The organism is Providencia sp. PROV150, assembly GCF_028481025.1.
Lineage (GTDB): Bacteria > Pseudomonadota > Gammaproteobacteria > Enterobacterales > Enterobacteriaceae > Providencia > Providencia hangzhouensis.
Genome location: NZ_JAMPPJ010000014.1, coordinates 1 through 57671, shown reverse-complemented (window position 1 = coordinate 57671; position 57671 = coordinate 1). Strand labels below are relative to the sequence as shown.

Sequence of the window (57671 nt, the reverse complement as noted above, 5' to 3'; positions counted from 1 at the left end):
TGGTGCGAAGTATTAAGGCGATATGAAGCCTACGGTATGATGCGATTCATTCTTACTTCAGCTCAAGATGATAAGAATGCCAATATTAATCAGCTATGTGCACGTTATGGTATATCAGCTTCTTATTTTAGGCAGCTTTATCGAGAAAACTTTAATAAAACGGCAAAACGAAAAATTATGAGTGTGCGTATGGCTAATGCCATTCTACAGCTAATTGAAAGTGATGATTCAATATTAGATGTAGGTCTGGAAGCAGGTTATTGTTCAGCATCTCATTTTACTAATGATATTAAAAAAGAGTTAGGCCTAACGCCATCAGAAATTAGGCATATTGGAGCAACACTATATGAGCAGTAAAAAAAATCGAGTGTTTGGGTTAACACTCTTTTTACTGAGTATGAGTTTTTATTCGGCACAAGCAGAAATTATTGTTGCAGAGCCCGTTACGCAGTCAAAAAACCACGATACATTCGTCGCAAATAATATTGCGGTGGGTAAGGTGTTTGATGCGGTCGCAGAGCGTCTAAATAAACCAATTATTCTCAGTAAATTAGCTGCTCAAAAAAAAGTAACCGGTAATTTTAATTTGGCCCATGCAGATGAAATGTTTAAAGCATTATCTCGACGAATTGCGCTAGTGTGGTACGACGATGGTGCAAGTATTTATGTTTATGATAATAGTGAAATGCGTAGCGAAATTATTCCCACGAATAATGTCAGTAGCAATCAGCTACTTAATTATATTCAACGAAATGGCATCTATGATTCACGTTTCCCGGTACGTTCACAAGAGGGGGAAAGACTATTATTTGTCTCTGGCCCGCCTCTATATATTGAATTAATTAAAGCGGCTTCTTTATACCTTGCAGAGCAAATTAGGAAAGAGGAATTATCCAGTGGTGAAGTTGCGATTATTCCGTTAAAACACGCCTCAGTAACAGATAGAAGTTATTCATTACGTGGACAAAATATTACGATCCCAGGTTTGCTGAATGTCATTAATAACCTATTTAAAAATGGCACCACAATCGATGAAACGTTAATTATTCAACCTCCATCTGTAGCGATTAACTCAACAGGAGATTCAATCGATGAATTAATGGATGCGCCAATTGGGGACTCATCATCTTCTACGATTAAGCCCCAGTTGATAACAAGAAAGCCTTCTAACAGTGCTTTTTCTCTAGTGGCGCATCCTGACAGTAATAGTTTGATTGTTAAAGGCAGCCAAGAGCAAATTCGTTATGTTCGTCAACTTGTGAATACATTGGATATGCGTCGTCGCCAAGTGGAGCTGTCATTATGGATTATCGATATTACTCGTTCTGAATTAGATAATTTAGGTGTCAATTGGGAAGTTGGCACATTTAATACGGGAACGGGATCAGTATCTTTTAATCGCAGTACATTATCGAATAGCCAGCAATTTCTATTACAGATTGATGCATTGAATAAGACGGGTAATGGGCATATAGTTTCTCGGCCAGTGCTATTAACCCAAGAAAACATTCCCGCTTTATTTGATAACAACACCAGTTTTTATGCCAAATTACAAGGTGAACGTATTGCGACTCTTGAGCAAGTCACATATGGCACCATGGTGAGCGTGATGCCGCGTATTTCTGCAGGTAATAACGTTGAAATGGAAGTCAATATTGAAGATGGTGCAGAAAACCGCGATAGCATGGGTAAAACATCCAGCGTAGAAGGATTACCTGCAGTTAATCGAACCAGTATTAACACTGTTGCGCGTATTGCAAAAGACAGTAGTTTACTTATTGGTGGGTATACGCGTGAACAATATGTTGAAAATGAAAGCAAAATTCCTTTTTTAGGCGATCTTCCTTATGTGGGAGGGTTATTTAGCCATTCATCTATGAATCAGCAAAAGATGGTGCGTTTATTTTTAATCCAACCGCGTTTATTGGATGAAAATGAAGGTTGGGATGGGCGACAATTTTCCGAAAAAACGCGGATCACTAACCATGACAGTCAGTTACACGGTACGGTTCAATTTCTTCAACAATACATGAGTGAGTCATGGCAATAACACCACTGAGCTTTAATACCCGCTTTTCGGTTAATACTCAAAACAAAAGTCGTGCACCAGTGAGTAGCAGTAGTGACGACTCCGATGAAGTTGCTCGTGGCGCAGGTGTCATTGATAGCTCTAGTGAATATGCATCGATGTCGATGCTAGCGGCAAGTCATGTGCGCCGAGGAAGTTCTAAAAAGGGCAGCGAAGAAGACTGGTTGCAATTTTCTGAACGCATTTTAGATAAAGATGCTGATGACAAAGTGTTACATATAGAAGGGTTGCTTAATAAGCAGTTAATGACTCCGAAACAGTTACGAGAATTTTTATTGCAATTTTTTACTGACCCTAGTGACTTATTAATGCTTCTTGCAGCATTACTTAATCGAAAAAAATTAAAAAAAGAACAAATTGATAACCTTGAAGCTTTAGCCGAATTACTGCAAGCAGAAGACACTGAGCGGAGTGCTCAAGCAGGCATTAATGTTGCACTCATTGCAAAGGCATTTGCAAAAAAATTACATTTTAGTGCTGGAAATTTACGTACATTATATCGTGAATTTATCAGTTATGACGGGCCGGTTGTTTATTTATATGAACAATGGGTTGAGGAAATGGAAATCCAAGAGCGTGAAAATATGATGCGTTATCTTGGTCGGGCGCTTGCTTGTGATTTACAGGCGTTGCCATTAGGCGATCTAAATATCACTGCGTTCGGTAGTTTTTTTAGTCGTGTTGGCCGGCTCCGAGAATTGCAATCATTAGACTATGTATTTTGTCAGCAATTCTTTCAATCCGGTTTTTTTCGTCACAATGGAAAATCAAATCAATCAAAGCTTGAAAAAGAGTTAAGCCAATTATTTACCCGAGGGATACGTAATCACGTTGGCTTTGAAGAAGTGGTCATCACTTTTATTAATAACATATTGAACATAATGAGCTCCGATATTCGAGGTCAATTTTTACAATTACTCTTACTGGCGTTTTCTATCATTCCAGTTGCTGTATTTCCTTCATTGGAAGCACGAGAGGAACTTATTGATCAATTAAAGAAACTCATGGACCAAGTTATGGTGAAAGAGCAGTTTTTACACCGACATTCGTAGTTTGATAGGAAAAGTAATTTCATGAAAAATATAACCGGATTTTTATTACAAATCCGTAATCGCCCAGAGCTAATGGTATTAGTTATCATGGTTATGGTTATTGCGATGTTGATTATTCCATTACCTACAATATTGGTCGATTTATTGATTGGCTTAAATATTATGATCTCAGTACTTATTTTTATGAGCTCTTTTTATATTACTCGGGTACTGAATTTTCAGTCATTTCCATCTATCTTGCTAATTAGTACGTTATTTCGACTTGCTTTATCAATTAGTACCAGCCGTCTAATTTTATTAGAAGCAGATGCAGGGGATATTATCGCAACGTTTGGTGAATTTGTTATTCAAGATAACCTAGTCGTTGGTATGGTGGTATTTGCGATAGTCACCATTGTACAGTTTATTGTCATCACTAAAGGTTCTGAACGTATTGCTGAAGTGGCTGCACGCTTTTCCCTTGATGCGATGCCGGGCAAACAAATGAGTATCGATGCTGATTTACGTGCGGGGGTGATTGATGAGGCGACAGTTAAAGAGAAGCGTGGCGACCTTGAAAAAGAGAGTCAGTTATTTGGGTCTTTCGATGGTGCGATGAAATTTATTAAAGGGGATGCGATAGCGGGTATTGTCATCATTTTTGTTAATTTAATTGGCGGGATATCTGTTGGCACAGCTCAACAGGGAATGGATGTTTCAACTGCACTAAATACGTTTTCTTTATTAACTATTGGTGATGGTTTAGTCGCCCAAATCCCTGCACTACTCATTTCCATCAGTGCGGGTTTTATTGTCACTCGAGTAGGCGGTAATGATAAGAACTTAGGTGAAAACATTGTTTCGGAATTATTTGCAAATGATTTTACGATTTTAATCACAGCATTAATTGTACTTTCAATGGGGTTTTTACCTGGTTTTCCAACGATTATATTTTTACTGTTATCAGGGCTTCTTCTTGGATTATTTGCTTTCCGATATTTTAAAAAACAAAAAAACAAGCAAAAAATAGTTAAAGGTGAAGCAGAAACGATTAATTCAGATGTGACGGAAGGTGAAACACAAAGAGAAATCAGTGATATTGAAGAAGAATATATTCCAGAAACATTACCGATTATCATATCTGTTAACCAGAAATATAAAGAACATTTAGAAGATAATAGATTTTTGTCTAGAATGAAAAAAGATATTTTTATTCGATATGGATATAGGATCCCAGATATTGCTGTCAACTACTCACCGATTATTCCTGAAAATAAAATGGTGATACTCATTAATGAAATTAAAGCAGGAGAATATGATATCTATTTTCATGGGTATCGCTTACTGACTGTTAATGATGAACCTGAATATTTAGGTATGGAATTAATAAAGTTTACGGATGAATATGGCTCAGTGAGCACGTGGTTTGAGAAAAATGACTTATCTAGTATTGAACAACTCGGTTTAATGGTTCGTGATGATGTAACAGAAGCGATTGATTGTGCCAGCACCTTATTACTGCGATTTATTAATGAATTTTTTGGTATTCAAGAAACGAAAAACTTACTCGATGATCTTGAAAGAAAATACCCTGAATTATTAAAAGAGTGTTATAGACATACGACAGTACAAAAAGTCACTGAAGTTTTTCAACGTTTATTAATGGAAAAGATTTCAGTTCGTAATATGAAATTGATTATTGAAACCTTAGTGCAGTGGGTGCCAAAAGAAAAAGATAGTTTAATGTTAGTTGAGCACGTCAGAAGTTCAATGGTACGTTATATTTCATCCTGTTTCTCTGTGGATGGGCGTTTGAATGTCCTCATGATTAACTCAGGGCTAGAAGACACGATACGTCAAGGGATTAGGCAGGCTTCCGGTGGAGTGTACTTACATCTTGAACCTGAAAAAACCAATGAGTTGATACAGGCTGCAGAACTTGCTTTAGAAAATAGTTATTTGTCAGTTAGGGATGTGAATGTTTTAGTACCGGTTGATATTCGTCGTTTTGTCAAAAAAATCTTAGAAGGCCGCTTTCCAGAGCTAGAAGTGCTTTCTTTTAATGAAGTTTCTGAAATGGTGAAAGTTAATGTGGTTAAAACCATATAATCAAAAAATTGGCTTTATTAACAAATAAAGCGACTGAATTCAATATAATTAAAAATGTTGGATGATATAAAATATATTTAAAATATAAGGAATACCAATGAAATATAGATTTATAGAAATGTTAAATGAGTATTTAAATTCTATGGGGCGTAGTGACCTAGTTAACTATCAGCTAGATTGTCATTCTAATATTCAATTTGAAATGAATGAGTTCTCTGCGATTAATATCGATTTATCAACGAATGATATTATCATTTGGAGTCAATTAGTAGATTGCAATTACAGTCATTTAGAGTTAGTTAGTGCTCCTTTATTGAAATCATTATTAGAATATGCGCCAAATAATTTTTATCCGGGGCAACCGGCATTGAATCTTGTGGATGATGCCTATGTTCTTTCTGCGGTTTTAAAAGAATCGGCTTTAAATGATATGCAATTATTTGCAGATAGCTTTGAAGAGTTCTTTGAGCGTGCAAATGAGCTTAGTGCTCAGCTATCGTAACCCATTATGAAGTTATTCGATTTCTGCGCGCATCCTGCGCGCATTCATGGATGCCTAATAGAAGCACCTTTACACGGTGTTTTTATTGGTGAAATTTGTTTTATTGAGCGTTCTCTTATGCAGCCCGACATTATTGCGAAAGCGCAAGTTGTTGGTTTTAAAGAAGGGCTCACAGTATTGAGTTTAATAGGTCGCACACAAGGTTTAACGCGAGAAGTGGTTATTCGCCCGAGCGGCTATCCATTTGTATTTGAAGTTGGCGAACACTTGGCGGGTAAAATTTTTAATGCGGCAGGTGAACAAGTTGGTGCGTTGAGTGAAGACCTTACTGAGCCAATGTTGCTCAATACAAAATTATTACGTATTGATAGCCCTCCAGTGAGCGTGACACAAAGGCGACCGGTTTCTGAGCCGATGGTCACAGGGGTACGTGCAATTGATAGCCTACTAACCTGTGGCTTAGGTCAGCGTATTGGTATTTTTGCCGCCGCAGGTAGTGGTAAAACTTCATTAATGAACATGATCATCAACCACGCTCATGCGGATATTCATGTCGTTGCTTTAATCGGTGAACGAGGGCGAGAAGTTATTGAATTTATTGAGGAGTTGAAAGAGTCGCCTCATGCGGCACAGACGATATTAATTTATGCAACTTCAGACAGCCCGCCGATTGAGCGGTGTAATGCCGCGTTGCTTGCGACTACGATTGCTGAATATTTTCGTGACTGTGGTCGTAATGTATTGCTGTACGTTGATTCCATGACCCGATATGCGAGAGCGTTGCGAGATGTGGCTTTAGCTACCGGAGAACTGCCGGCTAGACGCGGTTATCCTGCCTCTGTTTTTGAACAGCTTCCTATGTTGTTGGAGCGTCCAGGGCAATTAAAGCATGGCTCGATTACTGCTTTTTATACGGTGTTATTAGAAAGTGAAGAAGAGGCTGACCCGATTGGCGATGAGATTCGCTCCATTCTAGATGGTCATATTTATTTAAGCCACAAATTAGCGGGACGTGGGCATTACCCAGCGATTGATATCTTACACAGTATTAGCCGCGTATTCCAAAAGGTAACGACTCCAGAGCATCGCCGGTGCGCAATTGATCTACGTGACATGATCTCAAGGCTTGAACAAATTCAGCTTTACCTTGAACTCGGTGAATATCAACGAGGTGAAAGCCATGAAAATGATCGAGCTTTAGATAAAAAAGAGCAAATTGAAGCTTTCTTAAAACAAGCCATGGATGAGCCAATGAGTTTCGACAATATATTAAGCAATCTCAATGAATTGGCATCTTAATGATTTCTAACTTGCTGGCTTTAACTGAGAGACGTTTTGACCGGACATTACAAGAACAATCGCAATTAAATTCAATAATAAAGCAACAGCAACAGCAATGCAGGGATATTCGCCAGCGTATTTTAGTTCTATCAACACAAACTGCATCTTATGAAAAATCAGAAGAATTAAGCCGAACTGCTTTTTGGGAAAGGCAGCGATTAAAGGCAGCGGTTCTTGCGGAAATAGCTCAACTTGAATTTCAAATAGAAACTCTAGCAGCCGAAATATCAAAAAATAAAATACTACAGTCTGAAATTGCTAAACGAATATTCATATTACGTAATAAGTGCGAGAAATTCCGAAATTATCTCAAGCAACAACGTATAGCCAGAAGGTTAAAATCAGAGCTACAGCAACAAAATGAAATTGAGGAGTTATTCGTACATGTCAGCAATAAAAATAAGCTCAAATGAAAAAGTACCCTGTGTAGCTATCGACAGAGAAGCAATATCATCAACATATAACACCACTGAATTTAGCCACCAAAATATAACTCCAAAAATGGCAAAAGTAGTGAATGACAAAAATATGATGCATCTATTCGGCCATAAAAATAAAAGTCAGCCAAAGGATATATCTGCTTTTCTATCCGTATCCCTTCCTTTTATGCAAAAAATATCGCAATTGAGCGACTTAGCGAAGGGGTTTATTACATGGAAAGAAAATGTATATATTGGTGAAGGTATCCAAATAGCCGGGGAAAATAAAGAATTAAAGGCCAAAGCGATTGAGCCGCTAATAAATAATTATATATTTACGGAAAGTTGTATACCTGTTGTTCATCATTTTCAGGATAACTTACCAAAGACTCATCAGGTCAATATTACGAATAAATTGATGGTGGGTAATCAGCCAGATATGAATCTATTGGCTGATTTGACGACTACTGGGAAAGTCGAAACCGTCCCTGAATTAATTGAGAATAATGAGAATACTAACTTTATTATTAGCACCCCAGCCGCTGACCTAGTCGATATACTAAATAAACCGGTCGTTGATAATAATCTGTCAGAGAGTCCGGTTATTCACGTTGAACAAAATATTGCTGACGAAGATGAGATCCCGTTGTTCAACTCTATGATGACCAGCTTTCCATTACCGAATATCCCACAGCGAGTAAGGGGAAAAGCTAACGATAATTCAGTTCCATACGGGGAAAATAAACCGCAATTAAGTGAGAAGAATCAGCTCAGTATGGAAGCTCCGTTGGTGAAGTTAGCGCTAAAGAGTACTTTAGAACCGATATCAAAAGAGTTAAAACCAGAGATTAAAACTGGGCAACAGTATATTAGATCTTCAGTAAAAGCAGAGCTTGAACCCGTTATCCAACGGAAAATAGTTGGACAACAACCCAAGCCAGTTAAGACTCGACACATTGATTCACTCGATACCATTTTGTTAAATACATATCCACGAAAAAACAACCTAGCAAAAGATGACTCACCAAAAAATACCCCTTCTCTTCTGGGAATGCAGTTAGCTACCCATCATATGCATGACCAACAGGGCACTAATCAAGGTATTAAAGAGAACACTCATCAAGGTATTAAAGAAAGCACCTATCAAGGTATTAAAGAGAACACCCATCATCATGTTGTTGGGCAGCTTGAACTTGCTTTGACAAAAAATGAGCCACCTACACAGCCAGTTACCTCACTGAAAAATTCTTATCTACATGATAATAAAAGTATTTTATTATCTGAAAATGAGACGAATAATTTCCCTGATAAAGTGCAAGAGACGACAATTTCTGCACAAATCTCACCTGCAGAAGATATGAGCCCACCTAGCAATATGATAGCAACGACTGCGAATGAGGTTATGCGGGTGTCTGTGCCACTACAAGCCACACAGCAAAAGCCAGAGATGCACAAAATGCCAGAGCTAGTGGAAACCCCCCCATTTTTAGGTGAAAACCAACAGCCGAAAACTGCAGAACGTAGTTTCACTTATACCTTTAACCAGTGGCAAAGTAGCCCATCAGTGACGTTTGAATTGGCCTCTAAAGGAGAGTTCGTTGCCTCAACAGCGAGTCCAGAAGTTCAATTGGCATTAAATGAGAATAAGCATTTATTGGCTCATGAAACGAGTGTGCATATTCGACGTGAAGATGAACGTCAGCAACATCGAAACCGACAGCAGCATGACCAACAGCAAGAAGAAGATTAATTATGTTGAAGATTCGACGGATCAGCTCTCAAGAAAAACAACTGAAAATTTGGCAGCAATATTATTTAGTTAATCCACAAATAAAGCTAGCTAACCGCAGTATTGGTTATTTTCAATTATCACTAGTGAGTGAAACACAGAAAATAAATGCATTCGTTGTTGTTGAAAGTTGGTGTCATTATCGTTGGCCTGAACTGGTTCATTATGCATGGAGTTCATTATCAAACAGCCAGCTATGTGAATTGTTTGCTTCTGAATATATTGGAATTACATTTTTCTCCCAGAATTTCCGTTGTGAATCTGTCGAGATAGTTGATGATATGCGTATTAATTACCAGCCATGGCTAATTGTTAAAGAAGCTAGCCTCGGGGAAGTATTATTAGCAGAACCAATAGAAAGCCTCGAAAAAAAGCAGGGAACTAATCAGATATTCGACCATTTAAAACTGCGAGCGGATTGGATATTAGGGTATAGCTATATTAGTGCCAAACTTTTGCAAACTATAGAATTACGTGATGTGCTGAGTATCCAACAATTACAGTTAAATATATCTGTGGCAGGACAGGTATTAGCTCGATTTCAAAAGCAAGATGAAGGACTACTTATGATTGAAGAATTAGTGGCGCCAGAGAGTGAAGAGGAATTCGTATTTCCTGAAGAAGATGAAATGCAAGAAATTGTACGCCCCTTTAATGTAAAAGAAATGAATATTAAATTAACCTTTGTTTTAGGCCATAGTGATATTACTGTCGATGAGCTTTCAAAGATGGAGCCTGGTTATATTTATTCTATTGGTGAAAATAAAGAACGTGAAGTTAAAGTCTATGCTAATAAGCAATTTATTGCAGAAGGGGAGCTTATTTATATTGGCAATAGTGATGAGTTAGGTTTGGAAATCACACATGTTGTCAGTTTGGGTGATAAAAGAGTTTAATATGCCAACGATACCTGATGGGATCCCATTATTAGCGATTATCGCATTCTCGACATTATTGCCATTTGTTATTGCTGCAGGCACCTGTTATTTAAAAATATCTATTGTATTAATTATGGTACGCAACGCGATGGGCGTTCAACAAGTTCCTTCTACCATGGTATTAAATGGTATTGCATTGTTACTTTCTATTTTCGTTATGATGCCAGTTTTACAGGATGTGAATAATCATATGCGACAAGAACAGGTTGATTTTAGTAATGTCGAATCAATCGATAATTTTGTTGAGAATGGGCTAGGGGGATATAAATCGTATTTGAAAAAATATTCAGATCCACAGTTAGTGACGTTCTTTGAATCAATACAACAAGGTCGAAGTGAAGAGGAAATAACCGCCGATGAAGGTAAAGCTACATTATTTTCTTTATTACCTGCTTATGCATTAAGCGAAATAAAATCAGCTTTTGAAATCGGTTTTTATATTTATTTACCTTTTGTTGTAGTTGATTTAGTTATTTCCAGCATTTTATTGGCACTGGGTATGATGATGATGAGCCCAGTAACAATTTCGATTCCTGTTAAATTAATTCTATTTGTTGCAATTGATGGCTGGTCACTGATTTCTAAGGGGTTAGTGATGCAATACATTGAATTAGCACAGCATTAAAGCGAATGATACTATGGATCAAATCGTTTATTTAAGTAATAAAACGATGCTATTAATCGTTATATTATCTGCAATACCAGTAATAGTGGCTACTGCAGTAGGATTATTGGTAGGGTTACTACAAACTGTCACGCAACTTCAAGAGCAAACATTACCTTTTGGTATTAAATTATTAGCTGTTTTTGGCTCACTTTTTATGATCTCTGGTTGGTTATCCGATAAGGTAATGAATTTCGCATTAGAAACCTTAAGCGCTGCTATCCCTGCTATTGGGTTATTCGGATGAATCAGGAAATACTATCGCTGATGTTCTCGCTCTATTTTATCTTTCAAGAAGGATTGATAAAAATAGCGTTAGCTTGGTTGAGAATTGCACCAGTGATGTTTTTATTACCTTTTTTAAGTAACAAATTACTTAATGGTGGGATTATTAAAAACTGTGTGGTGGCTTATATTGCATTAGGTTTATGGCCTTTTTTTTCATCCTATGAAATACAATGGGATGAAATTAATTTTGTTGATGTATTTATTTATGAAATTTCGATTGGACTCGTATTAGCACTGATATTAGCGCTGCCTTTTATGATAGCCAATATTATTGGCGAATTAATTGATGCGCAGCGTGGCGAGACGATTAGTAGTATTGTTGACCCTGCGAGCGGAACCGAGGCTTCGGAGCTTGCTGTATTATTAAGTCATATTACGTGTATGATATTCTTAGCACAAAATGGAATGTATCAACTTGCTAATCTATTCGCACAGAGCTATCAGTTATTACCCTTTGCCCATGGATTTGCGTCATTCAATAGCCTTCCTTTAGGGGAATGGTTAAATAAAATGGTAGTCAATGGAGTTGTTTTAACTGCACCCATATTAGTGACATTATTTATTACAGAGGTTGCCTTAGGGCTATATTCCCGTTTTTGCCCTCAATTAAATGCATTTTCATTATCTTTAGCAATAAAATCAATCATCGCTTTCTGTGTTTTTTTACTTTATTTCCATAATGAGGTCCCAGAGATATTAGTCAATATGATTTCGATTTCACCACTGCGAGACATATTCCTTTCTTCTTGATTTTATGGATATAAATAAATATGGCTGAAAAAACAGAAAAACCTACTGATAAAAAAATTAGAGATTCAGCTAAAAAAGGGCAAAGTTTTAAGAGTAAAGATAGCGTTGCGGCAATTGTATTAGTCGTAAGTGCATTTGTTATTGAAGGCGTATCTAGTTTATATGAACTGGGTGGGTTAATGCGAAAAATATTTTTATCCCCAACGGAGATAAAAATTGATGCACTACTTTGGCAATTCTTCACGATATTTTTAAGTATTGTATTACCTGTTCTATTTACTTGTTTTTTATCCGGTACAATTATTTCTTTATTACAAAGTCGATTTAGATTGGCCAGTGAAGCAATAAAGCTTGATTTTACTAAATTAAATCCAATTGCAGGATTTAAAAAAATATTTTCATTGAATTCATTGAAAGAGTTAATTAAGGCGATTTTGTATTTAATTGTCTTTATTATATCAATATTAGTCTTTTTTATTGTTTGGCGTAAAGATATTTTTATGCTCTACCGAACAATGATTAATGGGATGATTAGCCAATGGGTTAGTTTGTGCGTAACATTTATTGTCGTCTTTCTTGCAGTTGCTCTTATTATTATCTTGGTTGATGCAATAGCTGAATTCTTTTTGTATATTAAAAACTTAAAAATGGAAAAGCAAGAGGTTAAAAAGGAATACAAAGATAATGAAGGTGATCCTCATATCAAAAGTGCACGTCGAGGAATGCATCAGGAATTATTGTCTGAAGAGGTTAAATCAAATGTTCGTAATTCAACATTTGTAATGGCAAACCCAACGCATATTGCATTGCTTATTTATTATGATTCGAATATTGCACCATTGCCCTTTTTATTCTCTAAAAGTAAAGGCTCACAAGCAAAAGCAATTATTAAATACGCGGAACAACAAGGTGTTCCCGTTATTAGGGATATCGTTTTAGCAAGGCAAATATGGCGGTCATATAAAAATGATAGTTTTATCGATGAAAAAGGACTAGAGGATGTTATGCAAATAATATCATGGTTAATCCGTATAGAATTAGTAAAAATGGGAGTCGATATTGATAAAGCATTAGAAAAAATATCAGAGAACGAGGCATATTCGAAAAATAATAGCGAGCTTAATAATTTGTTTATTACTTAAATCGTTTTTTTAAAGAAAGAATCAAATCGGTTAATTATGATGCAAGCATAAAGTATATGTTATGCATTACATATCAACAATAAGGTAAATATATGAATAATGCGGAAACAGAGAGTTTTCAACAATCTGATATGGAAGAATTACTTGACAATATTACAACTGCACTAATGGATGGTGCAACTTATAAAGATATTCACGGGATCCCACAAAGTACAATGGATGGTATTTATTCCTATGCATACGAGTTCTATCAACAAGGTAAATTAAAAGAAGCAGAAACTTTTTTCCGATTTTTAAGTATTTATGATTTCTATAATACAGATTATGTGATGGGGCTTGCTGCTGTCTATCAATTAACGAAACGATATGACAAGGCAACAGAATTATATGCTCTCGCATTTGTATTGGCGAAAAATGATTACCGCCCACTATTCCATGCAGGACAGTGCAATTTAATGATGAAAAAAAGCAGTGCCGCAATTCATTGTTTTGAAAGCGTTGTAAAAAGCAGTACAGATATTGATTTAAAAAATAAATCTCAAGCTTATTTAGCCGCATTAGAAAAAAAACTAGAAAAGACAAATTTAGAAAATAAAAATCCTAATATAACGTAGAGGAAATTATATGGTTCAAATTATCAATTCAAGTAATGAACGAATAAATAATATTCATACATTTCTACAAGGCAGTAATCCTATTGGATTAGGGGATGAGTGCATCAAGTCGGTATTAGCTTTAGAAATGGCGTGTGAAGAATTAACGTCAACAGAGCAGATGAAGCGCAGCCGTATTGAAAATGCACCACAATTACCTGCACCTAAAAATAATTTATCCGTTATGTTCAAGGCAGCCGCGGCAAAAGAAGAAAAATTATTCCTAAAAGAAGAGGGGTTTAATGCGGCTTCAGTACTTGTTGGTAGCCTTACGGCATTACGCCAGTTATTACATGAAGGGAATATTAGTGAGCTAGCTAATCGCCTCCAATTGTTAAATATAGAATCAAATACACTTCGAGAAAAAGGAAATGATTTATTAAGTTCTTTTACAAGTAATACGGACAAGGCCAGTGCACTTAATAACGAAGCTAATGCTTTAATACAAGAGCGTGCCGAAAGTAAAGAGCGTTTAGCGAATCTCAAGTCTTTGAAGGGTGGAAACCAAGAGAAAATTAAGCAGCAAATTAAGGCAGAAAATACAAAAATTACAAATTTAGGCACCAAAATCGATAACTTGCTTGAGTCGGCTGGTAATTATGCGAAAAGTGCAGGTGAGGATGCAAAAAAACTCAATCAATTTGTAGAAACAGCGCCACGACGAGTCGAGATTGATGGTGAAAAATGGGAAAACACGCTGGCACTGCTTACGATGTTAACCGCTCAACTTAAAAAGGCGATGAATGAAGATTCGATTCGCAATATGAAAGAGCAAGAAGCCGTGATGGCAACAGTCAATGAAGCTTCTCGCAAAGATTCAGATAAAAAAGCCAAAGAGGCGGAAGAAGCACAGCGTAAAGCTGATGAAGCGAACAAAGCGGCCTCTTGTGCGAGTAAAATTTTTAGCTATGTGATGCTTGCTGTGTCTGTTGTCGCCACTGTTGCGACTTTTGGCGCCGCTGCACCACTAACGCTTGCAGTTGCTGCTATCGGTATTGCTATCTCAGTGGCTGATATCGTTTTGGAAGAAACGGGACAAAGTAGCCTTATGCAGATGCTAGCGGCTGAAATTTCTAGTGTTGTTACCGACATGCTGATGACTTTTGGTGTCTCAGAGGAAAAAGCGAAACAAATTGGCAGTATTGTTGGAATGATTTTGGCGGCAATCGCATTTCTAGCGCTTTCATTAGCTTCTATGTCATCTTTTGCGAAAAACATCGGCAATATTGTCAGTAACTCAGTAAAAACGCTTGCTAAAAACGCAGGAGCATTATTGAAAAGCATTATTAAATCGATGCCAAATAGTTTAATGAATGCCTTAGGTAATATCGCGAATGGAGCCGGTAAGGTAGGAAAATCGGCGGATAATATGGTGGTACTCACTAAATTTAACAAGTTGGCCGATAGTATTGATGATTTACAGCAAGCAGTAAAAACTACCACTAAGGTAGCTAGAAAAGCTGATGACATAAAAGACACCGTGAAAGCGGCCGATAAAGCGGCAGACCAAGCAGACAATATTACGGATATCACCAAAACCTCAGATAAAGCCGTAAACACGACTAAAACGCAAAGCGTTGCAGTGGCTCGCCTTGAAGTGGGTATGAAGGGGACTGGAGCGACATTGATGGTTGCGAATACGGCAACAACCGGAGGGCTAAATTTGCATGCCGCGGGGCAAATTCGAGATATGAAAGAAATGCTTGCAGATATGATGCTTAACAGTGAAACCATTCAAGCGTTGGATGAGTTATTAAAAAATCTTCTGAAGTCCATGTCTCAAAACTATGAGAAATTTGAGGAAATGTTTAGCGGAATGCTGGCGTCATTAAATCAATCAGGTCAAACGAAAGTCAATATGCTGAAAACAGCCCGCTTTGCATAGTTAATATAGGAATTTATCAAATGAGTCTTAATATTCAATCAGAATCAAATAAGCCAATTTTATTTCATAAGCCTGTCAGTTTTAGTAGCGTTTCCCCGACAATTAACAGTAATACAAAAACAGTAGCCATTCCTTTACTGCAAAGCGTGCATTTAAATGATGTGCATGCAATGGCGTCAGGGGCTGAGATGGTGATGGATAAGCCATTATTAAAAATGGTTCAATTTTCAATGCATGATGACCAGATGCTAGCGGACATTTCTGCGTTAACGAATTCCGATAAATTAGCCACATTGGATGATCTTCATACTTTTCGAACACTGACACCAGAAAATATTCGACAGGCAATTGGCAAGGTATTAGAAGAAGAAAAAAGTCATATTGAACAATTAGTTGGAGATGCTCAGCTTCCAGATGAAGCCGATTTAAAACAAATGTCTCAAGCTGTTCAATTATTGATTGCCAGCAGTTTCTTCAAAGATTCGCCTTCTAGGCAGGTTGAAGGTGGTAATAAAGGTCAAGAGCCTATTGATGGCATTAAAAACAACACGTTTGTTGGAATTATTAGTAATGACTTATTGGTGGAGTTGTCGAAAATTATTCGCAAAGTGATGGCAGAGATAAACATTTCAGATCGTCGTATTAGTGCGGAGTTTCTGCAATTAAATGCCAAAATGGTACAAGCTTCTGCGGATTCAACGATTCGTGAAGGTAAAGAAACCTTTAAAGGGGCTATGATGGGCTTTTTTACGGCTCTTGCAATTACAGCTGCAGGCGGAGCCTTCCAAGCAAGAGGGCTGCGCCAGCAACAGCAATCGATAAAACATAACTTGATACCAGGCAATAAAAATATCAGTGGTGCTAGTAAGTTATCGGGGTTAAATGGAAATACAGAGAGCGTCTCAACGAAGCCGAATACATTGAGTCTGACGGGTAAAGATGGCTCAACAGTGACGCTGGGTAATCAAGCTTCACAAAGTCAAAAAAACCTTTCAAATCAAAGGATTGAAGAGGCTAGTAAACGTACAAGAGATTTAGGTGCCTCACAGCATGAGAAGCACGACCAAATCATGAATAAAACTCGTGTGCAAATGGGGGTGGCAGAGCAAGCTTCTCGAATGTCAGACAATGCGGGTCAACTCGCGACGGCGTCAAATCAAGTCAATGTGAAATCGGCGGAAGCGGATAAAATGATTGAACAATCCGTTGCGGATACTGCACGTTCAGTTTATTCAGATAAAGACAAGCAAATCGATAAGAGCCAGGACCTTGCGAAACAAATGCAAGAACATTTACGTGAAATTCGTGAAGGTAGCCTAAGAACAATGCAAAGTATGGTGAGAGGCTAAAGAATGGATATTACATCTCCTTCTCGTCTAGACAACATTTCTCATTTTTCGCCGCAGGCGACATCAACAGAGCAACCACACCTCCCCCTTTTTGGGGGGGGGATTACTTTTGATGAGTCACTTATGCCTCACCAACAAGTGCTGGATGTGTTCCGACAAATGCAATATAGCGTACCGGAGGGGATTTATCAGCAACGACCACAAAATGATTCCCCTGAAAATATACAGCTTAGGGCAAGAATGTTGGTACGTGAAAATAAGAGCGCAAATGATGCTTATGAGGAGGCTAAAGCATTAAGAGCCACGAGAAGAACGGAAACTCTCGAAGATGGCCGCTCGCATATTAATAGGCTGACTGGTTTGATTGATAATATTCATGTGAATTATCAAAAAAAATACGGTGAATTAGTTAAGGCGTCAACTCAATATATGCAAGATATGAACACGCTAGCCAGTAAGCTGTCTCGTTATATAGAGGCAGGTAAAAATGGTAAAATCCATATTAAAATAGAAGATACTTTAAGGGTAATGGATGAAATAGTTGCGAAATACTCTGGGACTAGTGTGGCCAAAGTGGTAAAAACCGACAAAGATGAGGTGAAAGATAAATCGCTAGGGTATACCTTAAATATGGCAAAATTGCAGGTTGGTATAGCTGAAGAAAATAAAAAAATAAAATTATTTAAACAGATGATAATACTTTTCCCCAATAAAGGGGTAGAACAATCTCTTGATGCTGCAAACCGTAAACTTAGAGCCTTACAGGATGAGTACCAACAGCTTCAGGATAAACTCGATGAGTTAAATAAAATAGATATAGGAAAAATAGAGATCGGCGAGTATTTTGGAAAATGGAAACCTGATTTTGATAATGCTAAGCCATTAATGAAAATAAAAGGTACTGAGCAAGAGTATACTTTCTGGGAAAAAAAATTATCAGAACAAGGGTTTACTGTTAAAAGAATGAAGGGTGAGCTTTATATATTTCCTGATTTAAAGCCAGTCAAAGAGATGTTTCATGCGATTAATCACTCATCCGGCGCATGGAATGATGGTAGTGACATTATGTCTCAAGAGTTTCAAAGTTTACAAACAGCGATAGATAGCCAAAAAAATGCGATTAATAGCTCCGTATCTCGTTTATTAGAAACCTTTCGACAAGATAATAGTCACTTTGAAACTTTAACTCAGTTACTTATTCAATTATATAAAGACTTACAACAATATAATAATGGCTATGTCAATATGTAATGATAGAGCATTAGTTACTTTTCGTAGAAGAAAGTCGTTTTCGAAATTTTTCTCTATATTAATTAATAAGGAGGAGTAATGTCTATAAATGCAGTATCATCCACTGTAAATAATACACTCTCTATTTCTAAAAAAGATAATAAGTTATTTTCAAATAATATAAACTCAGTTAATAATGTAGGTCAGGAAGCTTATTTTCCTTTAAAAGAACAGGTCATTGATAAAACATTTAATATTTCAAGTAAAAGTGATGACTTACATTTGAATAACCAAAAAACACAGGCGAATATAATTAAATCGCTATTAACTGAAAAATACCCTGATATCAGTTTGGAAATGGTAACCAACACTCTGAATTTGGGGCATAGTGGCAATCTCCAAGGGCAAAAGTTGCAGTATCAACCGGAAAATGCCCTTATTATTTTGACACTATTGACTCCTGATGAAATTAAAGAATCAAAGGTATTAGACTGCGCTGCAAAATTAATTAAGCAAGTTAATGGTAGCCATAGTGATAAAGACCTTAAGCAGGTGATCAAATCATCGCAAAAAACTCTTGAAACTGAGCTTTTTGATAATATTTTAAGTGATAATAATATAGATGAATTGTCTCAACGTTTTGTAGATAAATATGTTTATCCTGCAATTAAAGATAAACTAACGCCTTTTTTATCTGAAAAAACTATTGAAGAATTACCGGTTGATAAGTTATTTGATGCATCTCTTAAAAAAGACAAAGAAGGGTTAATTGCGGAAGAGAAAAGCCAACTGAAAGAACATGAAACTGATAAACCAGTTGATAGGCTCTTACAGCTACATAATATATTTTTGGCATTGGAACAACAAGTAGAAATTATGGGGCAGTTAAGTGTTTCTATAAATATGGATGGCAATACTGAAAATAGTGTAACAACAAATCCTGCGAAAAATAGCAAACCAGAGGATAGTGTGGATGGTGGTACTGACTCCGTTATTTCATCTAATGGTTCAGCGCCTGCGTCTTCTAAATCAATCGTGAATAATTACGTCATTAACAATTATTATGCGATGCCAAAAGAATTGGTTACTGTAAATAACGAAAGGATCAAAACGAGTCAGTTTGAAAATAAAACAGTAGATAGCCGAACACCCGAGTCAGTTCAAAAAAATAGCCCCGAAGAGGGTGACAATAAGCCCAGTATACTTAGGTTTAAAAGCACGTTAGATATTCCTCAAGTTAATAATAATCCACAGGTGGCATTAGCTAGAAACGCAGTGGAAAAGGGGCATTCTTTGGCTGATGAGTTGCGCCAAAGCATTCTGGACGGTTCGCGGGATCCATCTGCACATGCCAGTAGCAAACCATTAGCATCTGCTGAGTCTAAGTTTAGTCCCGATATAAACGCGTTACTTCCTAAACCAATGGTGTCAGCGAGACGCTTCGAATTAGTTGAAGTTACTGACAAGATGACGGGTGAAACGAAAAAAAGTTGGCAAGCTAAAGTTCCGGAAGAAAAAAATATCATCTTATCAGGTCATGGGGCGCTGACCCGTAACCAAGCTGATAAAGAACGTTATGCGAGTGGGCCGATAGCGTCAAGTACGGAAAAAATGGGGATCCCCAATAATACCAATACATTCAGTAGCAGCTTTAAATCTACAGAAATTGTTGATGAAGTAACAGGAGAAAAGAGGATAACGTGGCAGTTATCTGATGCGAAAACAAGCCAATCAGTCACGTTAACGGAGATGGGGGCGTTAACCCGTAATCAAGCAGATAAAGAACGCTATAACGATAATACTACCCGTTCTGAAAAAGGTTAAGAAATGACAGCACAGAATTTAATTCAGCAACAATGGGTAGAAAATAAAATTAAGGAAATCCGGACTTATTCAGGAATAACGGAATCTTTTACCATGGACTCAGCCCTAATAAGAGATTTGCATATTGATTCTTTGGAAATGTTGGAGTTGATAGCAGCCATTGAGCAGTATACCGGGCAACCCATTAGCGATGAAGTCTGGATGAAATGGTATAATTTACAGGATATTGTCGAGTATCTATTGAGTGTTAAATAAAAACAGAAAGCCACAGTATTTATACGAGCGTGGCTTTTGTTGATTTATTTCCTATCGTGTCATTTCAGTCATTTAAAATTCATATTTTTGTCATCAAGTGATAATGCTCACAAAATAGCATACCCTCGTTTGCTTAATTCTACGCGCGTAGACTATCCTTTAAGTAAATAAAAAACGCCAGTTAGATTTTTTGATTAATAGGCTTCGCGCCAACACCAAGGGTTTATCACTATGGCTACACAATTAAATATCGAGGCGAACCAACAAGCCGCGCAAGAGCGGTTAAGTACGCCAGAAGGAAAAAAAGATTTCCGGCGGGCGATTTTTTCTTGTTGGTTAGGTACAACCATGGAATATGCAGACTTTGCTCTCTATGGTTTAGCGGCAGGTATTATTTTCGGTGATGTTTTCTTCCCTGATGCAACGCCTATTATGGCGCTGTTATCCAGTTTTGCAGCCTATTCAGTTGGGTTTATTGCACGTCCAATAGGCGCGTTATTTTTTGGTTGGCTAGGTGATAAACATGGCCGAAAAATGGTTATGGTCATCACGATTGCATTGATGGGGCTATCGACTACATTAATTGGTGCAATACCCAGCCATGCACAAATTGGTGTTTGGGCACCTGTTTGTTTGGTGATCCTAAGGTTTGCTCAAGGGCTAGGAGCGGGGGCTGAACTATCCGGTGGTACTGTGATGTTGGGAGAATATGCGCCAGTAAAACGCCGTGGTTTAGTTTCTTCGATTATTGCATTAGGCTCCAACAGTGGAACATTACTGGCCTCAATGATTTGGTTGATAGTGTTACAAATGGACAAAGAGAGCCTGATGTCATGGGGATGGCGGATCCCTTTCCTTGGTAGTATTTTGATTGCATTGGCGGCATTATTTATTCGTCAACATATGCGTGAGACGCCAGTTTTTGAGCGGCAAAAAGAGCAACTTGCTGAAGAACGCCGCCTCGCATTGGAATCTGATGCTGTCGCTCACCCTGTAGACAACCGTTCATTTTGGCAAAAAACGCGGGCATTTTGGACCATGGTCGGGTTACGTATTGGTGAAAACGGCCCATCTTATCTTGCTCAAGGCTTTATTATCGGTTATGTCACCAAAATATTGTTGGTTGATAAATCTGTGCCAACAACGGCGGTTTTGATAGCGTCAATTCTTGGTTTTGCCATCATTCCATTTGCCGGGTGGTTATCAGATAAATTTGGGCGTCGGATTGTTTATCGCTGGTTCTGTTTTTTACTGATGTTGTATGCCGTGCCCGCTTTCATGTTATTAGACTCCCGAGAGCCAATGATTGTTATTCCAACCATTGTTATTGGGATGGGGTTAGCATCACTAGGGATTTTTGGCGTACAAGCAGCTTGGGGGGTGGAGTTATTTGGTGTACGTAATCGTTATACTAAAATGGCTTTCGCTAAAGAGCTTGGTTCTATTTTATCTGGTGGTACTGCGCCGCTGGTGGCATCTGCATTATTGTCATGGACAGGGCATTGGTGGCCGATAGCCGTTTATTTTATTGCGATGGCATGTATTGGTTTAGTAACCACATTCTTTGCACCAGAAACGCGAGGCCGTGACCTAAATCTACCAGAAGATGCGATATAAGTAAGCATGGCTGTATATAAAAGTCAGAGTGGCTGCTATTCTTTGGCAAAGTCATGTTAGAAAAAGGAATTGCTGGGTGTCAGATACAAATGACCGTAAAGTGACGCGGGTAGATGTTGCCCGCGAAGCCGGAACCTCGGTTGCGGTAGTCAGTTATGTGATTAACAATGGCCCTCGTCCTGTTGCAGAGGCAACGCGGCAAAAGGTGTTAGCAGCAATCAAAAAAACGGGGTATCGGCCAAATGGTATTGCAAAAGCCCTAGCTTCAGGGAGCACGCAAACTTATGGGCTAGTGATCCCCGATATCTCTAACCCCTTTTTAGCCTCTATTGCGCATGCTTTGCAGCGTGAAGCGTTTAAATATGGGCATGTTTTGTTACTGGGGGATGCGGGGGATTCTCGGGTTCGTGAAAAAGAGCTGATTAATAACCTTTTGCTCAGGCAAGTTGAAGGGCTTATTTATACCAGTGTTGACCGGCATCCCTATGTTGATTTAATTCAGTCATCGGGCACGCCCTGTGTGATGCTTGATAGGATTGAGGCCGCAGAAGGGATCAGTACCATTCAAGTGAATGAGAAACTGGCCGCCTATAAAATTACCCGTCATCTCATTAAGCATGGTTATCAAAATATTGGCATTATTTGTGGCCCGAATGAGATGCTCAACACACAAGACCGCTTAAATGGCTGGAAAGCTGCGCTGACAGAAGCGGAGTTATCCATACAACAAAAATGGATTTTATCGGGGGAATACACCCGTGATTGGGGTTACCAAGCTATCTATCAGATGCGGGAAGAGGGATTCCCCGAAGCTATTTTTGCCACGAATGAATTGCAAGCTTTTGGCTGTTTAAAAGCCTTAGCAGAATTAAAATTACGCGTACCAGAAGATATTGCACTGGTATGTTTTAACGGTACCGTGCAATCAGAATATACTGTTCCAACTCTCACAACTGTTCGCCAGCCTGTTGATAAAATAGCGCAAAAAGCGATACACATCTTACAAAATTGGCCGCAAAAAGAAGCCATTTGTGAAGTGGAATTTGAATTACAAATCGGGCACTCATGTGGGTGCTGATTATTTATTGTTTCAGGGAAATTTATGCGTGTGATTATAGATTGCGACCCCGGTAATGGGGTCGTTGGTGCTAATGTTGATGATGGCCTAGCACTTGCGCTGGCTATCGCTGCACCTGAAATCAAATTGGAAATGATCACCACAGTTTCGGGTAATACACCTAGCGAAATTGGCTTTGACGTTGCTAGTCATTTAGTTCATTCACTGGGTGAAAATATTCCTGTTTATCGTGGTGCGTCGTCAGCGTTGGTTGAAACTAGCGCACCATGGCGTGAACTACTCGATAACGGCGCTGAACGAGCGCAACTTACGCACCTATGGGATGGCCTTCCATCCATACCTAGCTTACCGAAGTCTATCCCAGAAGCCGCGTTACGTATTGGCGAGTTAGTTTGCCAGAACCCAAAACAAGTCACGATTATTGCCATTGGCCCATTAACCAATATCGCAATAGCAATGCAACTGTTTCCTGACATGGCTCAAAACGTGGCAGAGATAGTGATCATGGGGGCGGTTTTTAACGTGCCGGGGTACTTGAAAGACACCAATTTTGGCGTCGACCCTGAAGCGGCCTACGCGGTGCTTAATAGTGGAGCAAACCTGACTTTAGTGCCGATGGATGTCACAGTACAAACACAAATGGTGCATGAAGATCTTGATAAGCTTGCTCAAATTGGTACACCACTGAGCCGTTTTCTTGTGGCAACAATGCGACCGTGGATGGATTATTCACGTGCGACACGTCATTTAGCAGGGTGTTGGATACATGATGTGTTAACCGTAGCATGGTTATTGGATAAGAGCCTGGTGACTTATGATAAAAAGCACGTAGGTATTGAGCTGCAGGGAGTGCTGCGCGGTAAAAGCTTTTGCTATGACGCACTGCGCTTACGGGTTGGGGTTCCTGAACCAAAAACAAAGCCAATTACTGTGCTGCAATCCGTAGATAACTCAGGTTTATTAGATTTAATCTTTAATACGCTTAAACTGAAAAAATAGTGTGGCATGAAAGAATAGCACCTAAAGGCGCTATTCTTATGTTAATTATCACTATGAAGCGGATTTTGGCATTATTCCGTGGGCTAAATGGCCTTTATGGAAAGTCGCGAATCTTGGGGAAATCCGTGCGACTGCCTCAGCAGAACAAGATGCATCAAGCAGCACAAAGCTGGCGTCATCCCCTTTAGCTGGCCACATTTGTTGGCCTTTTTCATCTAACGGCAGAATATTGCCTGTTGCGATGGCAAGCGAACGGGACAGCGATAGTTCATCAGGGCGAGTATACAGCTGCGCGTATAAATTGGCTTTTTCTAGCATATCGCCTAGGCCAAAGGGCGACCAATGGTCAATCACACTATCCGTTCCGGTCATCACAAATACCCCATTTTTATTTAGGGTTTTCAGTGGCATATGCAGTGTGCCAATCGGGACGGTAGAGGCAATGGTAATTTGCTGCTCAGCCAACTGTTTTGCCGTTTTTTCCGCTTGTTCAGGGGTGAGTGTTGCCAGTGCAAAGGCATGGCTGATGGTCACTTTACCGCGTAAGCTGCGGTTTTCATCCACCGTTTTAATCATATAATTGATAGCGGCAACGCCTGCAGGGCTCGTTTCATGCAGATGAATATCCACGCCTTTGTTGTAGTCCAATGCAATTTGGAACATCGAATCGAGAGACTTTTCCATCGCGCTATCTACATTGGTTGGGTCTAAACCGCCAACGTAATGAGCGCCCGCTTGCATGGCTTCACGCATTAAACCCTCTGACTTGGAATGTAATAAACCATGTTGCGGAAAGGCGACAATTTCGCAAGTTAGGTCTTGTTGGTGTTCACCAAGCACTTTTTGTAAGGCTTCTAAATTTTTTAAACCGGAAACGGGTTCGATATTACAATGGCTACGAGCAATGGTCGATCCTTGGGATTGGATCAGTGCGATCAGCGCATTCGCTCTTTCTTCCGTGAAAGGTTGTAATTCAGGTAGCAATTTTTGCTCTAACGCGATCATATCCATAATGGTTTTGCCTTCACGTGACTGTGGCGCTTGCCATGGCCCGCCATAGAAAGTTTTATCAAGGTGGATATGCATGTCACGAAAGGCCGGTAGCATCAGTTTGCCTTGCGCACTATAGGCATTTAATGTGCCATCAGCATGCTGTTTATTCGGTAAAACGGCTGCAATTTTACCGTCCCGGATTTCTACAGTGTGTAATGCGGTTTGGGTGCCGACGACCGTTGAATCTTGGTAATTAAAGCCAGTTTCGAGTAATACGTCATCGAGGTAATAATGTTTATCCGTAATACTGGACTGGCTTGCTTTTTGGCTAGTTTGGTCTTGAGCGGAGGCAAAGCCCGATACCGCGCCGAATAAAGTGCAAGCGGCTGCGACTTTAGCGCTGGTGGAAAGGAACTCTCTTCTGCCTGATGATTTTTCTGCTTTCATAGAAACTCCTAGTGATATCCATTTACTGTCGAATTTCCTGTTTTTAAGCGACACTTACCCACTCAGATCGTCATCAAACGATCTGAGGAATATTGCGGTTTGCGACTAACAAAAAATTCGCATGATCCAGATTATAGAAACTTACCCTTGAACAATATGGGTTCCCGTTTCACCGCGTAAGGCTTCTGGTAGCTTTTCAGGGGTGGTGATGATCACACGTTTACCGCCATTGGCAATAAACGATAGGCTGGCTTCAATCTTCGGTAACATGCTACCCGCTGGGAAATGGCCTTCTTCCATGTAGCGTTGCATGTCGCTAGTGCTGGTTTCGCCAAGTGCTTTTTGTTCAGGTTTGCCGAAGTGAATACACACTTTTTCGACACCTGTGGTGATAATTAAAATATCGGCATTGAGCTCTTTCGCCAGTAAAGTTGTTGAGAGGTCTTTATCAATCACCGCGTCAACACTTTTGTAGCCACCATTGCCGTTATCAATGACTGGAATACCGCCACCACCTGCAGCAACCACCACATAATTGTGTTCTGTTAAAGTGCGGATTGCTTGTGATTCAATCACACGTTTTGGTTCGGGGGAGGCCACCACACGGCGGTAACCGCGACCAGAGTCTTCAACAAAATGCCAGTTTGGGTTTTCTTGCTGTAATTGCTGAGCTTGTTGCTCAGTAAAAAATGCCCCAATCGGCTTGGTTGGCGCGCTAAAGTTTGGGTCGTTTTTATCGACTTCAACTTGTGTCACTACTGTAATTGCTTGGCGGTTATGGCGTTTTGCTAAGACGTTAGTCAAAGCTTGTTGAACTAAATAGCCAATTCCGCCTTGAGTATCTGCCACACAGTTAGCCAGCGGTGTTAAAGGTAAACCTTCGGTTTCGTGTGCAATTTCTGCACGGCGCAAATCTAATCCAACTTGAGGTCCATTTCCATGGGTCAAAACAATGTTGTAATTACCTTCAAGCATGTCACTAATATGATGTGCGACTTCTTGAACGGCTTTTTCTTGAGCTTCGATAGACTGGCTGTTGTTATCTTTGATAATACTGTTGCCCCCGATGGCAACAACCACGAGTTCTTTCATTGTTAATGTTTCCTGAGACAGAGATTTAGCTGATAGTAGGTGTACAGCGCACACCTACTATAAAAGGTTGGCTTAGTTACACTGACTTACTGAGTTTCTCAGATTTTTCAGCTTGTTGTTCTTCCACCGATTTCCGGCTATCTAAAAAGTGTTTGAGTACAAATAAAGCTGCCATCATGAGGTATGCGTAAACAAACATCAAGGTTGAACCAGTAGCAATTCCGACCGCTGGGGAGTGAATAATTCCGAAGAATACTAATATTGCTCCCGCTGCAGCAGCAATGGCTCCACGCAGTGGTTGGTTGAGGATAGCAAAGATAGCAATACAGCCCCATAACATACTGGCTAACGGCGCACCGTTACCCAAATGAACTAGACCTTGGTAATAAACACCTTTGTGTAGCAAGGTTTCAACACCAATTGCACTCGCAGAGGTGCCCGCCGCGCCCATGACACTATTAACCATCGTCAATGCCCAGTTAGCAATCCATGGGAATAGACAGATAAAGATAACGGGAACTTCAATTTTTGGCGTTTCTCGCACAACTTGGTTGGCGGTGACGACACCGATAAACACCAGTATTGGCACGATAGCGGTCATTGGAATGATAGCTAACATAAAGGCACCGATACCGAATAATGGGACGATAAACATAGTGATACCGGATGCTAGGGTATAACCCACACTAGCGCCCATGGCTTTCCAACCCGCATGGCCGACGTAAACAGTGACAGGGAATGGGTTACCCATAAAACAGCCAACTGTAGACGATAAACCGTTAGCTAACATGACCTTACGAGTATTATATTCATCACCTGCAGCATGCGCACTTTCAATATTTTCAAGGTCGAAGATATAGTTTGCTAAGCCAAGTGGTACCGCAGACGCTAAGTAAGGCAGAGCGTGTGGCAGGCCTTGGAAGAAGCTATCAATATGGATGCCCGGCGGGTTGAAACCAAATGACGCCATTGAGTCTTTGATTGCTTCCGCACTTTGCAAGCCAGAAACCCATGCCAATACCGTACCGGCAATTAGCAGCAATAAGCCAGTTGGGATGCGAGCAAAAATCGGTTTTTTACCAAACCAGTTAATGAAAATTAATAACAGCACAATGAATGAAACCGTTGGTGCTTCAAACGCTTGCAGCATCGGGTTCATCGCTAGTAACAGTAATCCTAAACCGGACAAACAGGATAACAGTACGGTGCGTGGGATCATCTTACGGATGGTTTCACCTAAGAAAGAACCACCGACGAGGATCATTGATTCGACAAAACACCAAACTAGCGCAATTTGGATCGCAAATTCAGCATTCTGTGTTGTTTGGTAGACAGGCATGATGACTAAGAACGTCACCGTAAAGATAGAAGGCGCACTCGGCCCTGATGGTAAAGCGGTGACATCATTGCGTCCAGTTTGCTTTATCATTTGCTGGCCAAAGTAAGCATAGCTCACGCTGGCAAGTAAAACAGCGAAACCAAAGGCTGGTGCGATACGGCCGTAAACAATTTCTGATGGGATTCCGACAACGAAAATCAAGAGACCCATCATGGTGAGTAGGTTGGTTAGGTTATTGGTCATTAAGCCGAAGTAGGCGGCCAAATCCCCACGTTTCCATTTGATATTTAGTATATTCATAAAATACTCCCATACCCGTCATACTTTGAACCGCAGCGTTGTTGGCTGCGTTCATTCACCCTAGTCACATACTTGTGTATGCTCCTAGGGACTCATTTACTTGCCGCCTAGCTGCAATTCAAATTATTTAGGGTATACCCCTACATTTTGAGTTACAGCACTGTTTTTCAAATAAAATTAATCAGGGTTCACGTTTTATTTTTATTGCCCAACCGGAGTTGGGCGTCTTTTTTATGATTGAAAACTAAGCATATTTCTGTGCGTAGGCCAACATGGCTTTTTCAAAGCAATCAAACGGCGGGTGAACAATACCTGCCCCAATCATACCGATGCCCGCATCTTTATGGGCAATGGCTGTGTTGATGACAGGTAAAATACCACTGGCTGAAACCTTCGTAATATCAATAGCTGTAGGGATACCCATAAAGCCCAATAATGGAATAGTGACATTCGGGTTTTCACCTAAGGTGATTTCACGCATTTGGCGAGAGAAATCGACCGCTTCTTCTACCGTACCGCCAACGAGTGCCACAATAGCTGGCGCTGTTGCCATAGCAAAACCGCCAATACCGTAGGTTTCTGTGATTGCGGAGTCACCGATATCTAAACCAGAGTCTTCAGGTTTGTAGCCTGCAAACATTGGGCCGATAACTTGCTGAGAAGGCCCTGTGAACCATTGGCCTGGTAGTCCACTAATGCGTAAACCAAATTCATAGCCATTACGCGCCATGGTCGTGACAACCGTGCTGTATTCGATACCGTGAGCCGCATCCATTGATGCTTTACACATCGCCATCCACGTTGGACCGGAGAAGTAATCGCTGCTTGCAACAAAATCAAATACTTCTTTTTGTTGGGCGACAGAGAAATCAGTTTGAATGATCCCTGTTGTAAGCGCTTGAATCAGTAAGGTTGTCCCTGCATTGTTACGGTTATGGCACTCATCGCCCATATGCAGTGCTTGAGCAAGCATCAAACGCAGGTCGATTTCACCAATGATTTTCATTGCGTCGCGCAGCATTGGGCCTAATACATCACGCATCCAATTTAAACGGTCTATTACACTTTGATCATTGGCACCCATGCGCAGGATTTTCGCCATTTGCTCACTGAGGTTAGTGAATGCACGGTTGCCATAGGTTTTATTTTCAACGATATGCATAAACATCGATGCTGAAGTGACACCAGCCATCGAACCTACACAATCGTGTTCATGGCAAGGGGAGAAAATGATATCTCCCGAGGCCGCAACACGTTCTGCATCAGCTAAGTCTTTCGCTAATCCTTCGAAAACCAGCGCTCCCGTCACCGCACCTTTCATCGCGCCACACATATCTTTCCAAGCAACCGGTGGACCTGCGTGTAGGATAGTATTTTTGGTCATGCCTGGAACCACATTAATCGCTTGGTCGTAACCGATTAACACTGGTTGAGATTGAATAATGCGCTCAAGCGCTTGAGCATTGGCGGCCGCAATTTTTTCTTGTAGTGCGGCATTACCTTCAATTTGGTCGAGGGCGCGGATAACCGCAACGTTGCCTTGTCCGGGAGGAGTCCAATTTAAATGTGTGACCGGAACATGTTGTTTTTTTAGGTCATCACTGAACATTTCGATGCCAACATTGATGACATTTAATGGCTGCTTAAATAATGAAGTCATTATGCTTTCTCCCCTTTCCATACAAACTCACGCCCTAATAAACCGGTATTGGTGCTGCTACTTGCCCAGATAACGCCGGCATCTGTTAGCATTTTGACCTGCGCATCCATCGACGGTGTGTCTTGGTCAGTACCCAGCACATAGCCTAAAATTTCTAATTCACGCCCATCTTGTTTGGCAATATTCTTCGCTTCTTTAATCGCGTCGATCATCACGCCTACTGGGTCTTCGTGAGAACCAAAGCCCAAAACGAAGTCCATCATAATCACGCCAACTTCAGGGTCGCGAGCCTCTTGTAATAAGCGTTCAATGCGGTTAGTTGGGTCGATCATTGGGTGCGGTTTACCGTTGGTAAAGTCGTCATCACCAAAGTCGAGGAAAGTGTGCGCAATACTTTTGTTGAGGTCTTTTAAGCGATAGTCAGGGTTTGGCTGAATATTGCTGTAAACATCATCGTATTTTTCCAAGGCGGCAAACATGGCTTCATCACATAGCGTTCCACCACAGAATAAGCCACGAATATATTTCTGCTCAGGTTTCAGCTTTGCTCTGACTTCGTCAATAAGTGGTAAATTAAGAGGGTGTAAATCTAAATCTTCTTTGCGAATACCGGTTAATAGAACGGCTTTCAGTGCGGCTTCTTTGGTGCCCTGAGCAAAGGTTAGACCGGGTTTGTCTTCTGGTAGTGGTTGGCTACCTAAGAAACACACAACAACTGGTTTGTGGCATTTTTCCGCTTGTTCTAACACTTTTTTCGCAACGTTAGGAGCTGGTGGCTTAGAGATCAATGCGATAACTTGGGTTTCATCATCGGCATCAAGCATTTTCAGGGCGTCAATCATCATGATACCGCCAATTTTCTCGCTTAAATCGCGACCACCAGTACCAATTAATTGGGAAACCCCTGCGCCAAATTCGTGAATACGGACGCTAAGTTCTTGGCTACCCGTACCGGATGCACCGATGATGCCAATGCTGCCACGGCGAACGCTATTACCAAAGCACAGCGCGGTTCCGTTGATAATGGCAGTTCCACAGTCAGGGCCCATCATCAGTAAGCCTTTTTTGCTAGCCAGCTGTTTAAGTGCGAGTTCATCTTCAATGGAGACGTTATCGGAAAATAGCATGACATTGAGGTCATTTTCTAACGCAATGCGTGCTTCACGGGCAGCAAACTGACCATTTACTGAAATGACGGCAAGGTTGGCATCTGGGATATGTGTTTTCGCTGAATTAATGGTGGCGTATTTGGCTTCATGCTGCCCGCCGCCTTGATTTTTCTTATTAAATAAATCTTCGATAGCAATTAATGTGGCTTCGTTAGCTTCATCACTTGGGCCTTTAATGACAATCATTAAATCGCCATTTTTAGCCTCTTCTAATTCAGGTGTTAGTAAACCTAAATTACGTAAAACACCTTTGTTCATCTCTGTTGCCATTGCGACGAACGCTTGCTCAACATTGTCGAGTTGATTGGCTTTTGTCGAAATAGACATCAGTGATACGGAATCAAAATAGGTATTCTTTTTTATGACAACTTTAGTCGACATAGTTTTCTCCGAAATAATGGGTGATATACAGGGCATCTCGCAAGCCAAATAGCATGTCGCTGCCAGAACTCGACCCGATATTTAAAATCTCTAAAAATTGTGGATAAATATTTGTTTCTTTCGCATCAACTAATGATTGAATTAATTGCTGCATATTTTCGCGATATTCTCGGTTTAATGCTTTTTCTAATGTGATGGCACTGATAGGTGTCGTCTGGCTTAAGCTTTGGGTTATTCCTTGATAAAACTCAGGGTAAAAAGTGGCAGCCGGGTGACCGGTTAATAATAAAAATGCCATTAACCCAACTAAGTAATCATCTCCTGAAGGTGTTAGCCCGATACCTAATCCAACAAACTGGCGGATCACATAAATAATATTTTCTTTATTTTTCTTAATTATTGACTCAATCAATTCAGAGCGTAATTGAACCAATTGCTCTGTCATAGAGAGATAAAAAAAGTTATCTCCCTGATATTTAAATAGAGAATTTTTATTTTCAGTTAAGATTAAATCCAAATTACTTATTTGTTCTTCGATATATAATAAATAATTTGATTTCTTTAGTTCGTTATCACTAAAGTTGATAACTGGTTGCCGCCATTCTTTACATAAAGAAAATGATATTAAATAATGACTACCAATCAATATTTCTTTATTCGATAAATTAATAGTCTCTCCTTCTTTAATATCGAAAAGAGAAAAGTCTTTATTGATTAATCGGCAACTATTTGGTGCATTATCTAATTGAGAACAAAGCAAAGTATAAAGTACATTATCAATAGAAAAGTTAATGGCTTTATTAAATACTTGTTCTACCATTCCTTGGGGTTGTGGCTGATTCAACAGATTGAGAAAATGTGTATCAGCCGTTAGCCCGTATAACCTTTGCCGATGAGATATGGATGCGTTCACATGCCTCCTTATCCTATTTAGAGTCTATGATTTCGCTAGGCTCCAGCTGCAATCAGTAACTCAGCAATCTCGTTATAGCCTTTTTCACGAGCTAGCTCTAATGGTTTTTTACCATATTTATCAGTCATGTGAGGGTTTGCGCCATGGTCTAATAGCAATTTAACGATTTGCTGCTGTTTTTCGCCACCGTCGTTGAGTACGATAGCTTCTAATAGTGGTGTCCAACCTACAAAGTTGGTGTGGTTGACATTAATATCGGTTTTTTCAAGTAATTCACGAACAATTTCTACATGGCCTTTTTCACTAGCAGGTGTAATTCCCACACCACCAAAACGGGTCAATAAATCTAAATTTGGTTTTGCAGGCAAGACAATACGCAATAAAGTGAGGTCATTATTAAGGCAACTTAATAAGAAAGGGTTAAAACACGTTTGGTCTTGTTTATTAATATCCGCCCCTGCATTAATCAGAAAAGAAACACATTCATAATGTTTATTTAGGCTGGCATTGACGATAGCTGTACGGCCCTGACGGTTGGTGGTATTAATATCCACACCTTTTTCAAGACAACTTTTTAATATTTCTAATTGTCCTTGTTCAGCGGCGGTTAAAAAATCGTGAGCGAGAGTACTAGCGGTCATCATTTTCCCCTTAGGTTGGTTTTTATTACCAACATAGATAAAGACAATTTAAAGGTGACTTCGAATATATAATGATTAGAGCATAGCAATTGTCATTAATAAAAAGAATCCGTTTAAATTTAATTCATCAATGAGGCGTTTGATTGTTGAATTAAATTCAATAATCCGGCTTTTTTGTGCGTGTGAGCATTATTTTTAATCGTTATTTGATAGTTTATGGCCATTTTTTGACCCGAATTGTGTGATTTTCTTTGTTAATTAAAATCGAAAATCATGATTTACTCAGTTCTGTGATAGACATCAAATTGAAAGTTTTTAATTTGTTAAATTTGTAATTTTATTGATCGCAATCGTGTCGAATGTTAATACTTGGTTTGCCTATTTAATTCAATAATATTAGGTATTTCGAATATTAATAGTTACTTTAAAGGTGTGGTTTTTACTTGGCGAAAATGCATATCAAATTTAATCTATTCCAGTTGTTAATAATTCTGTTAAGCTATAAAAATGTGCTCGAAAAATAATCTGATTTTTACGTTATTGAATTTTATTCACATAAAAATATGATTTGTCTAAATTTTAAACATTTTTGGCGGTGGGTATGAACTCAATTTTTACGGAAGAAAACTTACTGACTTACACAACAGCGGCGAAGTTTGCGAGTTTTAGTAAAGCAGCAGAAGAGTTAGGCGTGACCACCTCCGCGGTGAGTTATACCATCAAACGTATCGAAACCTATTTAGATGTGGCGTTATTTATTCGTAATACCCGTAATATTGAACTCACCGAAGCCGGTTATTATTTTTATCGAAAAGCAACCGACTTGCTTAATAATTTCCATTCCATTCAAAAAAGTATTTATTCTATTGAGCAAGGTATTGAAGCGCGGGTACGTATTTGTATTAATCAGTTATTATATACGCCGTATCATACCGCTAGGTTATTGCAAATATTAAAAAAACAGTTTGCTACCTGCCATATTACAGTGACAACAGAAGTGTACAATGGGGTTTGGGATGCCATTATTAATAACCATGCGGATATTGCGATTGGCGCTCCAGGCACTTTGATGGATGGCGGTGGAATTGACTACACTGAAATTGGTGCGATTCACTGGCAATTTGCTATAGCGGCAACTCACCCTTTGGCGTTGATGCCAGAGCCCATCGCTGAGAGCCAGTTGCGTCTTTATCCAAATATTATGGTAGAGGATACCGCGCATACCATTAATAAGCGGGTGGGCTGGCTACTACATGGGCAAGAGGCAATTCAAGTTCCTGATTTTAATACTAAATGCCAGTGTCAGATACTCGGTGAAGGGATTGGCTTTTTACCCGATTATATGATCAAAGAACATGTTAAACATGGCCTGTTGGTAACAAAACAAATTCAGAACCCACGACAAGACTCCCATATGCTATTAGCCACACAACATTCAGCTACTGGGCTTGTGACGCAGTGGATCCGCAAAGAATTTGGTGAAAAGGGGGTTTTAGCAGACCTCTACAGCGACCTCCTAAAACCCATCAATTAGTATTATTGGCTAGCGACATCAAGGGCTTTATCGATGGCGTCAGGGATCACTGAACCGTGGTTTTTGCCGTCGAACAAGGTAAATTCACAGTGCCTTTGGTGGTTTGCAATTTCAGTGCAAACTTGGCGTGTGCTAATCCAACTTTTGCGCATTTGGTAATTTTTCACCTGTTCGGTGCTGAGTTTGGATAAATCAGGGCTCTCTTCTAAACCACCTAAAGTCACAAACAGGGGGGAATTGGCCTGTTTAGCTGTCAATTTTGCTAAATCCACCATACTTCCTTTGCCCCACCATAATGACGGGCTGGCAGAAACATAAAACTGGAAATCATCCGGCTGTTGCTGGTATGCCATCAAGGTAAATAATCCACCAAATGAATGGCCAAATAGGGTTTGCTTGCTTTTATCAATAGGAAACTGTTGTTCTGCCCATGGGCGGATTGTGTCAGTTAAATATTGGTATAGCGCAGGGGAGCCGCCCCCTTGTTTAAATTCGTCACCCGCAACAGGGGGAGTATAGTCGTAGGTTCGCCATGCTTTTGGAAAGGCTTCGTCAATGGGGTAACCAATCCCAATAATAATCGGTAGTTTATCCGCTGGCAGCTTTTCAACTGCGCGATTAACCGCTTTGGGGTATAAACCATTGCCATCAAGCATATACAGGACAGGGCGTTGTGCGGTGACATTATAGGGCACTGCACTGTAAATGCGCAGCGCACGGTCACCGTAGGTCATATCCGTTTGTTGGATATCATAAAATTGGCTGACAGTTTTATCCAAGGGGGGAATGGTTTGGCTTGGGCGGGAAAATGCGGAACTGGTCATACACAGTAATATGCCACTTAATATGATTTTATTCATTTATTGAGTCTATTTAAAGGTTTTGAGGGCATACCTGAAACAGGCATACCCTCAGAGTTAATTAGAAACTAACGTTAACGTTCGCCCAATAACGGCGTCCGTCTTCAACATCCCAGTTTCCACCACCTTGTGCATCAATTTTATCGCCTTTTTCATTGCCAATATTTAGCACTGCAAAGTTTAGTTTGGTATTTTTAAATAATTGATAGGTTGCGCCGACATCCATAGTGGTATAGGCGCTGCGGTAACGTGGAACAGAAGCCCCATTACGTTGTGCAGCCCAGATTTGTTTACCTTCATAGTGAGCACGGGTATACAAAGTCAGGTCTTCATTGAAGTTCCAATCTAATTTTGCATTAGCTAAGTGTTTCGGTGTTTTATCCAATGGGTAGCCTTTAAGTGAAATATTACTATTGTTTAGAGTTTCTTCATCACTTTTGCGTTCTGAATCAGTGTAGGTATAGTTCAAACTGAGTTTCCAGTCTTGACCTATTGGGATTCCTGTAGCAACTTCTACCCCTTTAATATTAGCTTTACCTACATTATCATAGGTGTAAAGGTTCAAGCCTGTAATAGGATCTTCTTTATTGGTGTTATAACTGGTTAGTTTATTTTTAAAATCAGTATTGAAGAATGTTAAGCTCGCATCAAAGCCCGATTCATGGTTATAGGCAATATTAATTTCTTCACTGACACTTTTTTCAGGTTTTAAGTCAGGGTTACCATAGATAATGCCTGCGCCTCTCTCTGTTGAAGTTCCGTAGTTAGCGCTAACTTCACGTAATGTTGGAGCACGGAAAGCGGAGGAAACGCCCCCCTTAATGGTAATCTCATCGGTTAGGTAATAAACTGCATAACCTCTAGGATTCCAATGGTTACCATATGACTCATGGTGATCTAAACGTAATCCCCCCGTCAATATCAGGTTGTCAGTAGCTGTAAACTCATCTTCTAAGAAGAAGGCATGTTGTTCTGCGGTCAGTTTTGCATTTTCAGTCGTTGAAGACCCTGTTGCAGAGGTGTCTTTTAATTTTGCATGCTGGAACTGTCCACCGACAGTTAGAATATTATTCGGTAAAAATGCGACAACTTTTCCATCAACAACGGTATTGGTGATTTCAGGTACACGTGCGTCATAACGGTATTCTGTCAGATTTGTCTTGGTGTCTTTTATTTCTGTTTTTGTTCTTTTTTTGGTGTTTTCTTGGTAAACACTTAATTCTGTATTAAATGAATCCCAATCGCCTTTATAGGTTAAAGCGATATGATTACGGTCATTATGGATTTCTGAATGGTTATTCTTTCTTTGTTTACCGTTAACCTCGGTGGTTGGAGCAAGTGACTTACCCGGTTTTTCTTCTCTTTCTTGTGTGGTTCTACCCGCTTCTAATAAGAAAGTTTGGTTTTCCATTGGGGTAAAAGTCAGTTTTGCGGTTAGGCTTTTATTATCTTTTTTATGATGGCCATCAGCAATTTTATCTTCTTGGCGATAATCCCCACCACCATACAATTGCAGGCCGAGTTTATCTTGAATTAATGGGCCAGATAGGTAGAAGTTACCGTCGGTTGAATTACCGCTATCACTGTTTTCTTGGATAATTGCGCCAGTTGTAACACTACCATGCCATTCATTGGTCACTTTTTTGGTGATGATATTGATAACACCACCCATCGCATCAGAACCATACAGGGAGGACATAGGTCCACGGATCACTTCGATGCGTTCAATCGCTTCGACAGGTGGCATAAAGCCCGCTTCAAAACCACCGCTCCCATTTGGACGTGATTCACGGCTATTTTGACGACGCCCATCGACCAATATCAACGTGTATTCGCCGGGTAAGCCACGGATATTAATATCTTGTTTGTTGGCAGCACCAACGATACTCACCCCTTCCACGTCTTTAACGGCATCGGCGAGGTCACGGACAGGTTTATTTTGTAATTGGTCTGCACTGATCACGGTCACACTAGCAGGAGCATCACGCAGTTGTTGCGAGAAGCCTGACGCACTGACGACCATGGTATCTGTTTTATTGTCTGCTGCTGTAGCGCTAAATGAAGATAAAGCCGCACAAACACCGGCGGCAATAAGGGTGTAGTGATATTGCAAAGTCATAGTTATCCCTAGTAAATATAAATGAGAATGATAATTATATTGTTTGCGAATATTATCACTAAAACATATCAAAAATAAATAATGAGCTAGCTAATTTATGAGCAATATTTGATCTCAGCTAAGAATTTTCACTTACGGTGTTTCCCCCCTTTTACCGTTTTGACCAAGCGTGACGAAAAATTAAGGCTTAACTTTGGTTTATGGTGTTTATCGGTGTGTAAAGCTACTCTAGCGCCAACGTTCACTAAAAAAATTTGAGTTATATGAAACATACATTCAAAATTAGCCCGTATCCTTGGGGATAACCTCGTTAACCCAATGAATAATATTAAGTACTGGTAAAGAGATAAAAGCTGCTCGAAAGGCCAGCAATTACCAACGTACTTCGTTGCTCTATTAAGCACCGTATTGAGTTTATTAATGTTGTATTGATGAGGACAAAAATGAAAATCGAGACAATCAGTGGTATTAAAAAGCAAGCGGCAGTCAGTGATCAAAAATGAAAACTCCAAGTTAAGAAATCATAAATATAGCCTAATAAATAGGGGCGTCACATCTAAAAAAGAATGTCGATAATTGAATGATTGATTTTTATTACGAATAAATATTATTTAATATATTTTTAATTTTCACTTTCAATCTAATTAAGAATGATTTTGATTAAATTGATAATAAACATCAATTTAATGCTTGATTTGATTTGCTTTTAATTAGTTGTTTCATATCAATGAATTAATGGTTTTTTGTTGGGATTAATTTGATTGTAAATTATTAGCTATTGCTTTATTACATATAGTTCGTAAATATATAGGAAGAATTAATATTGATTTCAGAACTTGAGAGTTATTATGAGTCAAGATACCCATTCAGAAACACATAATCAAAAAACGACGAATGAAAAACGCAGAACAATATGGATGGTGATAGCCACAATAATTATCATTCTATTATTTGTAGCCTACGGTGCTTATTGGTTTTTAGTTTTACGCTTTCAAGAATATACCGATGATGCCTATGTATCTGGCTTGCAAATCCCGATAGTTGCGCAAACAACGGGTAATGTTACTCAAGTTAACTTTGAAAACACCGACTTGGTAAAGGCGGGTGATGTACTCGTTGTATTAGATAAAACTAACGCCCGCTTAGCATTCGAACAAGCCAAACATGATTTAGCAACAACCGTGCGCAAAACCAAAGAGCTCTATATCAATGGTGATGAATATCAAGCGCAAATTCAAAAAAACCGGGTGACACTTGCGCAAGCTCAAAAAGATTATCAACGTCGTGTGGCTTTAGGCCGCAGCGGTACCATTTCGAAGGAAGACCTACAGCACTCCCAAGAAGCGGTACAACTTGCTCAGGCAGCTCTGGATATTTCTATTCAACAATACAATGCCAACCGTGCATTGTTGCGTAATACAGAGCTCAAAAAACAACCAGCAATTCAGCAAGCGGCTGATAGCGTACGCAGTGCGTGGATAAACTTACAACGTACTGAAATTAAAAGCCCGATGACGGGGTATGTTTCACGGCGTAATGTTCAAGTTGGTTCTCAAGTCAGCCCACAGAGCTCTTTAATGGCCATTGTGCCTGTCCAGCCTGTTTGGGTAGATGCAAACTTCAAAGAAACCCAACTAGAAAAAGTCCGTATTGGGCAACCCGTGACGATTAACAGTGATTTTTACGGAGATGATATCGTTTATAACGGTACCGTTGTCGGGCTTGATATGGGAACCGGCAGTGCTTTCTCATTATTACCCGCCCAAAACGCGACAGGGAACTGGATTAAAGTCGTACAGCGCTTGCCTGTACGTGTTGAATTAGACCCTGAGCAGGTGGCGAAGCACCCATTACGCATTGGGTTATCCATGAATGTCACCATAGATATTAAAGACCAGAATGGCCCTGTTTTAGCGGAAGTTCAGCGTACAGCACCAGCATTTGAAAGTGATGTGTTGGTCTTAAACTTAAGTGATGTCGACCACATCATCGACACCATTATTAGCGATAACGCAGACTAGCTTGAAAGGAGCCGTTGTGGCAGATATTCAACCACTTAAGGGTGCAAAACTGGTATGGGCAACCATTGCGTTGTCCCTTGCGACCTTCATGCAGGTGCTTGATTCCACGATTGCTAACGTGGCTATCCCGACTATTGCCGGTGACCTTGGGGTTTCTATGTCTCAAGGGACATGGGTGATTACCTCTTTTGGCGTATCGAATGCGATTTCAATTGCCATTTCTGGTTACTTAGCGAAGCGTTTTGGTGAAATCCGTGTTTTCTTATGGGCAACGGCACTTTTCACATTATTTTCATTACTTTGTGGGTTTTCCGATAGCCTTGGTATGCTGATTTTATACCGCGTATTGCAAGGGGCCGTCGCCGGGCCAGTGATCCCGCTTTCGCAAAGTCTTATCATGCGTTGCTATCCGCCAAAAATGCAAAATATGGCGTTAGCATTTTGGTCGATGACGATTATTTTAGCCCCAGTATTCGGTCCTATTTTTGGTGGTTATATTAGTGATAATTTCCATTGGGGCTGGATATTCTTTATGAATGTGCCTTTAGGCATTTTCGTCATTATTGTCGGCTCAATTATCTTAAAAGGGATGGAGTCGAAGGTTGTGAAAGTGCCATTCAATGTGATTGGTTTGGCACTACTTTCTGTGGGAGTTGGCTGCTTACAAGTTCTGCTCGACAAAGGTAAGGAACTGGGATGGTTGGCGTCTAATGAAATTGTTATCTTAGCCGTTGTTTCAGCGATTGCGTTGGTATTCCTCGTTATTTGGGAACTCACAGATAAAAACCCAATTGTCGAATTATCGTTATTTAAATCGCGCAATTTTACCATCGGAACGATTTCTGTCAGCTTGGCATATATGGCCTATTTCGGTGCTATTGTCTTGTTGCCGCAACTTTTACAGGAAGTTTATGGCTATACGGCAACATGGGCAGGGCTCGCATTGGCACCTATTGGCTTATTGCCTGTGTTGTTCTCGGCTCCAGTGGCAAAACTATCCGATTTTCTCGATATTCGCTGGATAGTGACCTTTAGCTTTGTATTCTATGCAATTTGCTTCTTCTGGCGTGCATATACTTTTGAACCGAGTATGGGCTTTTCTGCTGTGGTTTGGCCGCAATTGGTACAAGGGATGGCAGTGGCTTGTTTCTTTATGCCACTGACTACATTGACACTTTCAGGTTTACCGCCGGAAAAACTCGCTTCCGCGTCGAGTTTAGCTAACTTCTTCCGTACCTTAGCGGGTTCAATAGGGACTTCCATTACCACAACGCTGTGGAGTGATAGAGAAGCCGTGCATCATAGCCAATTAACGGAATTTATTACCGATTACAATCCTGAATCTTTAGGGATGTATCAAGAAATGGCCGCTCATGGGCTGAGTACCGAACAGACTTCCGGTTTTATTGCCCAGCAAATTACTAGCCAAGGGTTAATTATTGCTGCAAATGAGATTTTCTGGTTATGCGGTTGGGTATTTATTGCGCTGATTATTACCGTTTGGTTTGCTAAGCCACCATTTGGCAGTAATGCGAAATAATTAATGGATGGGGCTACGTATTTTAGCCCCATCTAGCTTATAACTGGGATTTAGGGATCACATTCTCGAAACTTAGAGTGGGTCGGTTCGTTTCGATTTCTTTGAGTGGTTCGACTTCTTTAAAGGTGTTTAAGCAGCGTGTGACTAAGTTTTGATAATCTTTAGTTCCGCTGGTTTTCCACGCAATTTCTTTGTCTGATAAAGCGCGCAAGACTTTGGCTGGAGTGCCGACAATTAAACTATTTTCTGGAAAGATAGCTTCAGCTTTGACGAATGCGCATGCGCCCACTATGGAATTTTCGCCAATTACGGCTCCATCCATAATTACACTATTCATCCCGACTAGCGCATTACGTTTGATATGGCAGCCATGCAAAATTGCCCCATGACCAATGTGCCCATTTTCCTCGACGATCGTTTCATATTGCGGGAAACCGTGCATGACACAATTATCTTGCACATTGGCACCATCTTTAATGACCAAGCGACCAAAGTCCCCACGTAAGCTGGCGTTTGGGCCAATATAGACATTTTTGCCAATAATAACATCACCAATCACCACAGCAGTAGGGTGCACAAAACTTTCAGGGCTTACGACGGGCGTAATACCATCGATTTGATAAAAAGGCATACAGGCTCCTGTAATGTGTATTTAGGCGGCTATATCTCTGAGTACTCCACCAAAGCGGCGATAATAAGCGCTGGATGGCTGAGGTAGTTCGCCAACCGTCGTTTCGCACTGTTCAGAAACATATTGGGTTGCCGCTTGATCAATGCGTTGATAAATATTGGTGCAAAGATGGCGAGCAATATGGCCTTCCCATTGTGTAGGAAGGAGTTCATCAGGTAATAACGGGTCTTTAAGCGTGACACGGCGGTAGAAGTGGATCAGTAACAAACGTAGCTGAAAGCAGTGTTCAGGGGAGATCTGTGCGTCAGTATTTTCTTTAAGGAGTAGTGCAAGTGGCCTAAATAAGGAAATAAACTGATGGTAATGCTCTGAAATTTCTTGCAAAGACCAAGCGTGTGAAACCAGTTCTTTGAGGTTTTTTTCTGAGCGGCTATAGGGGTAATCGGCATGAAAATAAATGGCATTTTCCGTGGCATTGAGCTCATTAAGTAGTGTCGGTACATCACTTTGCGCACAGCTTGGTGCCGCCATGAGTGACGTGTTAAATTGCCCGAAACCGAGCCAACTCAGTTCCTTTTTTAGCCTAATTTTTTCGTCTTTATCAGCCGCTTCGAGGAGTAGTAAATCCCACTTTCCATCCCAATCAGGCTGCCCTGCGAGGTAAATTTTATTTTCTGCTCGGCGAAACCGACTTTGCCCACGCTCAGAAATGCGGTAATAGCTGCGACGGCCGATTTTTTCTACATCGAGCCAACCTTCTTTTTGTAAACGGAAAACGGAGGTTCGAACAAAGCGGTCAGTAAAGCCCATCGGTTCTAACAGCTTAGTTAAGCTTCCTAGCCACACTTCACCACCACGATGGTGCAAAGCATCACCATAGAGTGAGCTAATTAGAGACGTACCACTAATGGGCTGGCTTGCTATTGCATGTTGTATGAATTGGCTAAGTTTATTTTCCATTTATATTTCATCTATAAAATTTATGTATCAGAAGGCTTACTGAATAGTAGACATAAATTTAAAGGTTGTCTTCCATTACCTGTTTTGAACACTTTCTCAGAGATTAAGGCATATCAGAGTAGTTCATCTCAATATGCCTTAATAATTTGAATTAAATCGCAATTCTAGTATCAATTACTCGTTCGGCTTTGCCTTGAGAACGAGGGATATCGCCGCAATTGACAATACTAATACGGGTGCTAATGCCAACCATGGATTTGATTCGGTGCTTTAAATGGTGGCAGATATTACAGCGTTCATCATAAGTGAGTTGTTCAGGGTGTTTGAGCTCAACACGGACAGATAAGTTGTCCATATTGCCTTGGCGACCAATCTCTAACTGATAGTGGGGAGAAAGCTCCTTAAACTGCATAATTTGTTCTTCAATCTGAGAAGGGAACACATTTACGCCGCGAATAATCATCATGTCATCTGAACGACCGGTGATTTTACCAATTCGACGCATATTACGATTGACCCCCTGCATAAGGTGGGTGAGGTCGCGAGTTCGGTAACGAATCACAGGCATAGCTTCCTTTGTCAGGGTAGTAAACACTAACTCACCATGTTCACCCGCCCCCAAGGTTTTTAAGGTATTGGGGGAAATAATTTCGGGATAAAAATGGTCTTCCCAGATAGTTGGGCCACTCTCTCCTGAGTCTGCACACTCCATAGCGACACCAGGCCCCATGACTTCAGATAAACCGTAAATGTCTAACGCTTTGATACCAAGGCGGGTTTCAATTTCTGTTCTGAGAGATTCTGTCCAAGGTTCAGCGCCAAAGACACCTAATCTAAGTGAGCACTTACTAGCATCTCCGCCCATGATTTTCTCAAGTTCATCAATAATACTTAAGCAGTACGATGGAGTTACCATGATCACATCGGGTTTGAAATCCGCGATTAGTTGCGCTTGTTTTTCAGTTTGCCCACCAGACATAGGAATAACTGCGGCTCCTAGGCGCTCCGCACCATAGTGGGCACCTAGGCCTCCGGTGAATAAACCATAGCCGTAAGCAACATGGACTTTATCGCCTCGGACAGTGCCTGCTGAACGTAAACTACGTGCGATCAGGTCAGCCCAGTTATCGATATCTCGTTGGGTGTAACCCACCACCGTTGGGCGGCCAGTCGTTCCCGAAGAGGCGTGAATACGGATGATTTGGTCCATTGGCACGGCAAAGGTGCTAAATGGGTAGTTTTCACGTAAATCCTGTTTGGTCGTGTAAGGGAATTTTTCGATATCACTCAGTTGTTTGAAATCGTCAGGGTGTACACCCGCATCATCGAATTTCTTTCGATACATGGGGACGTTTTCATAGGCGTGAGTGAGTGTCCACTTCATTCTAGAGTACTGTAAAGACTCGATCTCATCCCGCGATGCAAATTCAATTGGGTCGATGCTATCTTGTATATTGCTCATAATTGCCTGTCCTCATAATTATTATGTTCACCAGTTCACGTGAATAAATGACGTTTCTGGTATTTGCCTGAGCAGGTGTCGGGTTTTCAGGCTGTTTTTATTTGTATTAAGACGTTGTTCAGACTCGTTCAATAATCATTGCTATGCCTTGGCCAACACCGATACACATGGTGCATAATGCATAACGCCCCTGCTTGCGGTGCAGCTCATTGATAGCGGCAATAACAAGCCTTGCTCCACTCATTCCAAGTGGATGGCCTAACGAAATGGCTCCCCCGTTAGGGTTAACGTGTGAGGCATCATCAGGTAAACCAAGCCCCCTTAAAACGGCGAGTGCTTGAGCGGCAAAGGCTTCGTTTAGTTCAATAACATCCATTTGTTCGATGGTGAGCCCTGCCATTTTTAATACTTTTTGCGAGGCAGGAAGTGGACCGATCCCCATCAATCTTGGCTCAACGCCGCAAGTGGCTGTAGCGATGATACGAGCCCGTGGTGTTAGCCCTTGCTGCTTGGCAATAGTGCCGGATGCGATAATCAGTGCGGCAGCTCCATCATTAACACCAGAAGCATTACCTGCCGTTACAGTCCCGTTATCGCGAAACGGGGTTTTTAGTTTTTGTAATTGTTCAAATGTCGTTTCTGCTCTTGGATGTTCGTCTTCACTGACGACGTATTCATTTTGACGTTGTTTAACCGTGACAGGGATGATTTCTTGCGCAAAAATACCGTTAACTTTTGCAGTTTCAGTACGCTGTTGACTGCGTAATGCAAAAGCATCTTGGTCTTCACGGCTAATTTGGTAGGTTTCAGCCACATTTTCCGCAGTTTCTGGCATCGAATCTGTGGAAAACTGTTGTTCCATCAGCGGGTTGATAAAGCGCCAGCCAATAGTGGTATCAAATACTTGCGCTTGGCGTGAGAATGCAGATTCTTGTTTGCCCATGACAAACGGCGCTCGGCTCATGGACTCGACGCCTCCGGCAATCATGAGCCCGGACTCACCAGATTTGATACTTCTTGCCGCTAATGCAATGGCATCTAGCCCAGAACCACATAGGCGGTTAATGGTGGTACCAGAAACTGAAACAGGGAGCCCGGATAACAGTCCTGCCATGCGAGCTACATTACGGTTGTCTTCTCCTGCTTGGTTTGCGCAACCTAAAATGATGTCGTCAGTTAATGACCAATCGAGTTGCGGGTGCCTTTCCATTAAGGCTTTTAATGGTACTGTGGCAAGGTCATCAGGACGTAATGGTGATAAAGCGCCACCGTAGCGGCCAATTGGGGTGCGGACACCATCACAAATAAACGCATCTATCATGATTGTTCTCCTGTTAAACGATGGCCTAACCGATGAGAGCGACCGTGAAATAGAGCGAGTGTTTTGCCATCTTGGTTAGTTATCTCGACTTCATATAAGCCGTTACGTTTGCCTTGGTGTTTCATCGTGGCAGTGGCAGTCAGTAAGTCACCTTCAAAACCGGGACGAATAAAATCAATGGAACACATTGAGGCAACAGCGGCATGCCCTTGGCTATTACAGGCGTAGGCAAATGCAGTGTCGGCAAGGCTAAATAATTGCCCGCCGTGGCAGGTTTTATGGCCGTTAAGCATTTGTGCTGTGATAGGCATCTTCAATTGCGCAAAGCCTTCTTCGACTTTTTCAATGGACATACCCATAGCTTTTGCACATGCATCATCACGGTACATAATGTGAGCTGATTGCTGGGCCAGTGTATCGTTTGGCAGTGAAATCATGGTTGCTCCTTGAAAGATAAAGATTGATAACCGGCTGCTAATTGCCTTAAAAGTGGGTTTGGCCGATAACGGCTGTCGCCATAAAACTGTGCTAAATTTTCAAGTACGGACAGCACGCGTTGCCAGCCAAGTTGCATCCCCCAAGCGAGTGGGCCTTTGGGGTAATTCACACCAAAACACATGGCATTATCGGTATCTAACGCAGTTGCTATTCTCTTATTGACGATATCTAATGCCTCATTGCACAACATCGCGACCGTTCTCATGGTTAACAGCGCAGGGTAGTCTGGTAATACAATCACGTGTTTGCCTAATGATTGAAAAAATGCGATTGCTTGTTGGTTTTGCTGCGTATTATTTTGTGCTGCACAGCTTATCGTGATGGCTTTTGCTGTAAGGTAATTTGCTGACAAATCAAAATGTACGACCGCTTGTTTTTGTATTTGCGCATGTGATGACGCCAATTCACCATTCGTTAACATAATAATAACGTCATTAACAATAAGTGTTGGGAATTGTTCGGAATGTTGTGTGAATCCTTCGAGAGAGATCCCATTTTCAATTAAAAGCTGCGCAAACTCAGGAAATATCTGCCAATCGCCATGAGCTTTTATGTTTAGAGGCTGGTCAAGGTGAATTTTTTCTGCGACTAAAGGTAAAGGCTGGGGTTTATTATCATCATAATGATAAAATCCTTGCTTCGATTTACGGCCTAAATGACCCGCTTGAACTAATTCCAATTGCATTAATGAGGTTTGAAAGCGTGGGTCATACCCAAAGGCCTGAAATACCGATTCAGTCACCGCATAGTTCACATCATGACCAATTAAATCTGTTAGTTGTAATGGCCCCATAGCGAAACCACCGGCGTCACGTATGGCGCTGTCTAATGTGGCAGGGGACGCAATTTGTTCTTCAAGGGCACGCATTGTTTCTGCGTAGAAAGGCCGAGCCACACGGTTGACAATAAAACCAGGAGTGGAACGGCAAATCACAGGCACTTTTCCAAATGATAGCGTCAATTCTTTTAGCTGTTTTATCACCGTATCTGATGTTTCTAGCCCGCGGATCACTTCAACCAATTTCATCACGGGAGCGGGATTAAAAAAGTGTAATCCTGCAAGACGTTCTGGATGAGTTAATTGTCTACCGATTGCGGTAATTGATAACGATGAAGTATTACTAGCAAAAATGGTTTTTTCGTTACAAATGCCTTCAAGTTCACTGAAAATGGTTTGCTTTACCTCAAGTTTTTCAGCAACAGCTTCTATTACCAATTGTGCTTCTGAGAGCTCAGGTAAACTTTGCGCAACGCTAATGCAGTTAAGCAGTTCTTTTGTTGCTACAGCTTGGGCTTTTCCTTGCTCCACGCGCTTATTGAGCCGTTGAGTCATTTCGGTAAGGGAGTGACGTAAAACCTCTTGGTTAACATCAAACAACAAGACACGTAAACCCGCGCTCGCGGCAACTTGCGCAATACCAATACCCATAGTGCCTGCGCCAATAACGGCGACGGTATTGATGGCTAAATTCAAAGGTAAGGTCATGATTATCTTCCTTTAAACTGTGGTTCACGTTTATTTAAAAAAGCACTAACTCCTTCGCGATAATCTTCACTTCTCCCGCCAAGGCGCTGTAAGTCGCGCTCAAGGTTGAGTTGCTCATCAAGAGTGTTAGTTGCCGCGGCATAAATGGCTTTTTTGATAAGCCCTAAGCCATAAGTGGGTTGGGTCGCAAGGTGTTGCGCAAGCTGTTGAGTGGTATTAGTGAGTTCTTCATTTTCAGTGACTTGCCAAATCATTCCCCACTGTAATGCTTGCTCCGCACTTATTTTATCGCCTAATAATGCCATCCCCATTGCCCGTGCATGGCCGACTAATTGAGGTAAAAACCAACTCCCCCCTGAGTCAGGAACCAAGCCAAGGCGGCAAAAAGATTGAATAAAACTGGCACTTTTTGCGGCAATGACAATATCACCAGCGAGTGCAATGGCGGCGCCTGCACCCGCTGCAACACCATTGACCGCGCAAATAATTGGTTTTGGTAATGCGGTTAGGCGACGGATCAAGGGGTTATAATAAGTTTCAACAGAGAAACCGAGATCAGGAACTTCACTACCCACGCTCACATTGCGATCATTCAGATCTTGTCCGGCACAAAATCCACGGCCTGCGCCAGTGATCACTAAACAGCGTACGGTTTCATCGCGTTCTGCTATTTTGATTGCTTCACTGAGCTGACGATGCATTTCATCGTTAAAACTATTCAGCCTATCGGGGCGGTTGAGAATGACGGTGAGAACCCCATTTTCTAAAGTAGTGAGGATCATTGCTTCATTGGTCATGATTATTGTCCTGTAAACTGGGGTTTTCGTTTTTCGAAGAATGCCTCGATCCCTTCACGTCGATCGTTGGTACCCGCTAAAGTCACAAAATATTGGCGCTCAAGCTGTAACCCCTCAGTAAGGTGGTTTTCTTGAGAATGCACCAGTGATGCTTTCGCGGCTTGTACGGCTAAAGGTGCATGCATCGCGATGCGCTCTGCCAGTTTTTGGGCGCGTTCTACCACCAATTCATCCACACAAATCTCACTGATTAACCCTGCTTGCAACGCGTGTTTTGCACTGATTGGTTCACCCGTTAGTACCATTTGCATGGCGAGGGATTTGCCCACCGCGCGAATTAAACGCTGCGTTCCTCCCGCGCCTGGCATTAAACCCAGAGTAATTTCGGGTAAGCCGAAGCGAGCGGACTCACCGGCTATAACGATGTCGCTGGCGAGTAATAATTCAAAACCTGCCCCTAGTGCATAACCATTCGCAGCACTAATAATAGGTTTTGATATTATGGATAACCTGCGCCAAACTTGTGGGCGTTTATCGGTGATCGCATTTGCAACGGTTTGTTGCTGTAGTTCTTTAAGGTCGGCACCGGCTGCGAAAAAACGCGGATTTCCGGTGATTACAATCGCACCGACCTCATCATTTATTTGTGCTTGTTCGAGGTGCTGAACGAGCAACTCTAAGCAGGCGGTGTTCAGGGCATTACGCACTTCAGGTCGGTTTAACGTGAGTGTCAAAACGCGGTTATGTTGTTGTGACAAAATCCAGTGGTTTTCCATTACAGCTCCTACACGTCAAAGTCTAAAACAACACCATCGCCTTTTGGCCACGCTTGGCAGCTAAGAATGTACCCCGCAGCGATTTGGTCGGGCTCGAGGCTGTAATTGACCCCCATTTCCACTTCACCAGAGCGCAATTTACATTTGCAGGTTGCGCAAACGCCCCCTTTACAGGCGTAGGGCAAATCCGCACCTTGGCGCAGTGCGGCATCCAAAATACTGTCGTCTTGGCTATCCATGGCGATATCCATCGTTCTGCCATCAAGGTGAATACTGACTTGACGTGTTTCGCTAGTTATAGCTGTTGCGGGTTTGAATTTAGCGCCTGAAGTATTGAAACGCTCGGTGTGAACATATTCCTTTGGCATGCCATAGCCGACTAAAGTGTCATGCACCTCATCCATCATGCTGTCGGGCCCACAAATAAACGCCCGATCAAATTGTTTAAAATTTAATAAGGTGTTATTTAAGGCGCTGAGCTGTTGTTGGCTAATCCTGCCGCTGAGTAGTTCGCTATCTTGCTGTTCTTGGCTGAATAGGTAGAGAACTTGGAAACGTGTTGCAAAACGGTTTTTTAGGTCTGCGATGCTTTCTTTAAACATCACTGAGCGGCTATTTCGATTACCATAAATCAACACAAAACTGCTTTTGGGTTCAGTTTGTAATGTGGCTTTAATAATGGAGAGCAATGGTGTGATCCCAGAGCCAGCAGCGACGGCAAGATAGTGTGCGTGGTTATCTGCTTCTGGCTGATAGCCAAATTGCCCTTGCGGAACCATCACATCAAGGCTATCGCCAACTTGTAGCTCTTGGTTAACGAAATTAGAGAAACGCCCCTCGTAAATGGCTTTCACCCCAATTTTTAGCGTGTTTTCATCCGGTGAGCTGCAAATGGAATAACAGCGACGTAGGTTTTCACCATTAATAGAGGCTTTTAATGTGAGGTGTTGCCCCGGGCGGTAATGATATTGCTCTCGTAATGCATCGGGTACGTTAAAAGTAATAGCGACAGCATCAGGGGTGTCACGCTCAATGGCAGCAATACTTAAACGATGAAATACAGTCATATAGGTGCCCCTAAATACATTTAAAGTAATCAAACGGTTCTAAGCATTCAGTGCATCGATACAATGCCTTGCATGCAGTGGAACCAAATTCACTAATTTTTTCGGTCTGCTCGCTGTCACAACGTGGGCAACGAACCGCACCTTTGTGTTCTGGGTGCTCGCAGGACGTACCTTGTGGTGGTGCGATACCGAATTCACGCAAGCGTCTTTTTGCATCTTGGTTCATCCAATCTGTTGTCCACGCAGGGGTTAACAGAATTTCGATATCGATATTTGGAAAACCCGCATTACCTAGAACAGTTTTAATTTCATTGAGTAAAAATTCAGTTGCTGGGCAACCTGAATAGGTAGGTGTAAAAATAACTTTCCAACCCTGAGCCGCAGGTAGCACATTGCGGATCATGCCAAGATCAGTAATAGAGAGTGCGGGTAGTTCAGGATCGGGTATTTGGTGGAGCTGTTGCCAGATCTGGTGAACTTGGGGCGATTGAAGTTCGCAATGTTGCAGTCTCTGTTCCATAGCATCACCACTGGCAGTTCGGGTAAGCGCGTTGCACAAACTGCAATTGTGTTAATAACAAGCCCAAATGTTCAGTATGGCTGCCTTGTTTGCCGCCTAAGCGATATGCTTTTTTCTCCGGCACAGTGAGGGTCGCTTCAGTGAATGTTTCGTTAATGGTGTTTAACCATGCGGCTTGTAAAGAACGTGGGTCAACGGCGATGTCTAATTCGCTAAGTGCGATTTCAACGTCATCAGCATGGAAAAGTTCGCCAGTAAAACGCCATAACTCATTGACTGAACGTTGGATTCGTTGATGACTTTCTTCACTGCCATCCCCTAAACGGATCATCCAACCGCGGCTAAAACGCAAGTGATAAACGGCTTCTTTGAGGGATTTCTCAGCAATGGCAGACAGTTGTTCATCACAGCTATGAATTAGCGCTTCATATAATGGAACATGATAAGCATCCATAAAAAATTGGCGCACTAAAGTGTCATCAAAGCCATTGTTGGGTTGTTCAACCAATAATAAATTGCTGAATTCTCGTTCATCACGCAAAAAAGCAAGGGTGTCTTCATCGCACTCAGTTCCTTTTAATTGCGCGGCATAGTTCAAAAAGTTACGCGCTTGCCCTAGCAAATCTAAGCCGATATTGGATAACGCAAGGTCAATTTCGAGCTCAGGGGCATGGCCACACCATTCGCACAGGCGCTGCGCTAAAATTAAGGGGGTATCGCCAAGTCGTAATGTGTAATGGTGGAGCTGTTCTTGTTGGTTCATGGCAAGCTCCTTACATGTTTTTGATACCATCAGGGATGGTATAGAAGGTTGGGTGACGATAGACTTTGGTATCCGCAGGGTCGAAGAAGGTGCTTTTATCTTCGGGCTGTGAGGCAATTAAATGTGCGGCCTTCACCACCCAAATTGAGCAGCCTTCGCTACGCCTTGTATATGCATCGCGGGCATTCTCCAGTGCCATTTGGTCATCAGCCGCATGTAAACTGCCGACATGACGATGCGCAAGCCCTTGCTTACTACGGACAAAAACTTCATATAAAGGCCAATCTTGATTGCTCATGGTGTTTTCCTTTTTGTAAAATGGTCAGTGATTAAGCCGCCGTTTTAACGGATTTTTGTTTGCGGCTATGTGCCATTGCACCTTCACGTACCCATGCGCCGTCTTCCCACCCTTTGCGCTTAGCGCTAAGGCGCTCGTGATTACAAATGCCATTGCCTTTAATAACTTGATAAAACTCTTCCCAGTCGATTTCACCAAAGCGGTAATGACCAAGTTCTTCATCCCAAACCAGATCAGGGTCAGGGATCGTCATACCTAACGCTTCCACTTGCGGAACGGTGTTATCAACAAACTTTTGCCGTAGCTCATCATTACTGAAGCGTTTGATTTTCCAAGCCATGCTTTGAGCGCTGTGCGGGGAGTCCGAATCATTGGGGCCGAACATCGTGAGAACGGGCCACCAAAAGCGGTTTATCGCATCTTGCAGCATCGCTTTTTGCTCATCGGTGCCTTCTGCAAGTGCCATAACAGCTTCATAACCTTGGCGTTGGTGAAAACTTTCTTCTTTACAAATTTTCACCATTGCTCGTGCATAAGGGCCATAAGAGGCACGGCACAATGCAACTTGGTTCACAATTGCCGCACCATCGACAAGCCATCCAATCACTCCTATGTCTGCCCAACTTAATGTCGGGTAGTTAAAAATGGAGGAATATTTCATTTTTTCATCAAGTAACTTTTGGTAGATATCTTGACGAGAGCAACCGAGAGTTTCGGCAGCGCTATACAGGTATAAACCATGACCTGCTTCATCTTGAATTTTGGCCAGTAAAATCGCTTTACGGCGGAGTGTTGGGGCTCGAGTCAGCCAATTCGCTTCTGGTAGCATGCCGACGACTTCTGAATGGGCATGCTGACCAATTTGGCGGATAAGATTTTGCCGATACGCATCGGGCATCCAGTCCTTGGGCTCGATGGAAATATCTGCTTCGATTTTGGCTTCGAAGTTAGCCTGATTATGCTCGCTCATTGATCTTTCCATTAAGTGATTCGTTAATGTTATTTTTTATTAAAATAGTGAATCATGTTTATTTAACATCAATGCTAGGAATTGTTAACATAAAGATCAATATTCATTAACCTTGTTTTGCGATGTACTTCACAATCAATAAGTAAAATTAAAGAAAAAACAATTAGTTAAATTTATTGCTTTTTGTGTGGTTTTAATGGAAATAGGCATTTTATATAAAATCGTTCTTAATTTGTTAAATTTAAATTAGCTTCTATGATTATTTTTATGATACATATTTGTCATCTGATTTGAATTGATGTTTTTTATTTCTGGAGAGGAATATGCAGCATTTAACAAGTTACATTATGGGAAAATGGGTACAAGGTGAGGGCGAAGGGCGAAAAATTCACCATGCGCTAACGAATGAAACCTTATATACGGTGACGACTGAAGGGTTGCCGTTAGCAGAAAGTTTGCAATATGGCCGCCAAGTGGGGGGCGAAATATTGTCAGCGATGACATTCCAGCAACGCGGGCAAATGCTTAAGGCCCTAGCAAAATACCTACTGGAACATAAAGCGCAGTTATATGCGATTTCGGCACAAACTGGCGCAACCAAAGCGGATAGCTGGGTGGATATTGAAGGGGGAATTGCCACATTGTTTTCTTATTCGGGGCTCGCTAACCGTGAGCTACCAGATGACACGATTTGGCCTGAAGATGAAATGATCCCGTTATCAAAACAAGGGCAATTTATTGGCCATCATATTTTAACATCTCGCCGTGGCGTTGCCCTGCACATTAATGCATTTAACTTCCCGTGCTGGGGTATGTTAGAAAAACTGGCTCCAACATGGCTTGCTGGCATGCCTGCTATTATCAAACCAGCAACCGCCTCAGCACAGTTAACACAGGCGATGGTGAAGTTAATGGTGGATAGCGGCCTGGTACCTGATGGCGCAATTCAACTGGTTTGCGGTGGTGTTGGCGATATGTTTGAACACCTCGATTTTGAAGATGTGGTGACTTTTACAGGGTCGGCTAGTACAGGGCAAAAACTAAAATCGCATCCATGTATCATTGCCAAATCAGTGCCTTTTACAATGGAAGCGGATTCACTGAATTGTGCAATTTTAGGTGATGACATCCAGCCAGAACAGCCTGAATTTACTTTATTTATTAAAGAAGTCGTTCGTGAAATGACAGCGAAAGCGGGACAGAAGTGTACCGCGATTCGTCGCATTATTGTGCCGAAAAACCAGCTCGAAAATGTGAAGCAGGCATTATTGAAACGTTTATCTGCCACAACAGTGGGCGATCCTGCGGTGGAAGGGGTTAGAATGGGCGCATTGATTAACTTAGAACAGCGCCAAGACGTACAAGAAAAGGTGAATTATTTACGTGACCATGGCTGTGAAGTCCTATGTGGTGGGCAATTCGAAAAGCTGGATGTTATTGGAGCAGATAGCCAGTACGGGGCTTTCTATCCACCAACGTTGTTGTATTGTGCAGAGCCTTTTAATTCGACTGCGGTACATGAAATTGAAGCTTTTGGCCCTGTCGCCACATTAATGAGCTATGACAATATCGAACAGGCGGTGCAGTTGGCGATTTTAGGTGGAGGTAGTCTTGCGGGGACGTTAGTCACTGCTGATGCACAAGTCGCGCAAACGGTCATTCGTGCGAGTGCGCGGGCACATGGGCGGATGCTAATTTTAAACGAAGCATCCGCCGCGGAGTCTACAGGCCACGGTTCTCCGCTTCCGTTACTGGTACACGGCGGCCCAGGTCGTGCAGGTGGTAGTGAGGAGCTCGGTGGGTTGAGAGCTGTCAAACACTATATGCAGCGTACTGCCATCCAAGGTAGCCCTTCGATGCTAACAGCCATTACCAAGCAATGGATTCGCGGGGCAGACACTATCGCTGATGTGGTTCATCCATTCCGTAAGCATTTTGAAGACTTAGCGATTGGCGACACATTACTGACTGCAAGGCGTACCGTTACAGAGGCCGATATTGCTAATTTTGCTTGTCTCAGCGGTGATAATTTTTATGTTCACGTCGATAAAATTGGCGCAGCACAGTCGTTATTTGGTGAACGAATTGCGCACGGCTATTTTGTCGTTTCAGCAGCCGCAGGGTTATTTGTTGATGCAGGTGTTGGGCCCGTAATCGCCAATTATGGCATGGAAAGTTTGCGTTTTATTGAACCAGTGAAAATCGGAGACACCATACAAGTTCGCCTAACGTGCAAGAAAAAGATCAAAAAAACGCAAAAACTTGCTGAAGATAAACCCAATGGTGTTGTTGAATGGGATGTGCAAGTGTTTAATCAGGATGATACCGTTGTGGCGTTGTACAGTATTTTAACGCTGGTGGAGCGTCGTGTAGGTGATTTTCATTAGTCATTATACGATATGAATTAATTATTGAGCTAATAGGTGCATTTTCAATCATTTTCTGTTGTGATGAGTTACTAGCAACTGAATGTAGGGAAACAAAGATGAAAACGCACCATCAAGCGGTTTATCAACAATTTGACCAGCAAGCAAACTCGTATTTAACCAGCCAAGTTCATGCACAAGGTGAGGACTTACTTGTTTTGCAACAATTGCTACAATGCTGTCAGGGCGAGGACGTGCTTGACCTTGGCTGTGGAGCAGGGCATGCCAGTTTCCATGCAGCGCCGTTGGTGAAGTCAGTGACGGCTTATGATTTATCGGACTCAATGCTCAATGTTGTGGCTAAAAATGCACAAGAACGTGAATTAAACAATATCACTACCTGCAAAGGGACTGCGGAGTCTCTACCGTTTGATGACAATTGTTTTGACCGAGTGATTAGCCGTTATTCAGCACACCATTGGCACGATGTGGAACAAGCGCTACGTGAGGTGCGCCGAGTGCTCAAAGCGGGTGGAAAAGGCATCTTTATTGATGTGGTATCACCGGGGCATCCATTATTGGATATTTACTTACAAACTGTCGAAGTGCTTCGGGATACTTCACACATTCGTGATTATTCCGCTGGAGAATGGTCTGGTATGTTTAATAATGCAGGGCTATTTGTTCAACGAGTACAAAGTTTCCGTTTAGCGCTGGAATTTACCAGTTGGGTCGAACGGATGCGTACACCAAAGGCACTCGTTGAGGCTATCCGCCACTACCAAGGAACATTAAGTGATGAGGTAAAAAGCCACTTTGCAGTACAAGCAGATGGCTCATTTACCTCAGATGTGATGTTGTTTGAATTTCAGTACCAATAGCTATTTATTGCGCTAAAAATTATTGCGCTAAAAACTGCGCTTGGTTTAATTGGCTAAGCGCGTTATTTACCGCAAAAATTTCACCGCGAACATCAGGAACACCAAAGGATTTTAATCGTGCGCTGTGTTTGGTGAGGTAAGCTTGTGCATCAGCTTCTGAAGCAAACAAATACACACCACCTGCCTTTTGTGTTTGTTGGTTTTCAGTCCAAATCTTCCAAATAAAGCCCGGCTCTTGGTTAATTGATTCCGCCAAATCATTCATTGCGGATGCCATTTCATCACCCCATGGCCCCTGATACGGAAAATCAACTTGTAAAATAACGCTCATATCTGCTCCTTATGATTGAAGCGTTATAGTAGTTCTTAAAGCAAATAATAACTTTGCTATTTATCGTATTTTAAACGATTTATTGCTTCAAACTATTACGTTTACCTGCCTCAAACGCAGCCAAAGTCGCTAACCGAGCTTGTTTATGGTCAACAATCGGCTCTGGGTAATTAAGCGCAGTGTTGCTGATCACAGCCCATTCATGAGGTGTATGAATATATTTGTCGGGGACTTGCTGCAATTCGGGCAACCAATGGCGAATAAAAGCCCCTTGCGCATCAAACTTTTTCCCTTGAGTGGTTGGGTTAAAGATACGAAACCAAGGGGAGGCATCAACGCCAGTAGAGGCTGACCACTGCCAACCGCCGTTATTCGCGGCTAAGCTGCCATCAAGCAGTTGGCTCATAAAGTATTTTTCACCTTTGCGCCAATCAATCAGTAAGTCTTTGACTAAAAAACTAGCCACAATCATTCGTAGGCGGTTATGCATCCAACCTGTTGTATTTAGCTGGCGCATAGCGGCATCCACTATTGGGTAACCCGTTTGTCCCGTTTTCCATGCTGCAAAATCGGTTGAAGAATCATTCCAGTGAATATGTTGTGTCCACTGAATAAATGGCTGATGGCGACATAGGCGTGGAAATGCCACTAAAAGATGCGAATAAAATTCACGCCAGACTAACTCATTTAACCACGTGAACGCCCCACTATCAGGGTGATCTAACACTTGGGGGTTCTCTGCTTGTAATCGGTTGAAGCATTGGCGAGGGGATAGCACCCCCACCGCGAGATAAGGTGATAATTGGCTGGTACCATCAATAGAGGGAATATCTCTATCGTTTTGATAATCGCCGACTTTCAGGGAACAAAACTGCCTGAGTCGCGTTAAAGCCGATTTTTCACCGGCAGGAAATTGCTGGAAGTCTTCAATTGGCTGGTGCGGAAATAATGGCAAAGCCTTATCGATGTTGATAGCGGCCGCTCGTTTTTCTGGGGCTCGTAGTGAACGGCAATCTGTCACGGTAAGTTGGGTGAGGAAGGCTCGGCGAAAGGGAGTATAAACTTGATACATCTCCCCTTTTTGAGTCGTCACGGAGCCGGGTGGTAGTAATAAATAATCATCGAAAGCATGGATATGCAACCCATGAGGTTGATTGATTAACCACTCGTCTCGTTGTTTTTCGTTCCACTCATATTGCCGATTAAAAAACAAGGCATCCGCTTGCTGTGTCTTTGCGTAATCGAGTACCCATTGTGCCGCATCGGTGAAATGGTTAACGGTTTGGCAAACCAGTGGAATACCAAGCTCTGCGAGTGAATTCTGCAGTTCAACAAGATTCTGGTGAATGAATGAAATTTGCCGTTCAGCCATATCATGTTGTTGCCACTGCTTAGGGGTTGCCGTAAAAAGGGCGATTACCTTTGCATTTGGGTCTGCGCAGGCGGAGGAAAGTGCTTTGTTATCAGTGACCCGTAGATCATTACGAAACCAGATAAGATGACAAACTTGTTTGGCTGCCATCGTCTCCCTCCTTGGTTGAAGTTTTTGTTGAAATTAAAACAAAGAGCCGTTTTACCGGCTC

Annotated in this window: 51 protein-coding genes (1 of these 51 running past the window's edge); 27 read left to right on the top strand and 24 right to left on the bottom strand. The window is 41.4% G+C overall.

Going from position 1 to position 57671, the window contains the following annotated elements; translation table 11 throughout:
• The 22 genes from PSE83_RS11595 to PSE83_RS11490 form a co-directional block, all read left to right on the top strand.
• Positions 1-357, top strand: the 3' portion of a protein-coding gene (locus tag PSE83_RS11595; protein ID WP_239982535.1) for a helix-turn-helix domain-containing protein. It extends 84 nt beyond the left edge of the window; the window shows 357 of its 441 coding nt (coding positions 85-441); its start codon lies off the left edge, out of view; its stop codon occupies positions 355-357.
• Complete coding sequence (gene sctC / locus PSE83_RS11590; RefSeq protein ID WP_004263033.1) at positions 347-2050, top strand: type III secretion system outer membrane ring subunit SctC; 1704 nt, start codon at positions 347-349, stop codon at positions 2048-2050. Before PSE83_RS11595 ends, sctC begins: the two co-directional genes overlap by 11 nt.
• Positions 2041-3141, top strand: a complete 1101-nt coding sequence (gene sctW / locus PSE83_RS11585; RefSeq protein ID WP_164564272.1) for a type III secretion system gatekeeper subunit SctW — start codon at positions 2041-2043, stop codon at positions 3139-3141. The genes sctC and sctW overlap by 10 nt, the downstream gene beginning before the upstream one ends.
• Positions 3142-3162: 21 nt before the next feature.
• The gene (locus PSE83_RS11580) at positions 3163-5229 is read left to right on the top strand and encodes an EscV/YscV/HrcV family type III secretion system export apparatus protein (protein WP_004263028.1); all 2067 of its coding nucleotides are present in this window, start codon (positions 3163-3165) and stop codon (positions 5227-5229) included.
• Positions 5230-5326: 97 nt separating this feature from the next.
• On the top strand, positions 5327-5731 hold the full coding sequence (locus PSE83_RS11575; RefSeq protein ID WP_004263026.1) for a type III secretion system protein: 405 nt from the start codon (positions 5327-5329) through the stop codon (positions 5729-5731).
• A 6-nt stretch (positions 5732-5737) separates the two neighbouring features.
• On the top strand, positions 5738-7030 hold the full coding sequence (gene sctN / locus PSE83_RS11570) for a type III secretion system ATPase SctN (protein ID WP_004263023.1): 1293 nt from the start codon (positions 5738-5740) through the stop codon (positions 7028-7030).
• Complete coding sequence (locus PSE83_RS11565) at positions 7030-7485, top strand: hypothetical protein (protein WP_004263020.1); 456 nt, start codon at positions 7030-7032, stop codon at positions 7483-7485. Before sctN ends, PSE83_RS11565 begins: the two co-directional genes overlap by 1 nt.
• A complete protein-coding gene (locus PSE83_RS11560; RefSeq protein WP_272660860.1) occupies positions 7457-9241 on the top strand; it encodes a SpaN/EivJ family type III secretion system needle length determinant in 1785 nt (594 codons plus the stop codon). Before PSE83_RS11565 ends, PSE83_RS11560 begins: the two co-directional genes overlap by 29 nt.
• Positions 9242-9243: 2 nt before the next feature.
• Positions 9244-10176 carry a FliM/FliN family flagellar motor switch protein gene (locus tag PSE83_RS11555; protein WP_004263014.1) on the top strand — a complete coding sequence of 311 codons (933 nt, stop codon included), beginning with the start codon at positions 9244-9246 and terminating at the stop codon, positions 10174-10176.
• 10 nt (positions 10177-10186) lie between these two features.
• Complete coding sequence (locus PSE83_RS11550) at positions 10187-10843, top strand: EscR/YscR/HrcR family type III secretion system export apparatus protein (protein ID WP_172767530.1); 657 nt, start codon at positions 10187-10189, stop codon at positions 10841-10843.
• Positions 10844-10856: 13 nt separating this feature from the next.
• Entirely contained in the window at positions 10857-11129 is a 273-nt protein-coding gene (gene sctS / locus PSE83_RS11545; RefSeq protein WP_004262998.1) for a type III secretion system export apparatus subunit SctS, read from the top strand.
• Complete coding sequence (sctT, locus tag PSE83_RS11540; protein ID WP_172766732.1) at positions 11126-11920, top strand: type III secretion system export apparatus subunit SctT; 795 nt, start codon at positions 11126-11128, stop codon at positions 11918-11920. The genes sctS and sctT overlap by 4 nt, the downstream gene beginning before the upstream one ends.
• A gap of 20 nt (positions 11921-11940) precedes the next feature.
• The gene (locus PSE83_RS11535; RefSeq protein WP_004262995.1) at positions 11941-13062 is read left to right on the top strand and encodes an EscU/YscU/HrcU family type III secretion system export apparatus switch protein; all 1122 of its coding nucleotides are present in this window, start codon (positions 11941-11943) and stop codon (positions 13060-13062) included.
• A gap of 92 nt (positions 13063-13154) precedes the next feature.
• Complete coding sequence (gene sicA, locus PSE83_RS11530; protein WP_110592716.1) at positions 13155-13676, top strand: type III secretion system translocator chaperone SicA; 522 nt, start codon at positions 13155-13157, stop codon at positions 13674-13676.
• A 10-nt stretch (positions 13677-13686) separates the two neighbouring features.
• Positions 13687-15600, top strand: coding sequence for a type III secretion system translocon subunit SctE (gene sctE, locus PSE83_RS11525; RefSeq protein ID WP_172766733.1), 1914 nt, complete (start codon positions 13687-13689; stop codon positions 15598-15600).
• A 20-nt stretch (positions 15601-15620) separates the two neighbouring features.
• Positions 15621-16949, top strand: a complete 1329-nt coding sequence (locus tag PSE83_RS11520) for a type III secretion target, IpaC/SipC family protein (protein WP_272660859.1) — start codon at positions 15621-15623, stop codon at positions 16947-16949.
• A gap of 3 nt (positions 16950-16952) precedes the next feature.
• On the top strand, positions 16953-18200 hold the full coding sequence (locus tag PSE83_RS11515; RefSeq protein WP_172766736.1) for a hypothetical protein: 1248 nt from the start codon (positions 16953-16955) through the stop codon (positions 18198-18200).
• A 78-nt stretch (positions 18201-18278) separates the two neighbouring features.
• Positions 18279-20003, top strand: a complete 1725-nt coding sequence (locus PSE83_RS11510) for a hypothetical protein (protein ID WP_172766737.1) — start codon at positions 18279-18281, stop codon at positions 20001-20003.
• 3 nt (positions 20004-20006) lie between these two features.
• Complete coding sequence (locus PSE83_RS11505; RefSeq protein WP_172766738.1) at positions 20007-20258, top strand: acyl carrier protein; 252 nt, start codon at positions 20007-20009, stop codon at positions 20256-20258.
• A gap of 231 nt (positions 20259-20489) precedes the next feature.
• A complete protein-coding gene (locus PSE83_RS11500) occupies positions 20490-21875 on the top strand; it encodes an MFS transporter (protein ID WP_004262975.1) in 1386 nt (461 codons plus the stop codon).
• A 76-nt stretch (positions 21876-21951) separates the two neighbouring features.
• Positions 21952-22953, top strand: coding sequence for a LacI family DNA-binding transcriptional regulator (locus tag PSE83_RS11495; protein ID WP_164564282.1), 1002 nt, complete (start codon positions 21952-21954; stop codon positions 22951-22953).
• 24 nt (positions 22954-22977) lie between these two features.
• On the top strand, positions 22978-23952 hold the full coding sequence (locus PSE83_RS11490; protein ID WP_112307994.1) for a nucleoside hydrolase: 975 nt from the start codon (positions 22978-22980) through the stop codon (positions 23950-23952).
• 51 nt (positions 23953-24003) lie between these two features.
• Here the strand turns inward: PSE83_RS11490 and PSE83_RS11485 are convergent, their stop codons facing one another.
• The 7 genes from PSE83_RS11485 to PSE83_RS11455 form a co-directional block, all read right to left on the bottom strand.
• Entirely contained in the window at positions 24004-25392 is a 1389-nt protein-coding gene (locus PSE83_RS11485) for an amidohydrolase family protein (RefSeq protein WP_164564284.1), read from the bottom strand.
• 141 nt (positions 25393-25533) lie between these two features.
• Positions 25534-26484 (bottom strand): carbamate kinase family protein, encoded by a 951-nt coding sequence (locus PSE83_RS11480; protein ID WP_004262965.1) that lies wholly within the window; start codon positions 26482-26484, stop codon positions 25534-25536.
• Positions 26485-26560: 76 nt separating this feature from the next.
• Positions 26561-28123: a hypothetical protein gene (locus PSE83_RS11475; protein WP_004262962.1), complete on the bottom strand. Its 1563-nt coding sequence runs from the start codon at positions 28121-28123 to the stop codon at positions 26561-26563.
• A gap of 244 nt (positions 28124-28367) precedes the next feature.
• Positions 28368-29783 carry a DUF1116 domain-containing protein gene (locus PSE83_RS11470; RefSeq protein ID WP_196724726.1) on the bottom strand — a complete coding sequence of 472 codons (1416 nt, stop codon included), beginning with the start codon at positions 29781-29783 and terminating at the stop codon, positions 28368-28370.
• Complete coding sequence (gene fdrA, locus PSE83_RS11465) at positions 29783-31333, bottom strand: acyl-CoA synthetase FdrA (RefSeq protein WP_004262956.1); 1551 nt, start codon at positions 31331-31333, stop codon at positions 29783-29785. Before fdrA ends, PSE83_RS11470 begins: the two co-directional genes overlap by 1 nt.
• Positions 31323-32246: a DUF2877 domain-containing protein gene (locus PSE83_RS11460; protein WP_180312289.1), complete on the bottom strand. Its 924-nt coding sequence runs from the start codon at positions 32244-32246 to the stop codon at positions 31323-31325. Before PSE83_RS11460 ends, fdrA begins: the two co-directional genes overlap by 11 nt.
• Before the next feature lie 35 nt (positions 32247-32281).
• Positions 32282-32887: an ankyrin repeat domain-containing protein gene (locus PSE83_RS11455; protein ID WP_036958612.1), complete on the bottom strand. Its 606-nt coding sequence runs from the start codon at positions 32885-32887 to the stop codon at positions 32282-32284.
• Positions 32888-33488: 601 nt separating this feature from the next.
• Here PSE83_RS11455 and PSE83_RS11450 point away from each other — a divergent pair.
• The gene (locus PSE83_RS11450) at positions 33489-34421 is read left to right on the top strand and encodes a LysR substrate-binding domain-containing protein (RefSeq protein ID WP_096863520.1); all 933 of its coding nucleotides are present in this window, start codon (positions 33489-33491) and stop codon (positions 34419-34421) included.
• A 2-nt stretch (positions 34422-34423) separates the two neighbouring features.
• Here the strand turns inward: PSE83_RS11450 and PSE83_RS11445 are convergent, their stop codons facing one another.
• Both PSE83_RS11445 and PSE83_RS11440 read right to left on the bottom strand, forming a co-directional pair.
• Complete coding sequence (locus PSE83_RS11445; protein ID WP_272660858.1) at positions 34424-35281, bottom strand: alpha/beta hydrolase; 858 nt, start codon at positions 35279-35281, stop codon at positions 34424-34426.
• A gap of 61 nt (positions 35282-35342) precedes the next feature.
• Entirely contained in the window at positions 35343-37400 is a 2058-nt protein-coding gene (locus PSE83_RS11440) for a TonB-dependent receptor domain-containing protein (protein ID WP_004262945.1), read from the bottom strand.
• Positions 37401-38248: 848 nt separating this feature from the next.
• Between PSE83_RS11440 and emrA the strand changes: the two genes are divergently transcribed.
• Together emrA and PSE83_RS11430 are read left to right on the top strand one after the other, a co-directional pair.
• On the top strand, positions 38249-39421 hold the full coding sequence (gene emrA / locus PSE83_RS11435; protein WP_004262941.1) for a multidrug efflux MFS transporter periplasmic adaptor subunit EmrA: 1173 nt from the start codon (positions 38249-38251) through the stop codon (positions 39419-39421).
• Positions 39422-39437: 16 nt separating this feature from the next.
• Positions 39438-40961, top strand: coding sequence for a DHA2 family efflux MFS transporter permease subunit (locus tag PSE83_RS11430; protein WP_172766741.1), 1524 nt, complete (start codon positions 39438-39440; stop codon positions 40959-40961).
• 37 nt (positions 40962-40998) lie between these two features.
• Here the strand turns inward: PSE83_RS11430 and paaY are convergent, their stop codons facing one another.
• The 13 genes from paaY to paaA all read right to left on the bottom strand — a co-directional run bounded on the left by paaY (position 40999) and on the right by paaA (position 52510).
• On the bottom strand, positions 40999-41592 hold the full coding sequence (gene paaY, locus PSE83_RS11425) for a phenylacetic acid degradation protein PaaY (RefSeq protein ID WP_047756301.1): 594 nt from the start codon (positions 41590-41592) through the stop codon (positions 40999-41001).
• Positions 41593-41613: 21 nt separating this feature from the next.
• The gene (paaX, locus tag PSE83_RS11420) at positions 41614-42552 is read right to left on the bottom strand and encodes a phenylacetic acid degradation operon negative regulatory protein PaaX (RefSeq protein WP_004262932.1); all 939 of its coding nucleotides are present in this window, start codon (positions 42550-42552) and stop codon (positions 41614-41616) included.
• Between the two features lie 151 nt (positions 42553-42703).
• Positions 42704-44014 (bottom strand): phenylacetate--CoA ligase PaaK, encoded by a 1311-nt coding sequence (gene paaK, locus PSE83_RS11415; protein ID WP_094960845.1) that lies wholly within the window; start codon positions 44012-44014, stop codon positions 42704-42706.
• A 118-nt stretch (positions 44015-44132) separates the two neighbouring features.
• Positions 44133-45335 (bottom strand): 3-oxoadipyl-CoA thiolase, encoded by a 1203-nt coding sequence (gene pcaF, locus PSE83_RS11410; protein WP_004262928.1) that lies wholly within the window; start codon positions 45333-45335, stop codon positions 44133-44135.
• Entirely contained in the window at positions 45332-45772 is a 441-nt protein-coding gene (paaI, locus tag PSE83_RS11405; protein ID WP_004262926.1) for a hydroxyphenylacetyl-CoA thioesterase PaaI, read from the bottom strand. Before paaI ends, pcaF begins: the two co-directional genes overlap by 4 nt.
• The gene (locus PSE83_RS11400; RefSeq protein ID WP_004262924.1) at positions 45769-47319 is read right to left on the bottom strand and encodes a 3-hydroxyacyl-CoA dehydrogenase; all 1551 of its coding nucleotides are present in this window, start codon (positions 47317-47319) and stop codon (positions 45769-45771) included. Before PSE83_RS11400 ends, paaI begins: the two co-directional genes overlap by 4 nt.
• 2 nt (positions 47320-47321) lie before the next feature.
• Positions 47322-48116, bottom strand: a complete 795-nt coding sequence (gene paaG / locus PSE83_RS11395; protein WP_272660857.1) for a 2-(1,2-epoxy-1,2-dihydrophenyl)acetyl-CoA isomerase PaaG — start codon at positions 48114-48116, stop codon at positions 47322-47324.
• Between the two features lie 2 nt (positions 48117-48118).
• Positions 48119-48892, bottom strand: coding sequence for a 2,3-dehydroadipyl-CoA hydratase PaaF (gene paaF, locus PSE83_RS11390; protein WP_272660856.1), 774 nt, complete (start codon positions 48890-48892; stop codon positions 48119-48121).
• An 8-nt stretch (positions 48893-48900) separates the two neighbouring features.
• On the bottom strand, positions 48901-49959 hold the full coding sequence (gene paaE / locus PSE83_RS11385) for a 1,2-phenylacetyl-CoA epoxidase subunit PaaE (protein WP_196724735.1): 1059 nt from the start codon (positions 49957-49959) through the stop codon (positions 48901-48903).
• Positions 49960-49969: 10 nt separating this feature from the next.
• Positions 49970-50479 carry a 1,2-phenylacetyl-CoA epoxidase subunit PaaD gene (gene paaD, locus PSE83_RS11380; RefSeq protein ID WP_004262915.1) on the bottom strand — a complete coding sequence of 170 codons (510 nt, stop codon included), beginning with the start codon at positions 50477-50479 and terminating at the stop codon, positions 49970-49972.
• 4 nt (positions 50480-50483) lie between these two features.
• Positions 50484-51242, bottom strand: a complete 759-nt coding sequence (paaC, locus tag PSE83_RS11375) for a 1,2-phenylacetyl-CoA epoxidase subunit PaaC (RefSeq protein WP_036958610.1) — start codon at positions 51240-51242, stop codon at positions 50484-50486.
• A 10-nt stretch (positions 51243-51252) separates the two neighbouring features.
• Complete coding sequence (gene paaB, locus PSE83_RS11370; RefSeq protein ID WP_004262911.1) at positions 51253-51540, bottom strand: 1,2-phenylacetyl-CoA epoxidase subunit PaaB; 288 nt, start codon at positions 51538-51540, stop codon at positions 51253-51255.
• Positions 51541-51571: 31 nt separating this feature from the next.
• Positions 51572-52510: a 1,2-phenylacetyl-CoA epoxidase subunit PaaA gene (gene paaA, locus PSE83_RS11365; RefSeq protein WP_036958609.1), complete on the bottom strand. Its 939-nt coding sequence runs from the start codon at positions 52508-52510 to the stop codon at positions 51572-51574.
• Positions 52511-52833: 323 nt separating this feature from the next.
• On the opposite strand from paaA, the gene paaZ reads away from it, so the two are divergent.
• Positions 52834-54897, top strand: a complete 2064-nt coding sequence (gene paaZ / locus PSE83_RS11360) for a phenylacetic acid degradation bifunctional protein PaaZ (protein ID WP_272660855.1) — start codon at positions 52834-52836, stop codon at positions 54895-54897.
• 50 nt (positions 54898-54947) lie between these two features.
• Positions 54948-55757 (top strand): class I SAM-dependent methyltransferase, encoded by an 810-nt coding sequence (locus PSE83_RS11355; RefSeq protein WP_272660867.1) that lies wholly within the window; start codon positions 54948-54950, stop codon positions 55755-55757.
• Positions 55758-55776: 19 nt separating this feature from the next.
• Here PSE83_RS11355 and PSE83_RS11350 read toward each other — a convergent pair whose 3' ends face one another.
• Together PSE83_RS11350 and phrB are read right to left on the bottom strand one after the other, a co-directional pair.
• Positions 55777-56088, bottom strand: a complete 312-nt coding sequence (locus PSE83_RS11350) for a monooxygenase (RefSeq protein ID WP_004262898.1) — start codon at positions 56086-56088, stop codon at positions 55777-55779.
• 79 nt (positions 56089-56167) lie between these two features.
• Positions 56168-57610 (bottom strand): deoxyribodipyrimidine photo-lyase, encoded by a 1443-nt coding sequence (gene phrB, locus PSE83_RS11345; protein ID WP_004262896.1) that lies wholly within the window; start codon positions 57608-57610, stop codon positions 56168-56170.
• Positions 57611-57671 lie beyond the last annotated feature (61 nt).

Bases quoted from the DNA above. Each gene is read 5' to 3' on its own strand.
- sctC (WP_004263033.1), top strand. From the start codon at position 347: ATGAGCAGTAAAAAAAATCGAGTGTTTGGGTTAACACTCTTTTTACTG.
- sctW (WP_164564272.1), top strand. From the start codon at position 2,041: ATGGCAATAACACCACTGAGCTTTAATACCCGCTTTTCGGTTAATACT.
- PSE83_RS11580 (WP_004263028.1), top strand. From the start codon at position 3,163: ATGAAAAATATAACCGGATTTTTATTACAAATCCGTAATCGCCCAGAG.
- PSE83_RS11575 (WP_004263026.1), top strand. From the start codon at position 5,327: ATGAAATATAGATTTATAGAAATGTTAAATGAGTATTTAAATTCTATG.
- sctN (WP_004263023.1), top strand. From the start codon at position 5,738: ATGAAGTTATTCGATTTCTGCGCGCATCCTGCGCGCATTCATGGATGC.
- PSE83_RS11565 (WP_004263020.1), top strand. From the start codon at position 7,030: ATGATTTCTAACTTGCTGGCTTTAACTGAGAGACGTTTTGACCGGACA.
- PSE83_RS11560 (WP_272660860.1), top strand. From the start codon at position 7,457: ATGTCAGCAATAAAAATAAGCTCAAATGAAAAAGTACCCTGTGTAGCT.
- PSE83_RS11555 (WP_004263014.1), top strand. From the start codon at position 9,244: ATGTTGAAGATTCGACGGATCAGCTCTCAAGAAAAACAACTGAAAATT.
- sctS (WP_004262998.1), top strand. From the start codon at position 10,857: ATGGATCAAATCGTTTATTTAAGTAATAAAACGATGCTATTAATCGTT.
- sctT (WP_172766732.1), top strand. From the start codon at position 11,126: ATGAATCAGGAAATACTATCGCTGATGTTCTCGCTCTATTTTATCTTT.
- PSE83_RS11535 (WP_004262995.1), top strand. From the start codon at position 11,941: ATGGCTGAAAAAACAGAAAAACCTACTGATAAAAAAATTAGAGATTCA.
- sicA (WP_110592716.1), top strand. From the start codon at position 13,155: ATGAATAATGCGGAAACAGAGAGTTTTCAACAATCTGATATGGAAGAA.
- sctE (WP_172766733.1), top strand. From the start codon at position 13,687: ATGGTTCAAATTATCAATTCAAGTAATGAACGAATAAATAATATTCAT.
- PSE83_RS11520 (WP_272660859.1), top strand. From the start codon at position 15,621: ATGAGTCTTAATATTCAATCAGAATCAAATAAGCCAATTTTATTTCAT.
- PSE83_RS11515 (WP_172766736.1), top strand. From the start codon at position 16,953: ATGGATATTACATCTCCTTCTCGTCTAGACAACATTTCTCATTTTTCG.
- PSE83_RS11510 (WP_172766737.1), top strand. From the start codon at position 18,279: ATGTCTATAAATGCAGTATCATCCACTGTAAATAATACACTCTCTATT.
- PSE83_RS11505 (WP_172766738.1), top strand. From the start codon at position 20,007: ATGACAGCACAGAATTTAATTCAGCAACAATGGGTAGAAAATAAAATT.
- PSE83_RS11500 (WP_004262975.1), top strand. From the start codon at position 20,490: ATGGCTACACAATTAAATATCGAGGCGAACCAACAAGCCGCGCAAGAG.
- PSE83_RS11490 (WP_112307994.1), top strand. From the start codon at position 22,978: ATGCGTGTGATTATAGATTGCGACCCCGGTAATGGGGTCGTTGGTGCT.
- PSE83_RS11485 (WP_164564284.1), bottom strand. From the start codon at position 25,392: ATGAAAGCAGAAAAATCATCAGGCAGAAGAGAGTTCCTTTCCACCAGC.
- PSE83_RS11480 (WP_004262965.1), bottom strand. From the start codon at position 26,484: ATGAAAGAACTCGTGGTTGTTGCCATCGGGGGCAACAGTATTATCAAA.
- PSE83_RS11475 (WP_004262962.1), bottom strand. From the start codon at position 28,123: ATGAATATACTAAATATCAAATGGAAACGTGGGGATTTGGCCGCCTAC.
- PSE83_RS11470 (WP_196724726.1), bottom strand. From the start codon at position 29,783: ATGACTTCATTATTTAAGCAGCCATTAAATGTCATCAATGTTGGCATC.
- fdrA (WP_004262956.1), bottom strand. From the start codon at position 31,333: ATGTCGACTAAAGTTGTCATAAAAAAGAATACCTATTTTGATTCCGTA.
- PSE83_RS11455 (WP_036958612.1), bottom strand. From the start codon at position 32,887: ATGACCGCTAGTACTCTCGCTCACGATTTTTTAACCGCCGCTGAACAA.
- PSE83_RS11450 (WP_096863520.1), top strand. From the start codon at position 33,489: ATGAACTCAATTTTTACGGAAGAAAACTTACTGACTTACACAACAGCG.
- PSE83_RS11445 (WP_272660858.1), bottom strand. From the start codon at position 35,281: ATGAATAAAATCATATTAAGTGGCATATTACTGTGTATGACCAGTTCC.
- PSE83_RS11440 (WP_004262945.1), bottom strand. From the start codon at position 37,400: ATGACTTTGCAATATCACTACACCCTTATTGCCGCCGGTGTTTGTGCG.
- emrA (WP_004262941.1), top strand. From the start codon at position 38,249: ATGAGTCAAGATACCCATTCAGAAACACATAATCAAAAAACGACGAAT.
- paaY (WP_047756301.1), bottom strand. From the start codon at position 41,592: ATGCCTTTTTATCAAATCGATGGTATTACGCCCGTCGTAAGCCCTGAA.
- paaX (WP_004262932.1), bottom strand. From the start codon at position 42,552: ATGGAAAATAAACTTAGCCAATTCATACAACATGCAATAGCAAGCCAG.
- paaK (WP_094960845.1), bottom strand. From the start codon at position 44,014: ATGAGCAATATACAAGATAGCATCGACCCAATTGAATTTGCATCGCGG.
- pcaF (WP_004262928.1), bottom strand. From the start codon at position 45,335: ATGATAGATGCGTTTATTTGTGATGGTGTCCGCACCCCAATTGGCCGC.
- paaI (WP_004262926.1), bottom strand. From the start codon at position 45,772: ATGATTTCACTGCCAAACGATACACTGGCCCAGCAATCAGCTCACATT.
- PSE83_RS11400 (WP_004262924.1), bottom strand. From the start codon at position 47,319: ATGACCTTACCTTTGAATTTAGCCATCAATACCGTCGCCGTTATTGGC.
- paaG (WP_272660857.1), bottom strand. From the start codon at position 48,116: ATGACCAATGAAGCAATGATCCTCACTACTTTAGAAAATGGGGTTCTC.
- paaF (WP_272660856.1), bottom strand. From the start codon at position 48,892: ATGGAAAACCACTGGATTTTGTCACAACAACATAACCGCGTTTTGACA.
- paaE (WP_196724735.1), bottom strand. From the start codon at position 49,959: ATGACTGTATTTCATCGTTTAAGTATTGCTGCCATTGAGCGTGACACC.
- paaD (WP_004262915.1), bottom strand. From the start codon at position 50,479: ATGGAACAGAGACTGCAACATTGCGAACTTCAATCGCCCCAAGTTCAC.
- paaC (WP_036958610.1), bottom strand. From the start codon at position 51,242: ATGAACCAACAAGAACAGCTCCACCATTACACATTACGACTTGGCGAT.
- paaB (WP_004262911.1), bottom strand. From the start codon at position 51,540: ATGAGCAATCAAGATTGGCCTTTATATGAAGTTTTTGTCCGTAGTAAG.
- paaA (WP_036958609.1), bottom strand. From the start codon at position 52,510: ATGAGCGAGCATAATCAGGCTAACTTCGAAGCCAAAATCGAAGCAGAT.
- paaZ (WP_272660855.1), top strand. From the start codon at position 52,834: ATGCAGCATTTAACAAGTTACATTATGGGAAAATGGGTACAAGGTGAG.
- PSE83_RS11350 (WP_004262898.1), bottom strand. From the start codon at position 56,088: ATGAGCGTTATTTTACAAGTTGATTTTCCGTATCAGGGGCCATGGGGT.
- phrB (WP_004262896.1), bottom strand. From the start codon at position 57,610: ATGGCAGCCAAACAAGTTTGTCATCTTATCTGGTTTCGTAATGATCTA.